General features: G+C 59.6%; 58 protein-coding genes, 2 tRNA genes and 3 rRNA genes (1 of these 63 cut by a window edge). 38 read left to right on the top strand and 25 right to left on the bottom strand.

What is annotated here, in order from left to right; genetic code table 11:
• Both KW062_RS20800 and KW062_RS20805 read left to right on the top strand, forming a co-directional pair.
• Positions 1-225, top strand: the end of a protein-coding gene (locus KW062_RS20800) for a PqiB family protein (protein WP_105754470.1). Its footprint begins 1431 nt before the window's first position; only the last 225 of its 1656 coding nucleotides appear in the window; its start codon lies off the left edge, out of view; its stop codon occupies positions 223-225.
• A 16-nt stretch (positions 226-241) separates the two neighbouring features.
• The gene (locus KW062_RS20805; RefSeq protein ID WP_105754469.1) at positions 242-790 is read left to right on the top strand and encodes a PqiC family protein; all 549 of its coding nucleotides are present in this window, start codon (positions 242-244) and stop codon (positions 788-790) included.
• Positions 791-803: 13 nt separating this feature from the next.
• On the opposite strand, the gene KW062_RS20810 is transcribed toward KW062_RS20805, so the two are convergent.
• The 6 genes from KW062_RS20810 to KW062_RS20835 all read right to left on the bottom strand — a co-directional run bounded on the left by KW062_RS20810 (position 804) and on the right by KW062_RS20835 (position 7204).
• On the bottom strand, positions 804-1850 hold the full coding sequence (locus tag KW062_RS20810; protein ID WP_105754468.1) for a hypothetical protein: 1047 nt from the start codon (positions 1848-1850) through the stop codon (positions 804-806).
• A 171-nt stretch (positions 1851-2021) separates the two neighbouring features.
• Positions 2022-2137 (bottom strand): 5S ribosomal RNA (gene rrf, locus KW062_RS20815).
• 141 nt (positions 2138-2278) lie between these two features.
• Positions 2279-5171 (bottom strand): 23S ribosomal RNA (locus tag KW062_RS20820).
• A 233-nt stretch (positions 5172-5404) separates the two neighbouring features.
• Positions 5405-5480, bottom strand: a tRNA-Ala gene (locus tag KW062_RS20825).
• 29 nt (positions 5481-5509) lie between these two features.
• Positions 5510-5586, bottom strand: a tRNA-Ile gene (locus KW062_RS20830).
• A gap of 81 nt (positions 5587-5667) precedes the next feature.
• Positions 5668-7204: ribosomal RNA gene (locus KW062_RS20835) — 16S ribosomal RNA — on the bottom strand.
• Together the 16S, 23S and 5S rRNA genes with 2 tRNA genes alongside form the textbook arrangement of a ribosomal RNA operon.
• 643 nt (positions 7205-7847) lie before the next feature.
• Here KW062_RS20835 and rhtA point away from each other — a divergent pair.
• Complete coding sequence (gene rhtA, locus KW062_RS20840) at positions 7848-8735, top strand: threonine/homoserine exporter RhtA (protein ID WP_027620245.1); 888 nt, start codon at positions 7848-7850, stop codon at positions 8733-8735.
• A gap of 165 nt (positions 8736-8900) precedes the next feature.
• Positions 8901-9182, top strand: coding sequence for a hypothetical protein (locus KW062_RS20845; RefSeq protein ID WP_105753738.1), 282 nt, complete (start codon positions 8901-8903; stop codon positions 9180-9182).
• Positions 9183-9191: 9 nt separating this feature from the next.
• Here the strand turns inward: KW062_RS20845 and KW062_RS20850 are convergent, their stop codons facing one another.
• Positions 9192-9752: a TetR/AcrR family transcriptional regulator gene (locus tag KW062_RS20850; RefSeq protein WP_027620244.1), complete on the bottom strand. Its 561-nt coding sequence runs from the start codon at positions 9750-9752 to the stop codon at positions 9192-9194.
• Between the two features lie 90 nt (positions 9753-9842).
• On the opposite strand from KW062_RS20850, the gene KW062_RS20855 reads away from it, so the two are divergent.
• Positions 9843-10583, top strand: a complete 741-nt coding sequence (locus tag KW062_RS20855; protein WP_105753739.1) for an SDR family oxidoreductase — start codon at positions 9843-9845, stop codon at positions 10581-10583.
• A 38-nt stretch (positions 10584-10621) separates the two neighbouring features.
• Complete coding sequence (locus tag KW062_RS20860) at positions 10622-11212, top strand: 2-hydroxychromene-2-carboxylate isomerase (RefSeq protein WP_105753740.1); 591 nt, start codon at positions 10622-10624, stop codon at positions 11210-11212.
• Positions 11213-11260: 48 nt separating this feature from the next.
• Here the strand turns inward: KW062_RS20860 and KW062_RS20865 are convergent, their stop codons facing one another.
• The 5 genes from KW062_RS20865 to KW062_RS20885 all read right to left on the bottom strand — a co-directional run bounded on the left by KW062_RS20865 (position 11261) and on the right by KW062_RS20885 (position 15953).
• Positions 11261-13069: an aminopeptidase P family protein gene (locus tag KW062_RS20865; protein ID WP_105753741.1), complete on the bottom strand. Its 1809-nt coding sequence runs from the start codon at positions 13067-13069 to the stop codon at positions 11261-11263.
• Positions 13070-13127: 58 nt separating this feature from the next.
• Positions 13128-14297, bottom strand: a complete 1170-nt coding sequence (locus tag KW062_RS20870) for an aminotransferase class V-fold PLP-dependent enzyme (RefSeq protein ID WP_105753742.1) — start codon at positions 14295-14297, stop codon at positions 13128-13130.
• A 203-nt stretch (positions 14298-14500) separates the two neighbouring features.
• On the bottom strand, positions 14501-15115 hold the full coding sequence (locus tag KW062_RS20875; RefSeq protein WP_105753743.1) for a LysE family translocator: 615 nt from the start codon (positions 15113-15115) through the stop codon (positions 14501-14503).
• Positions 15116-15211: 96 nt separating this feature from the next.
• Positions 15212-15481, bottom strand: coding sequence for a hypothetical protein (locus KW062_RS20880; protein WP_027620238.1), 270 nt, complete (start codon positions 15479-15481; stop codon positions 15212-15214).
• 106 nt (positions 15482-15587) lie between these two features.
• Positions 15588-15953, bottom strand: a complete 366-nt coding sequence (locus tag KW062_RS20885) for an antibiotic biosynthesis monooxygenase (RefSeq protein ID WP_105753744.1) — start codon at positions 15951-15953, stop codon at positions 15588-15590.
• Positions 15954-16045: 92 nt separating this feature from the next.
• On the opposite strand from KW062_RS20885, the gene soxR reads away from it, so the two are divergent.
• From soxR to KW062_RS20940, 11 genes are all read left to right on the top strand, one after another.
• Positions 16046-16504, top strand: a complete 459-nt coding sequence (soxR, locus tag KW062_RS20890; RefSeq protein WP_027620236.1) for a redox-sensitive transcriptional activator SoxR — start codon at positions 16046-16048, stop codon at positions 16502-16504.
• A gap of 131 nt (positions 16505-16635) precedes the next feature.
• On the top strand, positions 16636-17094 hold the full coding sequence (locus tag KW062_RS20895) for a VOC family protein (protein ID WP_027620235.1): 459 nt from the start codon (positions 16636-16638) through the stop codon (positions 17092-17094).
• 243 nt (positions 17095-17337) lie between these two features.
• Complete coding sequence (locus KW062_RS20900; RefSeq protein ID WP_105753745.1) at positions 17338-18549, top strand: PepSY-associated TM helix domain-containing protein; 1212 nt, start codon at positions 17338-17340, stop codon at positions 18547-18549.
• A 35-nt stretch (positions 18550-18584) separates the two neighbouring features.
• A complete protein-coding gene (locus tag KW062_RS20905; RefSeq protein WP_306218772.1) occupies positions 18585-19091 on the top strand; it encodes a thiamine pyrophosphate-binding protein in 507 nt (168 codons plus the stop codon).
• Positions 19088-19435 carry a hypothetical protein gene (locus tag KW062_RS20910; RefSeq protein WP_027620232.1) on the top strand — a complete coding sequence of 116 codons (348 nt, stop codon included), beginning with the start codon at positions 19088-19090 and terminating at the stop codon, positions 19433-19435. Before KW062_RS20905 ends, KW062_RS20910 begins: the two co-directional genes overlap by 4 nt.
• A complete protein-coding gene (locus tag KW062_RS20915; protein WP_027620231.1) occupies positions 19432-20007 on the top strand; it encodes a DUF6162 family protein in 576 nt (191 codons plus the stop codon). Before KW062_RS20910 ends, KW062_RS20915 begins: the two co-directional genes overlap by 4 nt.
• Positions 20008-20041: 34 nt before the next feature.
• The gene (locus KW062_RS20920; protein ID WP_027620230.1) at positions 20042-20971 is read left to right on the top strand and encodes a metal ABC transporter substrate-binding protein; all 930 of its coding nucleotides are present in this window, start codon (positions 20042-20044) and stop codon (positions 20969-20971) included.
• Positions 20968-21720 carry a metal ABC transporter ATP-binding protein gene (locus KW062_RS20925; protein WP_027620229.1) on the top strand — a complete coding sequence of 251 codons (753 nt, stop codon included), beginning with the start codon at positions 20968-20970 and terminating at the stop codon, positions 21718-21720. Before KW062_RS20920 ends, KW062_RS20925 begins: the two co-directional genes overlap by 4 nt.
• Complete coding sequence (locus KW062_RS20930; RefSeq protein WP_027620228.1) at positions 21720-22619, top strand: metal ABC transporter permease; 900 nt, start codon at positions 21720-21722, stop codon at positions 22617-22619. The genes KW062_RS20925 and KW062_RS20930 overlap by 1 nt, the downstream gene beginning before the upstream one ends.
• The gene (locus KW062_RS20935; protein ID WP_105753747.1) at positions 22620-23588 is read left to right on the top strand and encodes a metal ABC transporter substrate-binding protein; all 969 of its coding nucleotides are present in this window, start codon (positions 22620-22622) and stop codon (positions 23586-23588) included.
• Positions 23589-23679: 91 nt separating this feature from the next.
• A complete protein-coding gene (locus KW062_RS20940) occupies positions 23680-24507 on the top strand; it encodes a class I SAM-dependent methyltransferase (protein ID WP_027620226.1) in 828 nt (275 codons plus the stop codon).
• A 46-nt stretch (positions 24508-24553) separates the two neighbouring features.
• Here KW062_RS20940 and KW062_RS20945 read toward each other — a convergent pair whose 3' ends face one another.
• The gene (locus KW062_RS20945; protein ID WP_105753748.1) at positions 24554-25876 is read right to left on the bottom strand and encodes an ATP-binding protein; all 1323 of its coding nucleotides are present in this window, start codon (positions 25874-25876) and stop codon (positions 24554-24556) included.
• Positions 25873-26553 (bottom strand): response regulator, encoded by a 681-nt coding sequence (locus tag KW062_RS20950; RefSeq protein ID WP_027620224.1) that lies wholly within the window; start codon positions 26551-26553, stop codon positions 25873-25875. The genes KW062_RS20945 and KW062_RS20950 overlap by 4 nt, the downstream gene beginning before the upstream one ends.
• A 153-nt stretch (positions 26554-26706) precedes the next feature.
• On the opposite strand from KW062_RS20950, the gene dsbD reads away from it, so the two are divergent.
• The 4 genes from dsbD (at position 26707) to KW062_RS20970 (ending at position 30846) form a co-directional block, all read left to right on the top strand.
• Complete coding sequence (gene dsbD / locus KW062_RS20955) at positions 26707-28440, top strand: protein-disulfide reductase DsbD (protein WP_105753749.1); 1734 nt, start codon at positions 26707-26709, stop codon at positions 28438-28440.
• The gene (locus KW062_RS20960) at positions 28440-29306 is read left to right on the top strand and encodes a TlpA disulfide reductase family protein (RefSeq protein WP_027620222.1); all 867 of its coding nucleotides are present in this window, start codon (positions 28440-28442) and stop codon (positions 29304-29306) included. The genes dsbD and KW062_RS20960 overlap by 1 nt, the downstream gene beginning before the upstream one ends.
• Complete coding sequence (gene dsbG, locus KW062_RS20965) at positions 29282-30049, top strand: thiol:disulfide interchange protein DsbG (RefSeq protein WP_027620221.1); 768 nt, start codon at positions 29282-29284, stop codon at positions 30047-30049. Before KW062_RS20960 ends, dsbG begins: the two co-directional genes overlap by 25 nt.
• A 248-nt stretch (positions 30050-30297) precedes the next feature.
• On the top strand, positions 30298-30846 hold the full coding sequence (locus KW062_RS20970; protein ID WP_027620220.1) for an RNA polymerase factor sigma-70: 549 nt from the start codon (positions 30298-30300) through the stop codon (positions 30844-30846).
• Between the two features lie 7 nt (positions 30847-30853).
• Here the strand turns inward: KW062_RS20970 and KW062_RS20975 are convergent, their stop codons facing one another.
• Together KW062_RS20975 and KW062_RS20980 are read right to left on the bottom strand one after the other, a co-directional pair.
• Positions 30854-31648 carry a substrate-binding periplasmic protein gene (locus tag KW062_RS20975; RefSeq protein ID WP_027620219.1) on the bottom strand — a complete coding sequence of 265 codons (795 nt, stop codon included), beginning with the start codon at positions 31646-31648 and terminating at the stop codon, positions 30854-30856.
• A 102-nt stretch (positions 31649-31750) separates the two neighbouring features.
• The gene (locus tag KW062_RS20980; RefSeq protein WP_027620218.1) at positions 31751-32374 is read right to left on the bottom strand and encodes a TetR/AcrR family transcriptional regulator; all 624 of its coding nucleotides are present in this window, start codon (positions 32372-32374) and stop codon (positions 31751-31753) included.
• 179 nt (positions 32375-32553) lie between these two features.
• Between KW062_RS20980 and KW062_RS20985 the strand changes: the two genes are divergently transcribed.
• The 8 genes from KW062_RS20985 (at position 32554) to ppnP (ending at position 41786) form a co-directional block, all read left to right on the top strand.
• Complete coding sequence (locus KW062_RS20985; RefSeq protein WP_105753750.1) at positions 32554-34344, top strand: acyclic terpene utilization AtuA family protein; 1791 nt, start codon at positions 32554-32556, stop codon at positions 34342-34344.
• A gap of 12 nt (positions 34345-34356) precedes the next feature.
• Positions 34357-35226, top strand: a complete 870-nt coding sequence (locus KW062_RS20990; protein ID WP_105753751.1) for an SDR family oxidoreductase — start codon at positions 34357-34359, stop codon at positions 35224-35226.
• A 3-nt stretch (positions 35227-35229) separates the two neighbouring features.
• Positions 35230-36846, top strand: a complete 1617-nt coding sequence (gene atuC, locus KW062_RS20995) for a geranyl-CoA carboxylase subunit beta (RefSeq protein WP_027620215.1) — start codon at positions 35230-35232, stop codon at positions 36844-36846.
• 24 nt (positions 36847-36870) lie between these two features.
• Positions 36871-38028, top strand: coding sequence for a citronellyl-CoA dehydrogenase (gene atuD, locus KW062_RS21000; RefSeq protein WP_027620214.1), 1158 nt, complete (start codon positions 36871-36873; stop codon positions 38026-38028).
• A complete protein-coding gene (locus KW062_RS21005) occupies positions 38025-38822 on the top strand; it encodes an enoyl-CoA hydratase/isomerase family protein (protein ID WP_105753752.1) in 798 nt (265 codons plus the stop codon). Before atuD ends, KW062_RS21005 begins: the two co-directional genes overlap by 4 nt.
• Positions 38823-38847: 25 nt before the next feature.
• Positions 38848-40809: an acetyl/propionyl/methylcrotonyl-CoA carboxylase subunit alpha gene (locus KW062_RS21010; protein WP_105753753.1), complete on the top strand. Its 1962-nt coding sequence runs from the start codon at positions 38848-38850 to the stop codon at positions 40807-40809.
• Positions 40810-40879: 70 nt separating this feature from the next.
• Positions 40880-41428 (top strand): exonuclease domain-containing protein, encoded by a 549-nt coding sequence (locus KW062_RS21015; RefSeq protein WP_027620211.1) that lies wholly within the window; start codon positions 40880-40882, stop codon positions 41426-41428.
• 73 nt (positions 41429-41501) lie between these two features.
• On the top strand, positions 41502-41786 hold the full coding sequence (ppnP, locus tag KW062_RS21020; protein WP_027620210.1) for a pyrimidine/purine nucleoside phosphorylase: 285 nt from the start codon (positions 41502-41504) through the stop codon (positions 41784-41786).
• A 68-nt stretch (positions 41787-41854) separates the two neighbouring features.
• Here ppnP and KW062_RS21025 read toward each other — a convergent pair whose 3' ends face one another.
• Both KW062_RS21025 and KW062_RS21030 read right to left on the bottom strand, forming a co-directional pair.
• On the bottom strand, positions 41855-42661 hold the full coding sequence (locus tag KW062_RS21025; protein WP_105753754.1) for an MOSC domain-containing protein: 807 nt from the start codon (positions 42659-42661) through the stop codon (positions 41855-41857).
• Between the two features lie 101 nt (positions 42662-42762).
• Positions 42763-43698: a chemotaxis protein CheV gene (locus KW062_RS21030; RefSeq protein ID WP_027620208.1), complete on the bottom strand. Its 936-nt coding sequence runs from the start codon at positions 43696-43698 to the stop codon at positions 42763-42765.
• 509 nt (positions 43699-44207) lie between these two features.
• Here KW062_RS21030 and KW062_RS29035 point away from each other — a divergent pair.
• The 3 genes from KW062_RS29035 (at position 44208) to KW062_RS21045 (ending at position 46507) form a co-directional block, all read left to right on the top strand.
• Positions 44208-44675, top strand: coding sequence for a hypothetical protein (locus tag KW062_RS29035; RefSeq protein WP_081786397.1), 468 nt, complete (start codon positions 44208-44210; stop codon positions 44673-44675).
• A gap of 282 nt (positions 44676-44957) precedes the next feature.
• Entirely contained in the window at positions 44958-45851 is an 894-nt protein-coding gene (locus KW062_RS21040) for a sensor histidine kinase (protein WP_105753755.1), read from the top strand.
• A complete protein-coding gene (locus KW062_RS21045; RefSeq protein ID WP_105753756.1) occupies positions 45848-46507 on the top strand; it encodes a response regulator in 660 nt (219 codons plus the stop codon). The genes KW062_RS21040 and KW062_RS21045 overlap by 4 nt, the downstream gene beginning before the upstream one ends.
• 5 nt (positions 46508-46512) lie before the next feature.
• Here KW062_RS21045 and yegS read toward each other — a convergent pair whose 3' ends face one another.
• Positions 46513-47406 carry a lipid kinase YegS gene (gene yegS, locus KW062_RS21050; RefSeq protein ID WP_027620204.1) on the bottom strand — a complete coding sequence of 298 codons (894 nt, stop codon included), beginning with the start codon at positions 47404-47406 and terminating at the stop codon, positions 46513-46515.
• A 244-nt stretch (positions 47407-47650) separates the two neighbouring features.
• On the opposite strand from yegS, the gene KW062_RS29040 reads away from it, so the two are divergent.
• Positions 47651-47983, top strand: a complete 333-nt coding sequence (locus tag KW062_RS29040) for a hypothetical protein (protein ID WP_256350831.1) — start codon at positions 47651-47653, stop codon at positions 47981-47983.
• Between the two features lie 64 nt (positions 47984-48047).
• Here KW062_RS29040 and KW062_RS21060 read toward each other — a convergent pair whose 3' ends face one another.
• Positions 48048-49274 carry a molybdopterin molybdotransferase MoeA gene (locus KW062_RS21060; protein WP_105753758.1) on the bottom strand — a complete coding sequence of 409 codons (1227 nt, stop codon included), beginning with the start codon at positions 49272-49274 and terminating at the stop codon, positions 48048-48050.
• Positions 49258-49797, bottom strand: coding sequence for a molybdenum cofactor biosynthesis protein B (gene moaB, locus KW062_RS21065; protein ID WP_027620201.1), 540 nt, complete (start codon positions 49795-49797; stop codon positions 49258-49260). The genes KW062_RS21060 and moaB overlap by 17 nt, the downstream gene beginning before the upstream one ends.
• A gap of 81 nt (positions 49798-49878) precedes the next feature.
• Here moaB and mobA point away from each other — a divergent pair, with 81 nt between their 5' ends.
• Positions 49879-50481, top strand: coding sequence for a molybdenum cofactor guanylyltransferase MobA (mobA, locus tag KW062_RS21070; protein ID WP_027620200.1), 603 nt, complete (start codon positions 49879-49881; stop codon positions 50479-50481).
• A 76-nt stretch (positions 50482-50557) separates the two neighbouring features.
• On the top strand, positions 50558-50779 hold the full coding sequence (locus KW062_RS21075; RefSeq protein ID WP_027620199.1) for a YgdI/YgdR family lipoprotein: 222 nt from the start codon (positions 50558-50560) through the stop codon (positions 50777-50779).
• Positions 50780-50845: 66 nt separating this feature from the next.
• Here KW062_RS21075 and KW062_RS21080 read toward each other — a convergent pair whose 3' ends face one another.
• From KW062_RS21080 to KW062_RS21095, 4 genes are all read right to left on the bottom strand, one after another.
• Entirely contained in the window at positions 50846-51736 is an 891-nt protein-coding gene (locus tag KW062_RS21080; RefSeq protein ID WP_105753759.1) for a pseudouridine synthase, read from the bottom strand.
• Positions 51737-51820: 84 nt separating this feature from the next.
• The gene (locus KW062_RS21085) at positions 51821-52141 is read right to left on the bottom strand and encodes a transcriptional regulator (RefSeq protein ID WP_027620197.1); all 321 of its coding nucleotides are present in this window, start codon (positions 52139-52141) and stop codon (positions 51821-51823) included.
• A 166-nt stretch (positions 52142-52307) separates the two neighbouring features.
• Positions 52308-52544 (bottom strand): glutaredoxin family protein, encoded by a 237-nt coding sequence (locus KW062_RS21090; protein WP_027620196.1) that lies wholly within the window; start codon positions 52542-52544, stop codon positions 52308-52310.
• 96 nt (positions 52545-52640) lie between these two features.
• Positions 52641-53849: an ammonium transporter gene (locus tag KW062_RS21095; RefSeq protein ID WP_105753760.1), complete on the bottom strand. Its 1209-nt coding sequence runs from the start codon at positions 53847-53849 to the stop codon at positions 52641-52643.
• A 324-nt stretch (positions 53850-54173) separates the two neighbouring features.
• Here KW062_RS21095 and KW062_RS21100 point away from each other — a divergent pair, with 324 nt between their 5' ends.
• Genes KW062_RS21100 through KW062_RS21110 form a run of 3 tightly spaced genes read left to right on the top strand, consistent with a single transcriptional unit; the run spans position 54174 to position 55214 of the window.
• Positions 54174-54488, top strand: coding sequence for a DUF883 family protein (locus KW062_RS21100; protein ID WP_105753761.1), 315 nt, complete (start codon positions 54174-54176; stop codon positions 54486-54488).
• Position 54489: 1 nt separating this feature from the next.
• Positions 54490-54879, top strand: coding sequence for a phage holin family protein (locus tag KW062_RS21105; RefSeq protein WP_027620193.1), 390 nt, complete (start codon positions 54490-54492; stop codon positions 54877-54879).
• The gene (locus tag KW062_RS21110) at positions 54876-55214 is read left to right on the top strand and encodes a hypothetical protein (RefSeq protein WP_105753762.1); all 339 of its coding nucleotides are present in this window, start codon (positions 54876-54878) and stop codon (positions 55212-55214) included. Before KW062_RS21105 ends, KW062_RS21110 begins: the two co-directional genes overlap by 4 nt.
• The last annotated feature ends 69 nt before the right edge of the window (positions 55215-55283 follow it).

Here is a 55283-nt window from a genome sequence, read left to right on the forward strand (position 1 = left end):
AGCACCCTGGAAGATGTCAGCAAAACCCTGCAGTCGGCTAACTCGACGCTCGCCGAAGGTTCGCCACAACGCGAGCAATTGACGGAAACCCTCGACGAATTGGGACGTATGTCGCGTTCTCTGCGTGAGTTGTCGGATTACCTGAGCCGGAATCCGGAATCCTTGTTGCGTGGCCGTCCGGACGACGCCTCGCCAAAAAATCTGCAACCGTCTTCGCGTCGCTGACCACAGGAGCAGGTCCATGTCTTTCCCGTTGAAAGTGTCATTAGTCGGTGCCCTGTTGTTGCTCGCAGCCTGTCGCAGCGATCCGATCCACTATCACACCCTGATCCCCGCCCAACCGGCGGCCGATGCCCAGGGTGGGGCGAACATACAGTTCGAGTTGGTCAGCGTGCCGCCCCAGGTGGACCGGCCGCAGATGGTGATACGCGAAGGCAGCAGTGGCCTGGCGATCCTGGAAACCGAATGGTGGGGGGCAAGTCTGTCGGAAGAACTGCAAAGTGCGCTGGTTGATCAATTGTCGAGCGCGGGCAACGGGCACAAGTGGTTGCTACGGGTCGAGGTGCAGCGCTTTGATACGGTCCCCGGACAGTACGCACTGGTGGATGCGCAATGGCGTTTGCGCAGCGCAGGCAGCGCAGGCAGCGAGGCCAGCGTGCTGACGTGCCGAACGACGGTGCAGACCTCGGCAGGCCCCACCATCGATGATCTGGTGGTGGCACATCAGAACAACGTCAAACGCCTGGCCTCCGCCATACGACAGGCGGCGAGTAGTGCGCGCTGCCCTTGATTGAGCTGGGTATTCATTCAACGCCGCTGCCGGGCGTGTCCGGATTGAACACTTCAGTGGATTTGGGCTCAACCGGCACGCTGGCGGCCAATCCGCCGGCAATTTGTCCGCTGATGTAATTGACGCCAGCCATCACGCCGTTGGTTTCATTTTCCATCAAGCCGAGCCACGCCTTGTCGAAGGCCGCATTCAGGCTCTTGCGCATCTGCGCCTGAGCCTCGGGCCGATCACTCTCGTTGGACATCGCACCAATGCCCAGGGACACCACGGAGATCACCGCGCCTGCTACCCTGCCAACGGCCGCAGCAACCGCACTGGCCACGCTGCGCGAGGCAATTTGCGCTTCCAGACGCTCACTGGCCCGCTTGGCCACTGACGAGATCCCGGCGTCCGACAACCCGGCCCCGGCACCGCTGTTAGAGCTGCGCACCTGCTCCACCAGTGCCAGATAGGCCGGCAGGCGGTTGACCGGCTCGGCATGAACGATCTGATAGAGCGAGGCATTACGTGCGGGCGGTGGCGCCAGGGTGATGGCCGGAATCAGGTTCAGGCGCTGGTCAAACTGGTCCTGGGGGATCGAATACTGCTGCTGTATTTCCAGCAAGTGGGCACTGAGCATTTGCAGGTACAAGATCACTGCATCACCCATGATCACGTTCGGATCGGTGACTTTGGCTACGGGGTCCAGCACACGTTCGTGATATTGCTCCTGCAGGTATATCGCCAGCCGGTTGACCACCGTGTCTGTCTCGCCCTTGGCGCTCATTTTGTACCAGCCGACTTTCACCCCCAGCCACTGCTGCGTCCAGTAGCCGGTAAACCAGGGGATGAAGTCGGTCTCGGTGCGCTGGAAAACCTGCTCACGCCAGCGCTCCATGGCCTTGCGGGTGTAGGCCCTCACGGTTTCCCTTGAGGTCGATGACGCGTTTTCAATGTCCTGGTCGATCCGCTGCCACGTCGCCTCGCTGATCACAATGGGCGCTACGGGCTCACTGCGACGCGCCGTGGAGCATCCGCCGAGAACAACCAACAAGACCATGAACAGGAGACGCAGACTCAAGATCGCAGGCCCTCCAGGATCAGTGAGGCAGCCGACGCCACGCATCAACCCGAACGGGACGCTTGGCAGTTTCGAAGAAGATGCCTGGAGTATAGGCTGGGAAAGGAAGGCTTTTCGGACGCAAAAACAAAACCCCTACCTGCATTCGCAGATAGGGGTTTCGGAATTTAATCTTGACGATGACCTACTCTCACATGGGGAAACCCCACACTACCATCGGCGATGCATCGTTTCACTGCTGAGTTCGGGATGGGATCAGGTGGTTCCAATGCTCTATGGTCGTCAAGAAATTCGGGTACCGAACCGTCTTTCGACGTTTCAGCAAATCGGGTATGTGATCAATTTGTGTGCTGCAAACTTTCGGTGTCTTCGTCTTCATACACCGCAATCTGATGCTCTTTCGAGTAGTCAAATTGCTTGGGTGTTATATGGTCAAGCCTCACGGGCAATTAGTATTGGTTAGCTCAACGCCTCACAGCGCTTACACACCCAACCTATCAACGTCGTAGTCTTCGACGGCCCTTCAGGGAACTCAAGGTTCCAGTGAGATCTCATCTTGAGGCTAGTTTCCCGCTTAGATGCTTTCAGCGGTTATCTATTCCGAACATAGCTACCCGGCAATGCCACTGGCGTGACAACCGGAACACCAGAGGTTCGTCCACTCCGGTCCTCTCGTACTAGGAGCAGCCCCTCTCAAATCTCAAACGTCCACGGCAGATAGGGACCGAACTGTCTCACGACGTTCTAAACCCAGCTCGCGTACCACTTTAAATGGCGAACAGCCATACCCTTGGGACCGGCTTCAGCCCCAGGATGTGATGAGCCGACATCGAGGTGCCAAACACCGCCGTCGATATGAACTCTTGGGCGGTATCAGCCTGTTATCCCCGGAGTACCTTTTATCCGTTGAGCGATGGCCCTTCCATACAGAACCACCGGATCACTAAGACCTACTTTCGTACCTGCTCGACGTGTCTGTCTCGCAGTCAAGCGCGCTTTTGCCTTTATACTCTACGACCGATTTCCGACCGGTCTGAGCGCACCTTCGTACTCCTCCGTTACTCTTTAGGAGGAGACCGCCCCAGTCAAACTACCCACCATACACTGTCCTCGATCCGGATAACGGACCTGAGTTAGAACCTCAAAGTTGCCAGGGTGGTATTTCAAGGATGGCTCCACGCAGACTGGCGTCCACGCTTCAAAGCCTCCCACCTATCCTACACAAGCAAATTCAAAGTCCAGTGCAAAGCTATAGTAAAGGTTCACGGGGTCTTTCCGTCTAGCCGCGGATACACTGCATCTTCACAGCGATTTCAATTTCACTGAGTCTCGGGTGGAGACAGCGCCGCCATCGTTACGCCATTCGTGCAGGTCGGAACTTACCCGACAAGGAATTTCGCTACCTTAGGACCGTTATAGTTACGGCCGCCGTTTACCGGGGCTTCGATCAAGAGCTTCGCGTTAGCTAACCCCATCAATTAACCTTCCGGCACCGGGCAGGCGTCACACCCTATACGTCCACTTTCGTGTTTGCAGAGTGCTGTGTTTTTAATAAACAGTCGCAGCGGCCTGGTATCTTCGACCGGCGTGGGCTTACGTAGCAAGTACTTCACCCTCACCGGCGCACCTTCTCCCGAAGTTACGGTGCCATTTTGCCTAGTTCCTTCACCCGAGTTCTCTCAAGCGCCTTGGTATTCTCTACCCAACCACCTGTGTCGGTTTGGGGTACGGTTCCTGGTTACCTGAAGCTTAGAAGCTTTTCTTGGAAGCATGGCATCAACCACTTCGTCGTCTAAAGACAACTCGTCATCAGCTCTCGGCCTTAGAATCCCGGATTTACCTAAGATTCCAGCCTACCACCTTAAACTTGGACAACCAACGCCAAGCTGGCCTAGCCTTCTCCGTCCCTCCATCGCAATAACCAGAAGTACAGGAATATTAACCTGTTTTCCATCGACTACGCTTTTCAGCCTCGCCTTAGGGACCGACTAACCCTGCGTCGATTAACGTTGCGCAGGAAACCTTGGTCTTTCGGCGTGGGTGTTTTTCACACCCATTGTCGTTACTCATGTCAGCATTCGCACTTCTGATACCTCCAGCAAGCTTCTCAACTCACCTTCACAGGCTTACAGAACGCTCCTCTACCGCATCATCCTAAGATGATACCCGTAGCTTCGGTGTATGGTTTGAGCCCCGTTACATCTTCCGCGCAGGCCGACTCGACTAGTGAGCTATTACGCTTTCTTTAAAGGGTGGCTGCTTCTAAGCCAACCTCCTAGCTGTCTAAGCCTTCCCACATCGTTTCCCACTTAACCATAACTTTGGGACCTTAGCTGACGGTCTGGGTTGTTTCCCTTTTCACGACGGACGTTAGCACCCGCCGTGTGTCTCCCATGCTCGGCACTTGTAGGTATTCGGAGTTTGCATCGGTTTGGTAAGTCGGGATGACCCCCTAGCCGAAACAGTGCTCTACCCCCTACAGTGATACATGAGGCGCTACCTAAATAGCTTTCGAGGAGAACCAGCTATCTCCGAGCTTGATTAGCCTTTCACTCCGATCCACAGGTCATCCGCTAACTTTTCAACGGTAGTCGGTTCGGTCCTCCAGTTAGTGTTACCCAACCTTCAACCTGCCCATGGATAGATCGCCCGGTTTCGGGTCTATTCCCAGCGACTAGACGCCCTATTAAGACTCGCTTTCGCTACGCCTCCCCTATTCGGTTAAGCTCGCCACTGAAAATAAGTCGCTGACCCATTATACAAAAGGTACGCAGTCACCCAACAAAGTGGGCTCCCACTGCTTGTACGCATACGGTTTCAGGATCTATTTCACTCCCCTCTCCGGGGTTCTTTTCGCCTTTCCCTCACGGTACTAGTTCACTATCGGTCAGTCAGTAGTATTTAGCCTTGGAGGATGGTCCCCCCATATTCAGACAAAGTTTCTCGTGCTCCGTCCTACTCGATTTCATGACTAAGAGATTTTCGCGTACAGGGCTATCACCCACTATGGCCGCACTTTCCAGAGCGTTCCGCTAATCTCAAAGCCACTTAAGGGCTAGTCCCCGTTCGCTCGCCACTACTAAGGGAATCTCGGTTGATTTCTTTTCCTCAGGGTACTTAGATGTTTCAGTTCCCCTGGTTCGCCTCTTGCACCTATGTATTCAGTACAAGATAACCATCTTATGATGGCTGGGTTCCCCCATTCAGACATCTCCGGATCAAAGTCTGTTTGCCGACTCCCCGAAGCTTTTCGCAGGCTACCACGTCTTTCATCGCCTCTGACTGCCAAGGCATCCACCGTATGCGCTTCTTCACTTGACCATATAACCCCAAGCAATCTGGTTATACTATGAAGACGACATTCGCCGAAAATTTGCATTTAGAACACAAATTTTACCTTAGCCTGATCCGTTACCAGTGAAAGTAACGTTCAGTCTATCTTTCTATCACATACCCAAATTTTTAAAGAACGATCTAATCAAAGACTAGAAATCAACATTCACCATCACCTCGATGGAATGCTCATTTCTAAGCTTTAAACAGTAGAAGCAGTATGGTGGAGCCAAGCGGGATCGAACCGCTGACCTCCTGCGTGCAAGGCAGGCGCTCTCCCAGCTGAGCTATGGCCCCGTATCGCTACAGGTCTTTCCACACAAAATTGGTGGGTCTGGGCAGATTCGAACTGCCGACCTCACCCTTATCAGGGGTGCGCTCTAACCAACTGAGCTACAGACCCAATTTCGGACTGTTTCTATCGTCTTCTTCAATGAATCAAGCAATTCGTGTGGGAGCTTATGCAGCAGCTGATGTCGTCGATTAAGGAGGTGATCCAGCCGCAGGTTCCCCTACGGCTACCTTGTTACGACTTCACCCCAGTCATGAATCACACCGTGGTAACCGTCCTCCCGAAGGTTAGACTAGCTACTTCTGGTGCAACCCACTCCCATGGTGTGACGGGCGGTGTGTACAAGGCCCGGGAACGTATTCACCGCGACATTCTGATTCGCGATTACTAGCGATTCCGACTTCACGCAGTCGAGTTGCAGACTGCGATCCGGACTACGATCGGTTTTATGGGATTAGCTCCACCTCGCGGCTTGGCAACCCTTTGTACCGACCATTGTAGCACGTGTGTAGCCCAGGCCGTAAGGGCCATGATGACTTGACGTCATCCCCACCTTCCTCCGGTTTGTCACCGGCAGTCTCCTTAGAGTGCCCACCATAACGTGCTGGTAACTAAGGACAAGGGTTGCGCTCGTTACGGGACTTAACCCAACATCTCACGACACGAGCTGACGACAGCCATGCAGCACCTGTCTCAATGTTCCCGAAGGCACCAATCCATCTCTGGAAAGTTCATTGGATGTCAAGGCCTGGTAAGGTTCTTCGCGTTGCTTCGAATTAAACCACATGCTCCACCGCTTGTGCGGGCCCCCGTCAATTCATTTGAGTTTTAACCTTGCGGCCGTACTCCCCAGGCGGTCAACTTAATGCGTTAGCTGCGCCACTAAAATCTCAAGGATTCCAACGGCTAGTTGACATCGTTTACGGCGTGGACTACCAGGGTATCTAATCCTGTTTGCTCCCCACGCTTTCGCACCTCAGTGTCAGTATCAGTCCAGGTGGTCGCCTTCGCCACTGGTGTTCCTTCCTATATCTACGCATTTCACCGCTACACAGGAAATTCCACCACCCTCTACCATACTCTAGCTCGTCAGTTTTGAATGCAGTTCCCAGGTTGAGCCCGGGGCTTTCACATCCAACTTAACGAACCACCTACGCGCGCTTTACGCCCAGTAATTCCGATTAACGCTTGCACCCTCTGTATTACCGCGGCTGCTGGCACAGAGTTAGCCGGTGCTTATTCTGTCGGTAACGTCAAAATTGCAGAGTATTAATCTACAACCCTTCCTCCCAACTTAAAGTGCTTTACAATCCGAAGACCTTCTTCACACACGCGGCATGGCTGGATCAGGCTTTCGCCCATTGTCCAATATTCCCCACTGCTGCCTCCCGTAGGAGTCTGGACCGTGTCTCAGTTCCAGTGTGACTGATCATCCTCTCAGACCAGTTACGGATCGTCGCCTTGGTGAGCCATTACCTCACCAACTAGCTAATCCGACCTAGGCTCATCTGATAGCGCAAGGCCCGAAGGTCCCCTGCTTTCTCCCGTAGGACGTATGCGGTATTAGCGTCCGTTTCCGAACGTTATCCCCCACTACCAGGCAGATTCCTAGGCATTACTCACCCGTCCGCCGCTCTCAAGAGAAGCAAGCTTCTCTCTACCGCTCGACTTGCATGTGTTAGGCCTGCCGCCAGCGTTCAATCTGAGCCATGATCAAACTCTTCAGTTCAAACATCTTTGGGTTTTTAAGAAACCCTAAACTTGGCTCAGCAATCGTTGGTTACATCTTTGATTTCTCGCGGAGTAACTTGTGATGCTGATAATCTTGTTGACTATCAGTCTGACTGCACAAGCACCCACACGAATTGCTTGATTCAGTTGTTAAAGAGCGGTTGGTTAAGATCTTTCGTCTCAACCGAGGCGCGCATTCTACAGCAGCCTCATTTGCTGTCAAGTGATTATTTTCAGAAGTTTTCAGGGAATCCTTAACAACTTCAACCACTTGCGCTTTCGATCTCTCGTCAGCGGGAGGCGAATTCTACAGCGTTACACGCTGCTGTCAACACCTCTTTTTCAACTTCCTTCGCGCCTCGATGACCTGAAACACTGACTGCCGAAAACATCGTAACTCATTGTTTACCAAGGAGTTTTCCGTTTCGACTGCGCCGGAAGTGGGGCGAATTATAGACACATGAAATCTGCCGTCAACTACTAATTTGCTTTTTCTATCATAGAGCCGTCCAGCCTCCAAAAAACGCCCATAAATTAACCATGACAATAAACAATGCGCAGTATATTGCTCATTTCTCATTACTTGAGCATGATGGTGTACACATTTGCTCACATGCCTTTTTGCCGGACGACTCCACGCGATGAATGAACAACCCCGTAGCCTTTCCTCGACCCTGTTTCCGGTAGGCCTGCTATTAATAGCCATGGCATCGATCCAGTCTGGTGCTTCGCTGGCCAAAAGCATGTTTCCGGTGGTCGGCGCCGAGGGCACCACGACGCTGCGGCTGATTTTCGCCAGCGTGATCATGATCCTGCTGCTCCGCCCCTGGAAAGCCAAGCTCACGGCCAAATCCCTGAGAACGGTTGCGGTTTACGGCGTCGCACTGGGCGGCATGAACCTGCTCTTCTATATGTCCCTGCAAACCATCCCGCTGGGCATCGGCGTGGCACTGGAGTTCACCGGACCATTGGCAGTGGCGATCTACGCCTCGCGTAAGGCTATCGACTTTCTGTGGATCGCCCTGGCGATCGTTGGCTTGCTGCTGCTGATCCCCACCGGAGCAAGCAGTGCGCAGGTCGACCTGACGGGAGCAGGTTACGCCCTGGGCGCTGGCGTGTGCTGGGCACTTTATATTCTGTTCGGCCAGAAGGCTGGTGCAGATAACGGGGTTCAGACGGCTGCACTTGGGGTCATGATTGCGGCGTTATTTGTCACACCGTTCGGCGTTGCCCACGCAGGCACCGCCCTGCTGACGACCTCGCTAATTCCCGTGGCGCTGGGCGTAGCCGTGCTGTCGACTGCCCTGCCCTATACCCTGGAGATGATTGCCCTGACCCGTATGCCGGCGCGCACCTTCGGCACCTTAATGAGTGTCGAACCCGCCATTGCAGCCATGTCCGGCTTGCTGTTCCTGCAGGAATACCTGTCTTTCGCGCAGTGGATGGCAATCAGTTGCATCATCCTCGCGTCAGTCGGTGCAACCTTGACCATGGGTCGGGACGCCAAGCCCATCGTGGCAACTGACTGAGAAACATTCCTACAAAGGTCTGGCATTTATCCCGCAATTGCGCCATGTTTAGCCGCCACTCGACATTTAACACGGACAGTTCGCTCAGGGAACTTACACCCAATAAGGCAAAAGCGTAGGCTTTCAGGCTCGGTAGCCAGACCCGAGACCGCAATAGGGAAAGGAATGAAACGATTTTTGGTATTAATAGCTGTACTTGCCATCGCAGGATGCGCTGCAACGTCCAAAACCGAAGTCAAACGCGGCAAAAAAGGCCTGCACATCAATTGCTCCGGCCTTTCCTCCTCCTGGGAGCAATGCACCGCTACCGCGGTCAAGGCATGCGGCCCCAAGGGATATAAGGTAGTCGCCAAGTCAGGTGACGGCGTAGAAGACCCGGGTGACTACCCTTTCGGCCTGAATCCCGCCGGCTATACCAGTCGCAGTATGATTATCATCTGCAAGTAACCCGATGATTCACGACTCGGCGATCTGCCGCCCAATCTCCACGTAGCTCGATTGAAGGACGTGCTGCTGGATTTGTGGATTGACCAGCATTCGCGCAACCACCAAAGCCCCCACGCATTGCGACAGGATGGCCCAGGCCAGAGTGTCGCTTTCCAAAATACTCGCCCAGTTCTCGTGCAAGCGGCAGATCCACTGTTCGGCCTGTTGTCGAACCTCGATATCGGCGCGAGCAATTTCTGCGCCCAACGCGGGCAGCGCACAGCCGTCTGCGGCCTGTTCAACGTGGCTCATGCTCAAATAATGCTTGAGACATCGCTCGAGCCTGGCTCGGCTCAACTCCCCGTCACCACTCAAGCGCTCAAGGCTCTGACTCAACTCACGCTCGACGATTGCGGCAAACAGCTCATCTTTCGATGAGAAATGACTATAGAACGCCCCACCGCTGAGGCCGATAGCCTTCATCAACCCGTCGACCCCAACCGTCGCAAAGCCCGCCCTTTTGGCCGAATGGGAACTGCTCTCCAGCAATTTTTCCCGGGTTTCCATTTTATGGTTGGCTGAGTAGCGCATGACTGCCCCTGAAATCGATCGTCTTGACGTTACACCGAGCGTAGCATAACGTTCGTTTAGTTAACGACCGTTTACTAAAGAGCAATGACAATGACTATCGCTACTAACAACAAGAAAGTCGTATTGGTTGTCGGTGCAGGTGATGCCACCGGAGGTGCGATTGCCAAGCGTTTCGCCCGTGAAGGACTGGTCGCCTGCGTAACGCGGCGCAGCGCCGACAAGCTTCAGCCGCTGGTGGACACGATCAACGCCAGCGGCGGCGAAGCCCACGGCTTTGCCTGCGATGCGCGCAAGGAAGAAGAGGTCGTCGCCCTGATCGAACAGATCGAAACCCAAATCGGCCCGATCGAAGCCATGGTGTTCAACATCGGTGCCAACGTCCCCTGCAGCATCCTCGAAGAAACCGCGCGCAAATACTTCAAGATTTGGGAAATGGCTTGCTTCTCGGGCTTCCTCAATGCCCGCGAAGTGGCCAAGCGCATGGTCACCCGACAACGCGGCAGCATCCTGTTTACCGGTGCGACCGCTGGTCTGCGCGGCGCTTCGGGCTTTGCCGCGTTTGCTGGCGCCAAGCACGGTATCCGCGCATTGGCCCAGAGCATGGCGCGGGAACTGGGGCCGATGAACATTCATGTCGCCCACGTGGTGGTTGACGGTGCCATCGATACTGACTTCATTCGCCAGAGCTTCCCGGAAAAATATGCGCTCAAGGACCAGGATGGCATTCTCGATCCCGAACATATCGCCGAGAATTACTGGTACCTGCACACCCAGCCGCGGGATGCCTGGACTTTCGAACTGGATCTGCGGCCCTGGAATGAGCGCTGGTAAGCCTGACTGCCCATAACAATAAACAGAGCGCATCGACTATGACTAAAAGCGTGGAGTTCTTCTTCGACCTTGGCAGCCCGGCGACTTACCTGGCTTATACCCAATTACCGGGAATTTGCGAGCAAACCGATAGCGAATTGATTTACCGACCGATGTTACTGGGAGGGGTGTTCAAGGCCACCGGAAACGCCTCACCCGCGACCATTGCGGCCAAGGGGCACTACATGTTCGTGGACCTGAGTCGTTACGCCAATCGCTATGGCGTCGCCTTTCGCCTCAATCCGAATTTTCCGATCAATACCCTGCTGCTGATGCGTGCTGTCACCGGCATGCAGATGCACCACCCCGAGCGCTTCCTGGACTTTATCGACTGCCTGTTTCAAGCACTCTGGGTCGATGGCAGAAACCTCAATGACCCGGCAGTCGTGGCGCTGGTATTGGCCGAACGCGGCTTCGATCCACAATCGGTGCTGGCATTGACCGCCGACGAAGCGGTCAAAAAAACGCTCAAGACCTGCACCGAGCAAGCCATTCAACGAGGAGTGTTTGGCGCACCGAGCATGTTCGTCGATGACCAGTTGTATTTCGGCCAGGATCGATTGGACTTTGTCCGCGAGGCATTGCGCTAGCACGCGGCAACGCGCCATTGCCGACACCGGCAATGGCGCGTATTTCTGCTAGATCGGGGCGGTCCGGGTGTTCAGCCACTCCAACGCGGCAGCATCCAGCAACGGGCTCAAGCGTCGACGCACTTCGGCGTGATAACCGTTGAACCACTCACGCTCGTTTAACGTCAGCAGCGTGACGTCCAGACAACGGGTGTCGATCGGGCACAGGGTCAGGGTTTCGAACTCAAGGAACTCACCAAACTCGCTGCTCCCCGCCTCGCGGTTCAATACGAGGTTCTCGATGCGCACGCCCCAACGCCCGGGACGATAGGTCCCCGGCTCAATGGAAGTGATCATCCCGGGTTGCATCGCTGTTTGCGGCGCGGGGGCAGCCTGATAGGCAATCACCTGCGGGCCTTCATGCACATTCAGGAAGTAACCGACGCCATGCCCGGTGCCATGCCCGTAGTCCACGCTTTCGGCCCAGATTGGCGCGCGAGCAATCGCGTCGAGCAAGGGTGACAGGATGCCCCGCGGAAAGCGCGCACGCGACAGCGCAATCACACCCTTGAGGACTCGCGTGCAATCGCGCTTCTGCTCCACGGTCGGTGTGCCAATCGGCACCATCCGGGTGATATCGGTGGTGCCGCCCAGGTACTGGCCACCGGAGTCGATCAACAGTAGCCCGTCGCCCTCGATGACAGCGTGTTCTTCTTGCGTTGCATGGTAATGCGGCATTGCTCCATTGGCGTTGTACGCGGCAATGGTGTTGAAACTCAGCGAAACATAACCCGGACGCCGGGTACGCGCCGCCGTCAGGTGCTCATCAATGGTCAATTCAGTGATGCGCTCACGGCCCAGCGCACTGTCGAGCCAGGTGAAGAATTCGCACAGGGCCGCGCCATCCTGCTCCATGGCCTGACGGATGTGTTCGGCATCGGCCAGGCTTTTCTGCGACTTGGCCAAGGTGCTCGGGTTCAGCCCCTCGACCAACTTCACGCCACCGCCGACGTGAGCCAGTAATCCGGCAGTGACTCGCGCCGGATCGATCTGCAGGCTTGCAGCGCTTGGCACCGCCGCCAATGCCTGCGCCACTTCGGTGTAATCGCGCAGGGTAACCCCGTCCTGTTCTAGGACTTTGCGCAGGGACGCATCGACCTTGCCCAGCGCCACGAACAAGGTTGCCTGCTCCTGGCTGATCAGGGCAAAGGACACAAACACCGGGTTGAACGATACGTCGCCGCCGCGCAGGTTGAATAACCAGGCGATGTCGTCCAGGGTGGCGATGAAATGCCAATCGGCACCGCGCGCCTTCAGGGTTTCACGTAGCTTAGTGAGCTTTTCGCCGCGGCTGACCGTGGCCTCTGGCGGCAAGTGTTGATAGATCGGCTGATTTGGCAGGCTCGGACGATCACTCCAGACTGCATTGAGCAGGTCGATGTCGGTGCGCAAGCGGGCACCGCGCTCCTCCAGCTTGCCACCCAGGGTTCGCGCCGCAGCCACGGCCATCACTGCACCGTCCACCGCCACCACAGCGCCTTCGGGAGTTTGTTCGGCCAGCCAGTCCAGGGGGCCTGGCTGACCCGGTTGCAGCTTGACCAACTCGATCCCGCTGCCCTTGAGTTCCTTGCTCGCCTGCTCCCAGTATCGACTGTCAGCCCAGACACCGGCGAAGTCGGCAGTCACGATCAGGGTCCCGACCGAGCCATGAAAGCCCGACAGCCACTGACGTCCCTGCCAATAGGCCGGCAGATACTCCGATAAATGCGGATCGGCGGACGGCACCAGCAATGCGTGAATGCCTTCCCGGCGCATCAACTCGCGGACGTGGGCCAGGCGCTGCGGAACCGTTCCCTGGGTCAAAGGCTGCGTACTCATCATGTCTCCTGCTAACCACTGGAATATCGTTACAAGGCGCTGACTCGTGGTCGACGCCTCAGGGTTGGGGAGTAGCCCAAAACGCCGGTGGACTGGCGAGCGCTGTCTTGATCAACTGGGCCACCTGATCGATGTCCTGCTCGGTGGTGAAGCGTCCCAGGCTCAGGCGGATCGTCCGTCCTGCGTTGCGGGCATCAAGGCCAAGCGCCAGGAGCACATGGGAAGGCGCATTGCTCGCGGAGTTGCAGGCCGAGGTCGCCGAGAACGCAATGGACGCGCTGAGTGCCTGGCCGTTGAACTCACCTTCCCTGAAGGTCAGGCTCAGGGTATGGGGAATGCGCTGTGTTGCGCTGCCATTCAGGCAGCACCCGGCGATTGCGCCAAGTTGTTTAAGCAAACGGCTGCGCAGGCGGACAATAGTCGCCGCTTCTTCGGCAAAATGCTCGGCCGCCAAGGCAAAGGCCGCCCCCATCGCCGCAATCTGATGGGTCGCCAGGGTTCCGGAGCGCAAACCGCCCTCATGCCCACCGCCGTGGATTTGTGCCTGCAGGCGCTGCTCGGCCCGCGGTCCGACGTACAACGCGCCGATACCCTTGGGACCATAGAGCTTGTGGGCTGAAAACGACATCAGGTCCACTGGCCACTCGGTCAGGTTGATCGCCACTTTGCCCGCCCCCTGCGCCGCATCGACATGGAACAACGCCCCATGTTCACGGACTGTCTGGCCGATGGCGGGTATATCGTTGAGCGTGCCGAGTTCGTTATTGACCAACATGACCGAGACCAGGAAGGTGTCTTCGCGCAGCGCCTCGCTGACTGCCTGCGCCGTGACAAGCCCTTCGGCATCCGGCAGCAGGTAAGTGACCTCGATCCCGCTGTCCTGCAATTGCCGGGCGGTGTCGAGGATGGCCTTGTGTTCGATCTGGCTGGTAACAATGTGTCCGCCGCCACAGCCTCGGGCCTGGGCAACCCCCTTGAGGGCCAGGTTATTGGATTCGGTGGCGCCGGATGTCCAGACGATCTGCTGCGCTTGCGCGCCTACCAGGTCGGCGACTTGCTGTCGGGCCAGCTCGACCGAACGCCTGGCCTGCTGGCCAAACGCATGGGAACTGGATGCCGGGTTGCCGAAGTTACCGTTAAATCCCAGGCACTCAACCATGACCTGAATGACCCGCTCATCCACAGGCGTCGTGGCGGCGTAGTCGAAATATAAAGGACGATTATTCATAAAAGGCTCGCAGAGCGGGTTCCCGGATCATCGGCTCTGGAATGAATCTGCGTCACATCACGCCTGAAAAGGCGGCGGATCACAGAAGAATTCAGCAATGCCTGATCGGATGCAGTTAAAGAAAGACAACTTCATTTAAAAGTGCGTAGGAACGCTCCTGAAGTTCAGCTTAACAGGCATCGGACTCCGGGTTGAAGCACTCGTCAACCGAAGCTTTCATGCAGCATAGGGTACAGCGACGCAACCAACAGCAAGGCCATGCCCCAGTTAAACAGACGCAGCCAGCGGCGATCGCGCAGGACATTGCGCAACAGGCTGCCACAGACCACCCAGACACCGACACTGGGCAGGTTGATCAAAGCAAATACCCCCGCAATCACGATCACATTGGTGAAATAACCCTGCAGCGGGGTGTAGGTGCTGATGGCACCAATGGCCATGATCCAAGCCTTCGGATTGACCCATTGAAAGGCCGCCGCGCCCAGGTAACTGATAGGTTTAGCCTGGCCGTCCGCGGAATCCGAGACCGGCCCGGAATGGGCGATCTTCCATGCCAGGTACAACAAATAGCTCGCACCCACGACGCGCAGCACGTTGTACAGCACAGGATAGCTTTGAAAGACCGCGCCCAGGCCAAAGCCGACGGCCAGCACCAGGATGAAAAAACCGCAGGTAATGCCGAGCATGTGGGGAATGGTGCGGTTGAACCCGAAATTGACACCGGACGCCAGCAGCATGGTGTTGTTCGGTCCGGGAGTGATCGACGTCACCAGCGCAAACAGGGCAAAGCCCAGCAGTAAATCCAGGGAGAGGGTCATGGTGCGATTCCATCAGGGCAGTCAGATATTGACCCTATCGCAGCCCCTGTGCGAAGCCCACGCACAGTTGGGGAAAACTTCGAGCGGTACAGTCACTCAGCTGGCGCGCCCCTGCAGCACTCGGCCGCGCTCGGCGTTCATCTCGCCCTGTTGGTCGAAGCCATAGTTTTTACGCGGCTCGCCGAGCAGCTCGGCTTTTTTCGCCTGGTACTCATCAAAGGACAGGCCACGACGGTTAAGCGCTTCCAGAGATAGCTCACGTTGTTCCGCGGCCGTGTAGGGGCGCAGTTCCGGGGCGGGATGGCTGGCACAACCGGCAAGCACCGTTACGACGCTGAGCAGCGAGAGAGCAAGAAGAGTGTTCATCGAAAAGGTCCTGTGAGCGGCGCTGGGCAATGGACACAGGCTACTCGTGGACCTCACGGGAGAAAAATCATCGCGCTCGATAGTCGTTATCGGCGTTTTAACCGATTCAACTCACCAGACTGCAGTGCAGGGCATTGTCCTCACTGCGTTCAATACTGCGCAGGACCTGGAAGCTGCCGAAGGTGACGCCTTTGGCCTGGTGAGCCCGGATCAATTGCCAGAAATCCCGCTCGCCACTCTCTATCCCCTGAAAAGCCGCTTCTCCAGCTTCACGCGATTGCCATTGCAGATAGTTGAGCACCCGCCGGCCATCGTCGCTGGCCTGCACACTGGCACTGAGAAACCCTTGACTATGCTGCGCCAGATGCTCGGTCTGCGCCGACAACGCCAGCACTAAAGCGTGCTGTTGATCAGGTTCGACATCAAATTCGATCAATTGAGTGAAACTGCGATTTTTTTCCAGCGATTGCATGAGGATTCCCCCTGGCGCGTCGATCGCAACTTGCGAGTTGAAGGCGGGCAGGATAAAACCTCCAGTTAAGTAAAGGTCAAGCGACAAACGAGATGATTGAAAAAGAAAACCTGCACAAGGAACTCAGTGTCGGGCAATTGGCCGAGCGCAGTGGCGTGGCGGTTACCGCCCTGCACTTCTATGAGTCCAAGGGGCTGATCCACAGCAATCGCAACCAGGGCAATCAGCGACGCTATCCGCGCGAAGTGCTGCGCCGGGTGGCGTTGATCAAGGTGGCGCAGCGCCTGGGCATTCCCCTTGCAGAAATCGGCGAGGCGCTCAAGTCCCTTCCCAACCATCGCGCGCCGAATGCCGCGGACTGGAAGCTGCTGTCGGAAAAGTGGGGCAATGATCTGGATGAGCGCATCCGGCAATTGACCTTGCTGCGCAGCAAGCTCAATGGCTGCATCGGCTGTGGCTGCCTGTCGATGGAAGCCTGTCCACTGCGTAACTACGCCGATGTACTCGGCGAACAGGGCTCCGGGGCGCAACTGCTCAAGCCCGAGACTTGAACATGACCAAACGGCACTTTGATGGCACTTTCTGCACCCCGTCGGGCACATCTATGGGCGGGTGAGGCTGGCTTATAGTGAGTTGACCGCACACCGCCCTGCTACGTCCCGCCCAATAAAGGAGAACGGTCATGAGCGTCAAACCCATTCCCGACGGTTTCCAGTGCATCACCCCCTACCTCGGCATCGCCAAGGCCGCCGAAGCCATCGAGTTCTACAAGAAAGCCTTCGGCGCGACCGAAGTCATGCGCCTGTCAATGCCGGACGGAACCGTCGGCCATGCTGAGCTGCGGATCGGCGGCTTCCCCATCATGCTGGGCACGCCATGCGATCAAGGCCCACTGCGCAATCCGGATGCGTCGCCATCCGTCGGGCTACATCTTTATGTCGCAGATGTCGATAAAAGCTACCTCCAGGCAATCAACGCCGGTGGCACTGTCGTTTCAGAGGTCAAGGACCAATTCTACGGCGACCGCTCGGGCACCTTGAAAGACCCCTATGGGCACCTGTGGTTTCTCGCCACCCACAAGGAAGAGCTGACTCAGGCGCAGATCGAAGAGCGGGCCAAGGACATGTTCAAGCCTCAATAATAAAACTCCCCATAGAAGCTCGGCCTTACACGCACCAGTGCAGGCCGACGGGGCCTCTGCGCGCCCCCTCCAGCTTTCTGAAAGCCATTTAGAAACATTTGGTTTCATCTTAATTTTCGGGTTTTTTGATTCTCATTCGTCTTAACTAGATGCAGCCCGCCGCGTAGGCAAAAGCTACGGCCGGCTTTTCAGGAATAACGGTGCCCCCGCACCGCTCCTCTCATCGAATCAAGACCCTCATTCATGTCGAAGAAATCCCGCTCCAAACTGTGGTTTCTGGTGCACAGCTGGCTGGCATTGCCCATCTGGTTCTTTGTGCTGATCGTCTGCGTCACCGGCACCCTGGCCGTTGTCAGCCAGGAAATTGTCTGGCTGGCCAACCCCGATGTTCGCGCCAGCAAGCCGTCCGATGATGCCGAACTGCTCAGTTACCAGCAGGTGCTCACCGCCATCAACAAGGCCGAGCCGCAAACCATCGTCGAATCCATCAGCCGCTCGGATGAATCCCACTTCGCCTTGACCGCCAGTGTGAGCTATCCGGATGGGCGTTCGGTGTCGGTCTACGTCAACCCCTACACGGGGGTTATCCAGGGCATCAGCCCGGACTTCAACTTCGAAGCCTTCACTCGGGCCTTGCATGGCTGGTGGCTGGTGCCCTTCACCAATGGATTCAGCTGGGGCTGGTACCTGGTGTCGTTCCTCGGCATTCCCCTGCTGGTGTCGTTAATTACTGGCCTGGTGGTGTACAAAAAGTTCTGGAAAGGCTTTTTCAAGCCGACCCTGCGTTTCAACCATGGCGCGCGGATTTTCTGGGGCGATTTCCATCGCCTGAGCGGGATCTGGTCGATCTGGTTCATCGCGGTCATCTCGGTCACCGGCATCTGGTTCCTGATCGAAGCGCTGCTGTTCGACAACCACATCTCGATTTCCAGCGAGCCAGTGATTCCAGTGGTCGCCCGCGAAAGCGTGCCGGTCTCGGCGGACGGTTCACCGCCGAAAATCATCGACCTGGACAACGCCATCCTCATCGCCCAGGAGAAAATCCCCGGGCTCGAGGCAAGCTTCGTCAGCCTGCCGAGCAATGCCTATAGCCACTTGAACGTAGGTGGCCGTGGCTGGTATCCGCTGATGTTCCAGACCGCCACCATCAACCCCTACAACGGCGAGATCGATGCCTCGCGCCTGCTGTCGGACCGCACCGGGCTGGAGTTCGTTACCGAATCCATGCGTCCGCTGCACACCGGCGACTTTGGTGGCCTGTGGATCAAGATGATCTGGTTCTTCTTCGGCCTGGTGCTGAGCATGATGGTCCTTAGCGGCTTGCTGATCTGGACCAAGCGCACCGCCCTGGCCACCGCCAATGCCCTGAAACGTAGCAACAAGCCACCCCGTGCGGCCAAGGTTGAACAACCGGTTGCAGCCATGAACAGCAACTCGCCAGAGGGCAACCTGTGAGCAAGGTCAGCGCCGTAACACCACAACCGTCACGCTTGAGCCAGCTTTGGCACAAGTATCGTTTTCATATCAACATCCTGCTGCTGTTGATCCCGCTGGGATTCATGCCCAAGTACTTCGCCGACGTCGCGCTGTTTCGTGGCGATAGCGGCCTGGGCGAACGTGAAATCGGCGAGATCCAGGTCGGCCCCTGGAGCCTGCAACTGGCTGAGTTGCGCAACGAAGCGCCGCTCAACTCCGGGCCGGCGGGCTACATGAAGAGCTTCAACGCAGCGCTGTGCCAGGCCTGTATCAGTGAGGTCAAGGCTACGTATCTGCGTATCGGCAAACCCCGCAGCTTGCGCGCCGCCGGGGTGATTTTCTTTGGTTCGCCCTATCGCATGGGCGCGACCCTGCCGATCCCGCAGAAGACCAACGCCGACGCCGAAATCTGGATCACCATGGAAGGCTGGGACGGCAGCATGCACCAGGCCGCCGTACCGCTCGCCAACGCTTCCCCCGCGACCCTCGCCTGGCTGAACAAACAAGGAGGCAAACCATGACCGTTGCCCGCCGTAATTCCCCACTGCGCCTGCTTGGCAGTGCACTGTTTCTGGCTTTGGGCGCAGGTTTCAGCGCACAGGCACTGGCCCACAACCCAATGTGCGAATGCAAGGCCATCGATGCCGAGCAGATTCGCTGCACCGGTGGTTTTTCCGATGGCAGCGGCGCACCGGGGGTGACCCTGGATGTGATCGGCTATGACGAGACCATCCTGGTCCCGGGCAAGCTCGGCGCCGATTCGACCGTGACCTTCAAAAAACCCGGCGCTGAATTCTACGTCCTGTTCGACGCCGGCCCAGGCCACGTGGTCGAAATCGACCAAGCGGATATCGAGGCCCCATGAGCACGCCCACCACCCAACTCGTGCGCCCGGCCGGTGCCGGCCACGAAACCCTATATGTCCTGCTGCTGTGCCTGGCGATCCTCGCGGTTGCCGGCTCGGTTGTGCTTTGGCGCGGCGAATCCCAGGTCATCAGCAGCGTCGAGTCCCATCAACTGGATGCCCGCCGCGACCTCAGCGCTGCCGAGCAAGGTATTTACGCCGACCTGCGGGTGACCCTCGACGAAATCCAGCTGTTGCGCGAAGAACAACAGGCCCTGCCGACCCCGCAACTCCTTGCCGACGAAGGCTTTGCGCCTTTTGCCCAGGACGCCAGCTCGGTCAGCCGTGGCGGCCATGCCTGGCAGTTGCTCGACAGCAACGCCTACTTTGGCCAGAGCCAGGCCCCTGAAGTGGCCGGTTCGTTCCTGATGCGCCTGAACGCCGAAGGCAAAGCCGAGCCGGACATCTGGCTCAATCGCAGCAAAGACCTGAAAGCCCCTGGCGACCTGGCCGACAGCGCACTAAGCAGCGCGGGCTGGAAACAGGTCGTCGCTCAATTCGACGCCGGTGTCACCCGTCAGCATAAACACTGATTTGCGCATTCCTCCGAGAGAAGACCGCTTGCCCATGTCCAGTTCATCTTCACGTCCTCGTTTTTTGCAGCGCCTGCTGATCGGCCTCATGGCCTTGATCATCATGCCCCTGGCCAGCGCCGATCAGGCCAAACGCCTGCGCATTGGTATCACCCTGCATCCGTACTACAGCTACGTGGCCAATATCGTCGGTGACAAGGCGGAAGTGGTGCCGCTGATTCCGGCGGGCTTCAACCCCCATGCCTACGAACCCCGCGCCGAAGACATCAAGCGTATCGCCGGCCTCGATGTGATTGTGCTTAACGGTGTCGGCCACGACGACTTCGCCGACCGCATGATCGCCGCCAGTGAAACCCCCAACGTCAAGGTGATCGAAGCCAACGAGAACGTGCCGTTGCTGGCCGCCACCGGGATTGCCGCACGCGGCGCCGGCAAAGTGGTTAACCCGCACACCTTCCTGTCAATCAGCGCCTCCATTGCCCAGGTCAACAACATCGCCCGGGAGCTGGGCAAGCTCGACCCGGACAACGCCAAGACCTACACCCAGAACGCCCGCGCCTATGGCAAACGCCTGCGGCAGATGCGCGCCGACGCCCTGGCCAAACTGACCTCCGCACCCAATGCCGACCTGCGGGTGGCCACGGTTCACGCCGCCTACGACTACCTGCTGCGTGAATTCGGCCTGGAAGTGACCGCTGTGGTCGAGCCGGCCCACGGCATCGAGCCGAGCCCGAGCCAGTTGAAGAAAACCATCGACCAACTGCGCGAACTGGACGTCAAGGTGATCTTCTCGGAGATGGATTTCCCGTCTGCGTATGTCGACACCATCCAGCGTGAATCGGGAGTAAAACTCTACCCGCTGTCGCACATTTCCTACGGTGAATACAGCGCCGAGAAGTATGAAAAAGAAATGACCGGCAACCTCAACACTGTCGTCCGGGCGATTCAGGAGGCCGGCGCATGACCATCCAGCAAAACCTCAGCGTGTCGCTGGCCGGTCCCGCCGTGGAGTTTTCAGACGTCAGCCTGAGCCTCGGCCGCACCACGATTCTCCAGGGCGTCAGTTTCCAGGTTCAGCCCGGCAGCGTGCACGCGCTGGTCGGCCCCAATGGTGGCGGCAAGAGCTCGCTGATCAAGACCCTGCTCGGCCAGATGCCCCATCAGGGTCGCCTGAGCCTGCAATGGCCCGGCGAGCCAGGCACTATCGGTTACGTGCCGCAGGCGCTGGAGTTCGATCGAGGACTGCCGATGACCGTCGACGATTTCATGGCCGCCATGTGCCAGCGGCGCCCGGCGTTTCTCGGCATCAGCCGCCACTACAGCGCTGCCATCGACGCCGCGCTGGAACGCGTGGGCATGCAAGACAAGCGTAAGCGGCGCATGGGCGCGCTGTCCGGCGGCGAGCGCCAGCGGGTGCTGCTGGCCCAAGGCCTGATTCCGGCCCCGCAACTGCTGGTGCTCGACGAACCGATGTCAGCCCTCGACGAAGCCGGAATCCAGGTATTCGAGCGCCTGCTCAACGACTGGCGCCAGGCCGGAATCACCGTGTTGTGGATCGAGCACGACCTGGAAGCCGTTGGCCGCCTGGCCGATCGCGTCACCGGGCTCAATCGCCGGGTACTGTTCGACGCCACGCCGCAACAGGCGCTGACTCCGGAACGCCTGCTGAGCCTGTTTTCCACCCACCCACGGACCAGCGGGAGCGCGGCGTGATGAGTTACGAAGCCTTTCGTTTGATGATCCAGGGCTGGGCGTCCTCCGGCTACCTGCCAGAAGCGCTGGCCTACGGGTTTGTGGTCAACGCCCTGCTCGCCGGCCTGCTGATCGGCCCGGTCCTGGGCGGGCTGGGTACGCTGGTGGTGGTCAAGCGCTTTGCGTTTTTCTCCGAGGCAGTCGGTCACGCGGCTCTCACCGGCGTGGCCATCGGCATTTTGCTCGGCGAACCCTACACCGGTCCTTACGGCAGCCTGTTCGGCTACTGCTTGTTGTTCGGCATTCTGCTCAACTACCTGCGCAACCGCACAGGACTCGCCCCGGACACCCTGATCGGAGTCTTCCTCTCGGTGTCCCTGGCCATGGGCGCCAGCCTGCTGTTGATCCTCGCCGGCAAGATTAACGTGCACATTCTCGAGAACGTGCTGTTCGGCTCGGTGCTGACGGTCAACGGCAATGACTTGCTGGTATTGGCCATCGTCGGCTCGCTGGTGATGGGCCTGAGCCTGCCGCTGTACAACCGGATCATGCTCGCCAGTTTCAACCCGCAATTGGCGGCGGTTCGCGGCGTGGCAGTGAAAACCCTCGATTACCTGTTCGTGATCCTGGTAACGCTGATCACTGTAGCGGCAGTAAAAGTCATCGGCGCCATCCTGGTGGGCGCGCTGCTGGTGATCCCGGCCGCTGCCGCGCGCCTGTTGAGCCAGTCGCTGAAGGGTTTCTTCTGGTGCTCGGTGTTGATCGCAACCATCAGCACTCTGTGCGGGATTCTTGCGCCCATCGTCTTCGACCTGCCGATCCCCTCCGGCGCGGCAATCATTCTGGTGGCCGGCATGGCCTTCGCCCTGGCCGCCATCGCGCGCGGCGTGGTCCCCAGCCTCAAAGGGAATATTGGATAAATGTCTTTTACCTTGCGCCAACTGACCCTGGCCCTCGCTCTTTGCGGCCTGGCCAACAGCACCTTCGCCAGCGACCGTTTCGAACCGATGCGCGTGGTCGCCAGCAACGGCATCGGCAATACCGCACTGCATGGCGCGACCTCCAGCCATAAGGTCCTGGTACTGGCTTCGTTGCCGATCACCTACGGCCTGGCGAGCTGCCTGGTCGAGGGTACCGACATCAGCCTGGAACGGGCGGCACCGGCCAATTTGCCGGGCTCGCGCCAGGCGTCGTATTTCACCGGACGCGGCGCCCCGGCCCTGCACAAGCTCGCATTGGACGCTGATGCGGTGATCGGCCTGCGCTCGCTGTGGCCCGATGACCCGCTCTACCCCAACGCCCGGCGCAGCAATATCCGCATCGTCGAAATCGACGCCGCGCGCCCGGTGGATGGCGCGCTGCCCGGGGTCGCCCTGCAACCGGGCAAGAGCGACGGCCTGAACAGCCAACCCTGGATGAGCAGCAACAACCTGGGACGCATGGCCGACGTGATCGCCGCCGACCTGGTACGCCTGGTGCCCGACGCCAAGGCGAAGATCGACAGCAACCTGGCCACTTTCAAGCAACGCCTGCTCAAACTCAGCGCCGACAGCGAGGCGAAACTGGCCGATGCTGACAACCTCAGCGTGTTCAGCCTCAGCGATCACTTTGACTATCTGATCAGCGGCCTGAATCTGGAGTCGGCGGGTGTCGATGCGCGCACCGACAACGAATGGACGCCCGAGGCCCTGCAACAGCTGAGCGCCAGCCTGAAGGACAACGATGTGGCGTTGGTCCTGCACCATCGCCAGCCGTCAGATGCGCTGAAGGCTGCGATTACGGCGGCAGGCAGTCAGTTGCTGGTGCTGAGCACCGATGGCGACGATCCGCTGGCCGAGCTCTCGGGCAACATTGACCAACTGTTGAACGCGCTGCTGCAGAAATCCTGAGGATGCTTACAAAAACCCTCAGGAACCGATGAAGAACCCGATGCTAGTCTGCCCGCCTCCCCCTCAGGACAGACAAGGATCGGGTCTCCACATGAGTGACTACATCAAGCACAACAAAGCCAACTGGGACGACCGCGCGCCGCTGCATGCGGCGTCCGGGGAATACGCGGTGCAGTCCTTTGTCGACGATCCGCGCTTTCTCTCCGAGGTCGTGCGTTTCGATCTGCCGTTGCTCGGTGACATCGCCGGCTTGCGCGGGATCCACCTGCAATGCCACATCGGCACCGACACCCTGTCGCTGGCGCGCCTCGGCGCGCAAATGAGCGGGGTGGACTTCTCGGCGGCCAGCCTGCACCAGGCGCGAGAACTGGCCAGGCGTTGCGACACGGCCATCGATTACCTCGAATCGGAAATCGACAACGTGCCCCAGGTACTGCCGGCCGGCGGCTTTGATCTGGTCTTTACCGGCATCGGCGCCTTGTGCTGGCTACCCAGCATCGACCGCTGGGCACGTACCGTGAGCCATCTACTCAAGCCCGGCGGACGGCTGTTCATTCGTGAAGGCCATCCGATGCTGTGGACCCTGAACGAGAGCCGCCAGGACCTGCTGTCCGTCGAACAACCCTACTTCGAATGCGAGACGCCGCTGGCCTGGGATGACCCCGGCACCTATGTCGAAACCGACCAGACCTTGACCGCCACACTGTCCCATGAGTGGAATCACGGCATGGGCGAGATCATCAGCGCCCTGCTCAAGCATGGCCTGCAGATCAGTGGCCTGGTGGAGCATCAGAGCATTCCCTGGGAAGCTCTGCCGGGGCAGATGGTCTGCGACGACCGCGGCGAATATCGCCTCAAGCAAGCACCGTGGCGCCTGCCGCTGAGCTACACCCTGCAAGCGATCAAGCGGCAAGCCTGAGGCGCATCACCCAGACCTGGAATGTGGTCTGGGGCTTCATGGGTTTTCAGGCTTGCAACGGTACGGTCAACTCGACCCGCAGGCCATCCGGGCGACTGTCGAAATGCAGGACACAGCCACAGCGCTGGACGATTGCCTGGACAATCGCCAGGCCCAGTCCGCAACCGTTGCTCGTGCTGTTACGCCAGAAGCGTTGGGTCAGGTGTTGCAGGTCGTCGGCGGCGATGCCCGGGCCGTGGTCGCGGACCTGGAAACGCAGGCGATTGCCGATGGTTTCCAGGCTCAGTTCCACCGGCGCGTCGTCGGGCGTGTGACGCAGGGCGTTGTCCAGCAGGTTGCGTAATGCGGCAATCGCCAGCACCGCCGGCATTTGCAGCGGTGCCTGTGAGTAACTCGCAGGCAGTTGCAGACGAATCCGCGCACGGTCTCCGCTCGACGCATCCTGGATCGCCAGGCGCGCCACCTGTTCGGCATTGCACTGCACCCCGTCGTCAAACGACAGGCTGCCCTCGACCCGGGCCAACAGCAGCAGTTGCTCCAGGGTCCGGTGCAGACGATCGGCTCCTTCTTCGGCGCGGGCCAGGGATTGATCGCGGGCAGCGCCCTCGGTCATACGCGCCACTTGCAGGTGGGTCTTGATCGCGGTCAGCGGACTGCGCAATTCGTGGGCTGCGTCGCCGGTCAGCCGACGCTCACGCTCGATGGTCCTGCCGATCCGCTGGAATAATTGGTTCTGAGTTTCCAGCAAGGGCTGCAACTCACTCGGCAGCGGCTGCACCTGCAATGGCTCGAGTGAATCGGCGCTGCGCCGCATCAGGGCATCGCGCATGCGGTTGAGCGGTGCCAGGCCCTGGCCAATGCCTAGCCACAACAGACACAGACACCCCAGCAGCGCCACGCCCACCGGCACTGAGGCAGTGAGAAGGACCGACATGTTCAGCGCTTCGCGTTCCACTTGGCGATCGGCCGTGGTGATGCGCAGGTCGTCGCGCACCAGGGTGAAACTGCGCCAGCGCACACCGTCGATCATCTGGTCATGAAAGCCGATTTTTTCCGCTTCCAGGGTTTGCTCAGGGGTGGTGTGGCTGCGTGCGAGGATTTCGCCACGCAGGGAACTGACCTGGCAGGCCATGCCGCCCGGAACGGTCAACTGCTCGGCGCTGAAATGGGTACCCTCGCCCTTGCTCGGCAGGGTCGGCAATTGCTCCAACAGACCGGCCACCATGCGTGCCGAGGCGACCAGCCGTTGATCGAGGGAAAACATCATCTGATTGCGCAGATCACTGAGCATCCAGGCGGCCGCCAAGGCCCAGATCATCGCAAAAGCCACGCCGAGCGTCAGGCTCAGACGCAAACGCAAACTCATCATTTGCGCGGCTCGGGGCCGTCGGCAGGACCGAGGCGATAGCCTAGGCCGCGCACTGTCTCGACGATGCCATTGCCGAGTTTGCGCCGAAGATGGTGGATGTGCACATTGAGGGCATTGCTCTCCAACTCATCGTTGAAGCCGTACACGCTGTCTTTCAATTGCTCGGTGGACAGTACTCGCCCACGGTTATGCAGCAAGGCTTGCAGCAGCGATTGCTCGCGCCGGGACAAGTCCACCGGCTGCCCGGCCAGCAGGGTTTCGCGACTGCTCGGGTCGTAGCTCAGGGCACCATGCTCGATCAGATTGACGCTGCGCCCCGCCACCCGGCGCAACAGGGTGTGCAGGCGCGCAGCCAGTTCGCGCAGGTCGAAGGGTTTGAGCAGGTAGTCGTCGGCGCCCGCCTGCAGGCCATCGACGCGATCAGTCACCGAGTCGCGTGCGGTGAGAATCAGTACCGGAATCTCCAGGCCCTGGTGACGCAATTGCTGCAATAGTTTCAGGCCATCTTCATCGGGCAGACCCAGATCGAGCACCATCACATCGAACTCGGCGACCTTGAGCATGGCCCGCGCAGCCGACGCCGTGGCCACGTGCTCTACGGTCAAGCCCTGGGCAGTGAGTCCGGCTACAATGCCGCTGGCGATCAGCTCATCATCTTCACAGACAAGTACGTGCATGGTGTGACCTGTTGAAAAAGGGTGATTAAGACAACTGCCGATTAAGCGGACATTATGCCCCAGTCGCCTGCTCCACAAGGACAGCGCGGTTAATCATCGGTTAATCGCCAGCCGTCATCGTGCCTCCACTTGTACCGGTAATAAGGTTTGCCCATGCGTCGTCTGTTTCTACTGTTCCTGGTTTTTTTTGCCAGCCTGGCCCAGGCCGGGTCCAATCCGTTCGAAAGCAAACCTGACTTCCTGCCTGTGGGCAAAGCCTTCGTCCTGACCTCCGAACGCCTGGAATCCGGGGAAACCCAACTGTTCTGGCAGATTGCCGACGGCTATTACCTGTACCAGAAACGCCTGACCTTCAACGGCCTGGCCGACGCCCATAAACCCGCGCTGCCCAAGGGCGAGGACCACAGTGACGAGTTCTTCGGTGACCAGCAGGTGTATCGCCAGGGCCTGGAACTGAAGATCCCGGCCGGCGCCACCGGTCAAATCAAGGTCGGCTATCAGGGCTGTGCCGATGCCGGCCTGTGCTACCCGCCACAAACCCAGGTTGTCGACCTTGGCGGCACCCCGCCAGGCGCCGCCTCTGAAGCCCCAGACCAGGCCCTCGCCAGCGGACTGCAACAACACGCACTGGGCTGGAGCCTGCTGGTGTTCTTCGGCCTGGGCCTGTTGCTGGCCTTTGCCCCCTGTTCGCTGCCGATGCTGCCCATTCTTGCGGGTCTGATCGTCGGCAGTGGCGCCAGTGCCAAGCGTGGGTTTGCTCTGGCCGGCAGTTATGTAGTGAGCATGGCCCTGGTCTACGCGGCCCTCGGCGTGCTCGCCGCGATGCTCGGGGCCAACCTGCAGGCGTTGCTGCAGAACGCTTGGTTGCTGGGCAGTTTTGCACTGATCTTTGTGCTGTTGTCCCTGCCGATGTTTGGCTTTTTCGAATTGCAATTGCCGGTCGCTGTGCGTGATCGCCTGGAAAACGCCAGTCGCAAACAGGGCGGCGGCAGTCTACTCGGCGCCGGAATCCTCGGCGCCCTGTCCGGCTTGCTGGTCGGCCCGTGCATGACCGCCCCGCTCGCCGGCGCGCTGCTGTATATCGCCCAAAGCGGCAACGCCCTGCACGGTGGCTTGATCCTGTTCACCATGGGCCTGGGGATCGGCCTGCCACTGCTGTTACTGGTAACGGTGGGCAATCGTTTCCTGCCCAAGCCCGGCACCTGGATGAACCTGCTCAAAGGCGTATTCGGCTTCCTGTTTCTCGGCACCGCGCTGGTCATGGTGCGCCCGGTGCTCGATGAGTCGCTGTGGGTCGGCCTGTGGGGCGCGTTGCTGCTGATCATCGCCTACAGCGCCTGGCGCCAGACCGGCGGTTTCGGTCGCGTCGCCTACCTGTTTGGCAGTCTGGCCCTGCTGTCAGGGGTGTGGGGCGCGGTGTTGCTGGTGGGGGCTGCGGGCGGCACGGACGACCTGTTCAAACCTTTGCAGATCTATCGCGGGCAAACCTCTGGCACTGCAGCCAGCCCTAGCGCCCACGATGCCTTTGTCACCGTCAACAACCCCGCCGCGTTGCAGGTTGAACTGGACGCCGCTCGGGGCCAGGGTCAATGGGTGCTGCTGGACTATTACGCCGACTGGTGCGTGTCCTGCAAGATCATGGAAAAACAGGTATTCGGCAAGACCGAGGTCATGGCTGCACTCAAGGATGTCCGCCTGGTGCGCCTTGACGTGACCGCCGACAATCCCGCGAGCCGCGAGCTGCTCGCACGCTACAAAGTGCCGGGGCCACCCAGCCTGTTGTGGATCGGTGCCGATGGCGAAGAACGCCGTAGCCAGCGGATTACCGGTGAAGTCGATGCCGCTGGCTTCCTGCATCGCTGGAACATCACCCGGGACGCCCGCTGATGCTGACTTTTACCCTGGGCACGTTCGCCATCGCGCTCAATCACTTGCTGTTGATCAGTGCCCTGGCATTGGCGACTTTTGTCGGTTGGCGAGTGGCCAAACGTGGCGGTGAAAATCCCGAGTCGGTGCTGTTCGGTTTGTTCCTGCTGGGCTTGCTCGCCGCCCGCGTCGGCTTTGTGATTGCCTATTGGGCTCACTACCACGGTGATCCGTGGCAGATCATCGACCTGCGTGACGGCGGCTTCCTGGTCTGGCCCGGGGTCATTGTCCTGTTGCTGGCGACCGTCCTGTGGGGCTGGCGCCGCGTGGGCCTGCGCAAGCCTTTGGGTTATGGGGTCGGCACTGGTCTGATGTTCTGGCTGTTGGCGAGTCTGTCGCTGAACCTCTACGAACAGGGTACCCGATTGCCAGACATCACCTTGCGCAACGCCGCCGGGGAAACCGTGCAACTCACGGACTATCAGGGTGGCCCGCTGGTGATCAATCTCTGGGCGACCTGGTGTCCGCCGTGCCGCCGGGAGATGCCGGTGCTGGAAAACGCCCAGCAACAGCGCCCGGACCTGACCTTCCTGTTCGTCAATCAAGGCGAAAGCATGCAGAGCGTCAGCACCTTCCTCGCCACCCAGGGCCTGAGCCTGACCAATATCCTGTTCGATGGCGGTGGTCGCCTGGGCCAGGCCGTTGGCTCCATGGCGCTGCCTACCACCCTTTTCTATAACGCCGAAGGTCGTCTGCTGGCCAGCCATCTCGGCGAACTCTCTGATGCCAGTCTGGCCCGGGCGCTGGAAAACTTCGGCAGCCCCGACGCAGCCACTCAGCCCCATACAACAAGGAAATTGCCATGCCCCGCTTCCGCCACCTGCTGACGTTGACCCTGGGCACCGCCCTGCTGCAGAGCCCTTTGTTGCAGGCTGAAGAGCTGCCCGAGGCGCTCCGCAAGATCGAGGCCAAGGGCGCGAAAATCATCGGCAGCTTCGATGCTCCGGACGGCTTGCGCGGGTATGCCGCGCAGTACCAGAATCGCGGCATGGCCCTTTACCTGACACCGGACGGCAAACACGTGTTGCTGGGCAACCTGTACGACGCCGATGGCAAAGACTTGAGCGCCGAGCCTCTGCAGAAACTGGTCTATGCGCCGATGGCCAAGGAAGTCTGGGCGAAGATGGACGCCAGCCACTGGATCGCTGACGGCGACAAGAATGCGCCTCGCGTGGTGTACCTGTTCAGCGACCCTAACTGCCCCTACTGCACCATGTTCTGGGAACAGGCTCGGCCTTGGGTCAAGGCCGGCAAGGTGCAGCTGCGGCATATCATGGTCGGCATCATCCGCGAAGACAGCCCGGGCAAGTCCGCCGCACTGCTGGCCAGCAAGGACCCGGCGAAGGCTCTGGATGAACATGAAAAAGCCGGCAAGAAAAGCACGCTGAAAGCCTTGAAGAGCATCCCTGCCGACGTCCAGGCCAAGCTCGACGACAACATGCGCCTGATGGACGAACTGGAACTGTCCGCCACCCCGGCGATTTTCTACATGGATGACAAGGGCGAGTTGCAACAGCAACAAGGCGCCCCGTCACCGGACAAACTGACGAAGATACTCGGGCCGAAGTGAGGCCGCGAAAAACACGTTGCCAATCGATGCAGACCCAGCATCGGGCACCGACTTACAGGAGCAGCCAATCGGTCCATGAATAGCGACGGTCTGATCGATGTGCAATCGTTCGAAAACCCGTCCCAGGACAGAATCAATAACCATTCCTAATTGACAATTATTATCATTAGTCATAGCTTGTCGCTGGATCGTAGGACGGTTCCGAAACGCTGGTCGTCCTACCAACTTTTTGCGACAAGGTGACTTCCATGATGGAAAACGTTTCCCACGGCAGGTACGACTCACCGCTACTGCAGGCATTTGTTGATAACCGGCCGGTACTGGTGAAAATCGCAGCGCGCATTACCGGTTGCCGTTCCCGTGCTGAAGACGTTGTGCAGGACGCATTCTTTCGCTTGCAGTCGGCGCCACACATCACATCCTCGTTCAAGGCGCAGCTGAGCTATCTGTTCCAGATCGTACGCAACCTGGCGATCGACCATTACCGCAAGCAGGCACTGGAGCAGAAGTACTCAGGGCCTGAAGAGGAAGGCTTGAATGTGGTCATCCACGGTGCGTCGCCGGAAATCTCGCACAGCAACTTCCGCACCCTGGAAACGATCGCCGATGCCCTCGGCGAACTGCCGAGCCGCACCCGCTATGCCTTTGAGATGTACCGCCTGCACGGCGTGCCACAAAAGGACATCGCCAGGGAACTGGGTGTCTCGCCGACTCTCGTCAACTTCATGATTCGCGATGCGCTGGTGCATTGCCGAGAAGTTTCCGACACCCGAGGCGCCACCTTCGCCCGTTACTAGTTCCATTTCAGCTCGGGGGCACGGCGACCAGGGCAATTTTGTACGGGTCGAAAATCTTCAGCATCTGGCCGTTGTCGCGCAATCCCTGGAGCATCCGCGCAAAAGCCGCCGCACTGATCGGCGCCTGTGGCCGCAACAAGGCGTAGTGGTGATAGATCTGGTCAATCCGTTCCGAGACCAGCAGTTTCGGCCCGACGCCGTCATTGCGCAGCAGGTAGTCGCTGAAGAACGAGCGGGTGACCAAGGCGATGTCGGCACGGCCACGCAGCACCATCAGCAGGTTGCTGTCATGGGAGTAGGTCAAGGTAGCGTTATGCTGACTGATCAGGTCGCGGGGGTCGGCATTGAACTGGGCGAAGGCGTAGTGATAGCCGTTGAACAGCGCCAGACGCTTGTCCTTCAGGTCATCGAAATAGCTCTGCTGGCGCTCTGGCAAGCGTTGCGAGACGAATACTTCCGCGTCTTCCAGGCCCATGTCGACGGCCGTGTAAGCTATCTCCTGCCAACCCCATTGCGGATTTTCGAAGATCGCCATGTCGATCCGCCCCTGCTGGAAGTCACCAAAGCGCCGCGGGATGGAGGTGGGGACCAGGACAAATTGATAGTCGCTTTGGAACTGGTTCAAGGCAACGATCAGTTGCGGCAACAAACCGATGTCGATGCCGTTTTCGGGGCGGATGGTGTAGGGCGGAAAATGGGCCGCACCGATACGCACCACCTGCGCGCCCCAGGTCGGCGCCACCAGCAGCGCGCAGAGCGCCACCAACACCACCCGAGAAGCCATCCGAACTGGCGAATACATCGGTTTGAACCACCCTTGAAATGCACTTACTCGACTAAGTTAGGCGGTTACTCCGGCTTAGACAACGCAATGATGGCTATTTAATGCGTTTTGACTGAAATGTCATTGTTCCGCGAGCACCAGCAGCAACGCCTCATCGGCCAATTGATCGAGGCTCATGCTGCCATCGGGACGGAACCAGGTGATGGTCCAGGACAGCGCACCCGTCATGAAGCGTCGAGTAATGAACACGTCGCCGCGGATCAAGCCTGCCTCTTTCGCCTCACCCAGCACCTGCAACCAGATCTGCTCGTAGATATCGCGTAATGCCAGCACCTGAACCTGGCCCTCCTCGGACAGGGATCGCCACTCATAGACGAGTACCGCCATCGCCTCGCCGCTGCCGCCCATGATCGATTGCAGTTCGCAGCGAATCAGCGCCAACACTCGCTCACGCACGCTGCCGGCCTGGGCCAGCGAGGTGCGCATCAAGGCGGTGTTGTAGCGAATGGTTTCCTCCATCACCGCCCGCAGGATTTCATCCTTGCTTTTGAAGTGATGAAAAATGCTCCCGGACTGAATACCCACCGCGCTGGCCAGGTCGCGCACCGTGGTGCGTTCGTAGCCCTTGTTGCGAAAGAGGTGGGCGGCCATCTGCAGCAATTTGCCGCGCGCACTGTCGGGGTCGGTCAGTTGGCCGCTGTCGACCAGTTCACGCATTACCAGCAGGGCTTTTTGCTCGTCCACCCATTCTCTCCTACAGTCGCTCGATCACCTGTGCGCACGCACCACGAACGCTGTGGGCTGCGCGGGCAATTTAAGCCCGACGCGGCAACCAAGCAAGCGCTTGGGAAGAAGATCTGATCGGACTTTACAAACCAAGCGCTTGCTTGGTAGCCTCGAAGCACTTCCGTCGGAGGCTTGCCATGAATAAAACCGTGCGTATCGGTTGTGCCAGTGCCTTTTGGGGCGACACCTCCACCGCCGCAGCCCAACTGGTTGAAGGCGTCGCCCTGGACTACCTGGTGTTCGACTACTTGGCAGAAATCACCCTGTCACTGCTGGCCGGGGCACGTATGAAAGATCCCCAGGCCGGCTACGCGAGTGACTTCGTCGAAGTCCTCGCGCCGCTGCTGCCGGCCATCGCCGAGCAACGAATTCGGGTGATCAGCAACGCCGGCGGAGTCAATCCACAGGCCTGCGCCGCCGCCCTGCAAACCGCCTGCGACAAGGCCGGACTGGCGCTGAAAATTGCCGTGCTGCTGGGCGACGACCTGCAGCCGCAATTCCCGCAACTGGCGGCCAGCGGGGTACGGGAGATGTTCAACGATGCGCCCTTGCCGGCATTCTGTGTGTCGACCAATGCCTACCTCGGCGCCCCGGGCATTGTCGAAGCGCTACGACTGGGTGCGGACGTCGTCATCACCGGACGGGTGGTCGACAGCGCCGTGGTCAGCGCGGCCCTGGTGCATGAGTTCGGTTGGTCCTGGCAGGACTACGACAAACTGGCCCAGGCGGCATTGGCCGGGCACATCATCGAGTGCGGCGCACAGTGCACCGGCGGCAATTTCACCGATTGGCGCGAAGTGCCGGACTACGAGCACATCGGCTTCCCGGTGGTCGAGGTGCAGGACGACGGCCAGTTCATCGTCAGCAAGGCGCCCGACACCGGCGGCTTGATCAGCCCGTTGAGCGTGGGCGAACAACTGCTGTATGAGATCGGCAACCCACGGGCCTACCTGCTGCCGGATGTGATCTGCGATTTCAGCCAGGTGAAACTTCATCAGCAGGGCAAGGATCGGGTCCAGGTACACGGCGCCAAGGGCCTCGCACCGACCGCGCAATACAAAGTCAGTGCCACTTACCCGGACGGCTTTCGCTGCACCGCCAGTTGCCTGATCGCCGGCATCGACGCCGTCGCCAAGGCCCATCGAGTGAGCGAAGCGATCATCAATAAAACGTCGCAGATGTTCGAGCAGCGCGGCTGGGCGCCCTACACCGAGGTGAATATCGAACTGCTGGGCAGCGAAGCGACCTACGGCCCCCATGGCCAGCGCCAGGACAGCCGCGAAGTGGTGATCAAGCTCGCCGTGCGGCATCCGAGCAAACAGGCGCTGGTGCTGTTTTCCCGGGAGATCGCCCAAGCTGCCACCGGCATGGCGCCTGGCTTGACCGGCATCGTCGGTGGTCGCCCCACGGTCTATCCACTAATCCGCCTGTTCTCCTTTCTCATCGACAAATCCGCCTGCACCCTGACCGTCGACCTGCAAGGCCATCGCCACCCCTGCGTCCTGCCCGCCCTTGATCATCTCGACAGCGCCGACCTGCCCTTGCCATTCATAACGCCCAAACCCCAGGGCCAGGCGGACGCCAGTGTGGCGCTGGTAAAACTGGCGGTGGCGCGATCCGGCGACAAGGGTAATCACAGCAATATCGGGGTCATGGCCCGCTCGCCCGATTACCTGCCATGGATCGCCGAGGCGCTGACTCCCGAGGTGGTCGTTGACTGGATGCGCCATGCGCTCGACCCGATCCACGGCCGGGTCGAGCGCTGGTATCTGCCAGGTAGCCATAGCCTGAATTTCCTGTTGGAAAACGCCCTTGGTGGCGGTGGCGTGGCGAGCCTGCGGATCGACCCACAGGGCAAGGCCTTTGCCCAGCAGTTGTTGGAAATCCAGATTCCGGTACCGCAACACATCGCTGACCAAGTCAACTAGAGGGCTGTCGCCGTGGCATTTGATTCAATCTTCAAACCCGATCTGTTTGCCGGCCAGACCATTATCGTCACCGGTGGTGGCAGCGGCATCGGCCGCTGCACCGCGCACGAACTGGCGGCCCTCGGCGCCCACGTGGTGTTGGTGGGGCGCAAGCCGGAAAAGCTGCAAGCGGTGGCCATGGAAATCATCGAGGACGGTGGTCAGGCCAGTTGGCACACCTGCGATATCCGTGAGGAAGACTCAGTCAGGCAACTGGTGAAAAAACTGATCGAAGATCACGGCTCGATCCAGGGCCTGGTCAACAATGCCGGCGGCCAATACCCCGCGCCCCTGGCGTCGATCAACCAGAAAGGCTTTGAAACGGTGATGCGCACCAATCTGGTGGGCGGCTTCCTGATGGCCCGCGAAGTGTTCAACCAGTCGATGAGCAAAAGCGGCGGCGCCATCGTCAACATGCTCGCCGACATGTGGGGCGGCATGCCCGGCATGGGCCACTCGGGCGCAGCGCGCTCGGGCATGGACAATTTCACCAAGACTGCTGCGTTCGAATGGGGCTATGCCGGGGTCCGGGTCAACGCCGTCGCCCCCGGCTGGATTGCCTCAAGCGGCATGGACACCTACGAAGGCGCGTTTAAGGCGGTGATCCCGACCCTGCGCGAACACGTGCCGCTCAAACGTATTGGCACCGAATCGGAAGTCAGCGCGGCGATCGTCTTCCTGCTGAGTCCGGCCGCGTCGTTCATAAGCGGCAGCACATTGCGCATCGACGGCGCAGCGAGCCTGGGAAGCCGGGCGTGGCCGCTGCACAAAGCGCAGCACAGCGAGTCATTCAACGGTTTTCATCGCGCCTATCTGCCCGATGTGCTGAGGGATGGAGACTGATCGATGCCGATACTCGAAACTCAACTCGACCCGCAAAGCCAAGCCTACGCAGAGAATCGCCAGGCGATGCTGGCGGGCATCGAGCAAATCCGCCAGTTGGAGCGCAAGCTGCTGGACAAGGCAGCCGAAGCCAAGCCCAAGTTCGACAAGCGCGGCCAATTGCTGCCACGCGAACGCCTGAACCTGTTGCTCGACCCGGGGGCACCGTTCCTCGAACTGGCGAGCCTGGCCGGTTATAAATTGCATGACGACAAGGACGGCAGCCAGGCGGGCGGTGGCCTGATCGCCGGGATCGGTTACGTGTCCGGCGTGCGTGCGCTGGTGGTGGCCAACAACAGTGCGATCAAGGGCGGCACGATTTCCCCCAGCGGCCTGAAAAAATCCCTGCGCCTGCAACAGATCGCCATGGAGAACAAACTGCCGGTGATCACCTTGGCGGAAAGTGGCGGCGCCAACCTCAACTACGCCGCTGAGATTTTCGTCGAGGGTGCTCGCAGCTTTGCCAACCAGGCGCGGATGTCGGCCATGGGCTTGCCTCAGATTACCGTGGTCCACGGCTCAGCCACCGCCGGTGGTGCTTACCAGCCGGGGCTCTCGGATTACGTGGTGGTGGTGCGTGGCAAGGCCAAGCTGTTTCTCGCCGGCCCGCCGCTGCTCAAGGCGGCCACCGGCGAAATCGCCACCGACGAGGAATTGGGTGGCGCGCAGATGCACGCGCAAATCGCCGGCACCGCCGAGTACCTGGCCGAAAATGACGCCGATGGCATTCGCCTGGTGCGTGAGATTGTCGGTCTGCTGCCGTGGAACGCGCGCCTGCCAGTGGCCACGTCGTGCACCTGGGACGAGCCGCTGTACCCCATTGAAGAACTGCTGGGGCTGATTCCACAGGATCCGAAAAAGCCCTACGACGTGCGCGAAATCATCGCGCGGATTGCCGACGGCTCGCAGTTCCTGGAATTCAAGGGCGAGTTCGACCAACAGACCCTTTGCGGCCATCTGAAAATCCAGGGTCGGTCCTGCGGCTTCATCGGCAACAACGGCCCGATCACCCCGCAGGGCGCGAGCAAGGCCGCGCAGTTCATCCAGCTCTGCGACCAGAGCCAGACCCCCTTATTGTTCTTCCACAACACCACCGGGTTCATGGTCGGCACCGAGTCGGAACAACAAGGGGTGATCAAGCACGGCTCCAAGCTGATTCAGGCGGTGGCCAACGCGCGGGTGGCAAAACTGACGATCGTGGTCGGCGGTTCTTACGGCGCTGGCAACTATGCAATGTGCGGCCGCGGCCTCGATCCGCGCTTCATCTTTGCCTGGCCCAACAGCCGCACCGCTGTGATGGGTGGTGCCCAGGCCGGCAAGGTGCTACGCATCGTCACCGAGGCGCGGCAACTCAAGGAAGGCCTGGTGCCCGACCCCAAGGTGCTGGACATGCTCGAACAGGTCACTGCGCAGAAACTCGACAGCCAGTCCACCGCGCTCTACGGCAGCGCCAGCCTGTGGGACGACGGGCTGATCGACCCACGGGACACCCGCACGCTGCTCGGTTACCTGCTGGATATTTGCCACGAAGCCGAGGTTCGGCCACTGCAACCCAACAGTTTCGGTGTCGCCCGGTTCTAGGCCGGCCCAAGGAGAACAATAAAAATGCTTTTTACCCAGGAACACGAAGCACTGCGCCGCACCGTTCGACAGTTTGTCGACAGCGAGATCAATCCCCACGTCGACGAGTGGGAAAAGGCCGGGCGTTTTCCCATCCACGAGATTTTCCGCAAGGCCGGCGACCTCGGTCTGCTGGGCATTTCCAAGCCGGAAAAATTCGGCGGCATGGGGCTGGACTACAGCTATTCGATTGTTGCCGCCGAAGAGTTCGGGACCATTCGCTGCGGCGGCATTCCGATGTCGATCGGCGTACAGACCGACATGTGTACCCCGGCGCTGGCGCGCTTCGGTTCCGATGAGTTGCGTGACGAGTTCCTGCGCCCGGCCATCACCGGCGAGCAGGTCGGCTGTATCGGCGTCTCGGAAGTCGGCGCCGGGTCCGACGTCGCCGGACTGAAAACCACCGCCCGCAAGGACGGCGACGACTACGTGATCAACGGCAGCAAGATGTGGATCACTAACTCGCCAAGCGCCGACTTCATCTGCCTGCTGGCAAACACTTCGGACGACAAGGCGCACATCAACAAATCGTTGATCATGGTGCCGATGAACACGCCCGGAATTTCCCTCAGCTCGCACCTGGACAAATTGGGCATGCGCAGCTCGGAAACCGCCCAAGTGTTTTTCGACAACGTGCGAGTACCGCAGCGCAATCGCATCGGCCATGAAGGCGCCGGGTTCATGATGCAGATGCTGCAGTTTCAGGAAGAACGCCTGTTTGGCGCGGCCAACATGATCAAGGGCCTGGAGTACTGCGTCGACAGCACCATCGAGTACTGCAAGGAGCGCAAGACCTTCGGCAATGCCCTGATCGATAACCAGGTGATCCACTTCCGCCTTGCCGAACTCTCCACCGAAATCGAATGCCTGCGGGCGCTGGTCTATCAGGCCACCGAGCAATACATCCGCGGCCAGGACGTCACCCGCCTGGCGTCAATGGCCAAGCTCAAGGCCGGGCGTCTGGGCCGCGAAGTCACCGACAGTTGCCTGCAGTACTGGGGCGGCATGGGCTTCATGTGGGACAACCCGGTGGCCCGCGCCTACCGTGACGTGCGCCTGGTGTCGATTGGCGGTGGCGCCGACGAAATCATGCTGGGGATCATCTGCAAGTTGATGGGCATCCTGCCGGGGAAGAAAAAATGACCGCCCTCCCCGCTTGCCAGACCCTGCTGCTGGAACTGCATAACGCGGTGCTGCACATCACCCTGAACCGCGCCGATTGCCGCAATGCCATGAGCCTGCAAATGGTCAGCGAATTACGCGCAGTGTTGGCCGCGGTGCGTGATGACCGACAGGTTCGCGCGCTGGTGCTCGGCGGTGCCGGCGGCCACTTCTGCGCCGGTGGCGACCTCAAGGACATGGCTAACGCCCGCGCCCAGGGCGCTGACGCCTACCGCGAATTGAATCGCGCCTTCGGTGCATTGCTGGAGGAAGCCCAGCACGCCCCGCAAGTGCTGATCTGCGTGTTGCAAGGCGCAGTGCTCGGCGGTGGTTTTGGCCTGGCCTGCGTCAGTGACATCGCCCTGGCCGATCACCAGGCGCAATTCGGTCTGCCAGAAACCAGCCTGGGCCTGCTCCCCGCGCAGATCGCCCCCTTCGTGGTGCAACGCATCGGCCTGACCCAGACCCGGCGCCTGGCCCTCACCGCCGCCCGCTTCAATGGCCTCGAAGCCCATCGACTGGGACTGGTGCACTTTGTCGAGCACGACCCGCAAGCGCTGGCCGAACGCCTCGATGCGGTGCTCGTCGATGTCCTGCGCTGCGCGCCGGGGGCCAATGCCGTCACCAAGGCGCTGTTGCTGGCCAGCACCGAACAGCCGCTGGGCCCTTTGCTCGACCAGGCCGCCGAATGGTTCAGCACCGCCGTGACCGGTGCGGAAGGCATCGAAGGCACTCTGGCTTTTGTGCAAAAACGCAAACCGAACTGGGTCTCCTGACCACTCACCCTTGGGGAACTCAAGCATGCCGACCTTGCGCAAAATCCTCATCGCCAACCGCGGTGAAATTGCCTGCCGCATCCAGCGCACCGCCCAAGCCCTGGGCTATCGTACGGTGGCAGTATTCAGCGATGCCGATGCCGACGCCCTGCACGTTCGCCTGGCCGATGAAGCCGTGCACATCGGCCCGTCTGCCGTGGCCCAGTCCTACCTCAATTCGGCAGCGATCATCGACGCCGCCCGGCGCAGCGGTGCCGATGCGGTCCATCCCGGCTACGGTTTTCTTTCGGAAAACGCCGGATTCGCCGCTGCCTGCCTTGAAGCCGGCCTGATTTTTATTGGTCCAAGCCCTGAAGCCATCGAACTAATGGGAAGCAAGCGCCTGTCGAAGCTCGCCATGCTTGACGCCGGCGTACCGTGCATTGGCGGTTACCAGGGTGCCGAGCAGGACGATGCGACCTTGGCGCGCGAGGCCGGGCGCATCGGTTTTCCGTTGATGATCAAGGCCAGCGCCGGGGGTGGCGGACGGGGCATGCGCCTGGTGGAGAGTGCCGAACAGTTGCCGGAACAACTGCGCACGGCTCGCTCCGAAGCCCTGCATGCATTCGGCAGTGACGAGTTGATCCTGGAACAGGCGTTGATCGATCCGCGTCATGTGGAAATCCAGTTGTTCGGAGACCAGCACGGCCAGCTGGTGTACCTGGCGGAACGCGATTGTTCGATCCAGCGCCGGCATCAGAAAGTCATCGAAGAAGCACCGTGCCCGGTGATGACGCCCGAGTTGCGTCGGGCCATGGGCGAGGCGGCCATCAAGGCAGCCCGAGCGGTGAACTACGTCGGCGCCGGCACCGTCGAGTTTCTGCTCGATAGCCGTGGGCAGTTTTATTTCCTGGAGATGAATACCCGCCTGCAGGTCGAGCATCCGGTGACCGAGCTGATTACCGGGCTGGACCTGGTGGCCTGGCAACTGAATATCGCCGCAGGCTTGCCGCTGCCGTTGTCCCAGGAGCAGGTCGAAATCAACGGCCATGCCATCGAAGTGCGGTTGTACGCCGAAGATCCGGCCCAGGGTTTCCTGCCGCAGACCGGACAGATCAGCCACTGGGCGCCGGCTCTGGAAGACGGGGTGCGCATCGACCACGGCCTGCTCGAAGGCCAGCAGGTCAGCCCCTTCTACGACCCTATGCTGGGCAAGGTGATTGCCTGGGGAGCCACCCGCGAGGAGGCCCGGCGTAAATTGCTGCGGGCGATCGAAGACTCGGTCCTGCTGGGGGTGCAGACCAACCAGCGCCTGCTCGCGGCGCTGCTTGATCATCCGGGTTTCGTCGCCGGGGAATTCAGCACCGGTTTTATCCCTAAGCACTTCCACGACCATCCGAGCCTGAAGCCCCACGCGCCCAGTGCCGCGGAGTTGGCAGTCGCGGCGGCGTTGTTCTATCACCAATCGGCTCGCGTCCATGCGCCCGGACTGAATGGTTGGCGCAACAACAGCGGCGCGCCGCTGCAACAGCAGATCGGCCTGCAGGAGGCACGCTGGGGCACTGAAATAGCAGCGCTGGGCGAAGCACAGTTGAGTGTTCAAGTGGCGGGCGAATCCGTGGTCTTGCACCTGCTGGAGATCACCCCGCGAGTCGCCCATCTACAGATCAATGGCCTGCGCCGACGCTATCCCTATGCCTTTAACGGCGGGCAACTGTGGCTGTGGACTCGCCCGGGCGCCCTGGTGCTGCAGGATCTGACCCTGGCGCCTGTCGCCGGCCAGACCAGCCTTGCCAGCGGCACACTGAAAGCGCCGATGGATGGGGCGATTGTCGATGTGCTGGTCAGCGAAGGCAGCCAGGTCAACAAGGGCCAACTGCTGCTGGTGCTGGAGGCGATGAAGATGGAGCACCCGCTTAAGGCCGGCATTGACGGGGTGATCAAACGCCTGCAGGTCAACCCGGGCGACCAGGTGAAAAACCGCCAGATCCTGCTGGAGGTTGAATAAGCCGCTAGGCGGATCCGCCGGGTTTGGCTACGCTCAGCCACATCAGTGCGCGGATATCAGGAAAGCGGCGATGCCTCATTGGCTGGTAATTGATCTTGAAGCAACAACCGATGACGGTGGCTGGCCGATTGAAGAGATGGAAATCATCGAAATCGGCGCCACCCTGGTCAATCGCCAGGGCCGCGAGCTGGACCATTTCCAGCGGTTTGTGCGGCCCCAGCGACGCCCCCTGCTGACGCCATTCTGTCGGGAACTGACCCATATCACCCAGGCCAACATCGACTCGGCCCAGCCGCTGGCCGAGGTCTGGGCGCTGTTCGAGCGCTGGCTCGGCCAGCACCACAGCCGCCTGGAAGGCTGGGCCAGTTGGGGCGACTACGATCGTCGGCAATTGCTTCAGGAATGGCAGCGCCTGCAACTCGACAGCGCCCTGAGCCGCGTGCCGCACATGAACCTCAAGCAGCGCTTCGCCAAGGCCCGGCGCCTGGAGCGGCCGTTGGGGCTCAATGCCGCCCTGCAACTGGCCGGCCTGCAATTCAGCGGGCAACAACACCGGGCGCTGGAGGATGCGCGCAACACCGCGCGCCTGCTGCCGCTGACACTGCCGGCCAATCCTTGAGGGCAACAGGTGACGGGCGAAATGGCCTTGTGCATACTGGCCGGCCTTTTTAGCCCTTTTCGAGGAACCGCCCATGTTTAAAGTCAACGAGTACTTCGACGGCACCGTCAAGTCGATCGCCTTCGGCACCGCCGAAGGTCCGGCTACCATCGGCGTCATGGCACCGGGCGAATATGAATTTGGCACCAGCCAGCGCGAAGTCATGCACGTGGTTTCCGGTGCGCTGACCGTCAAGTTGCCTGAGAGCACCGACTGGCAGACCTTTGCCGCCGGCAGCCAGTTCAACGTCCCGGCCAACAGCAAGTTCCAGCTGAAAGTCGCGGTCGACACGGCCTACCTGTGCGAATACCTCGCTTAAGGCAATCCGCTAAAACAAAAATGCCCGTGTCGCAGGACACGGGCATTTTGCGTTCAGGGCTTAAGGTTTCATTCGAGAATGGTCACCGGCATGCCGACTTCGAGCAAGCCGTTGGCGTCATTCACCAAGTTCTGCCCGAACATCGCGCCATCCGTCTGGGCGCGGTATTTCTGCAGCGTTGCCAGTGGCTCGCGGTCCTCACTGCGCACGCCAGTCTGCGGATCAATGGTGGTGAGGATGCAGCGCGAGCACGGCTTGACCACCCGAAACTCGACGTCGCCGATCAGGATGCGTTTCCAACCATCCTCGGCGAACGCCTCTGCGCCCTCGATCACCAGGTTCGGCCGGAACCTGAGCATTTCCAGCGGGCGACCGACCTTCTGTACCAAATCATCCAGCGACGCCTGACCAATCAACAACAATGGATAGCCGTCGGCGAAAGCGACTTTGTCATCGTCGCGGCCATAACCCGCCTCGGTGAGGCGCGCACGATCTTCCGGCACCTGCACCAGTCGAGTCGGCTTGCCAATGAACTCGCTGACCCAGGCCGCAGCAGCAGCGCCGGCGTCCGGAACGCGCAAGGTATCGCGCCAGATGGTCACGCCACGCAATTGGGCATCGTCGGCGGGCAAGTCCACTTCAATCGATGAATGCCCGGGCGCGGCCAGGGTCAAGCCGCCGGCAGGATTCCACAGCGCCGACAACTGACTCATGCTCGGCACCGCACGCTGCGTCAGGAAGCGCCCGCAGGCCTCATCCACCAACATCCAGCGACGGTCACCGGCCAGCCCCAGCTTGTCGAGGCTCGCCTGGTGCAGGGCCTGGCCCTTGCCGGATTTCAGTGGAAAACGGTAAAGCGCACTCAGACGCAACATGGCCAGCTCCCTGTTAGGCAAAGCGCCACCCTATACGAGCTTTGGCGCTGAATCAAAGGCTGATGCCAGGCGCCTGGCCACCCGCCGTCATTGCGCGATGATCAGGCCGGGACTTGATCAAGCAACAGACGCTGGCGCACCACGTCGACCAACTTGTCCGGCTGGAATTTCGAGAGGAAGTTGTCGCAACCAACCTTCTTCACCATCGACTCGTTGAAGCTGCCGGACAACGAGGTATGCAGCACCACGTACAGGCTGCGCAGGCGCGGATCGTTGCGGATTTCGGTGGTCAGGCGATAGCCATCCATTTCCGGCATCTCCGCGTCGGTGAAGACCATCAGCAGCTTTTCGCTCATGTCCACGCCGCTGTCCGCCCAGCTTTTGAGCATCCTCAACGCCTTGAGGCCATCACTGGCAATGTGCATCTTCACCCCCAATTGGCCAAGAGTCTCGCGCAGTTGCGCCAGGGCCACGTTGGAATCGTCCACCAGCAGCACTTCACGTCCGCGAGCCTGCTCCAGCAGCGGGTCTTCGAGCTTCTCGCGCGAGACCTTGGCGCTGTAGGGAACGATTTCCGCCAGGACTTTTTCCACGTCGATGATCTCGACCAACTGCTCGTCGACCTTGCTGATGGCCGTCAGGTAGTGCTGGCGGCCCGCGCTGGAAGGCGGCGGCAGAATGGCTTCCCAGTTCATGTTGACGATGCGATCCACGCCCCCCACCAGGAACGCCTGCACCGAGCGGTTGTACTCAGTGACGATGATGGTGCTGTTGACCCCGGGCACCAGCGGGCGCATGCCAATGGCCTGGGACAGGTCGATGACCGGCAGGGTCTGACCGCGCAGATTGACCACCCCGCAGACAAAGGGATGACGGTGTGGCATCAGGGTCAGCTTGGGGAGTTGCAGGACCTCCTGAACCTTGAACACGTTGATCGCGAACAATTGCCGACCGGCGAGGCGGAACATGAGAATTTCCAGGCGGTTCTCACCCACCAGTTGGGTGCGTTGATCTACCGTGTCGAGAATGCCGGCCATTAAAGACTCCTGGGGGGGTTCGATGAATTCAGTCATGCAGCGTATCGGCGTACGCGAGCACATCTTGACTGCTGAAATAACGGCTTCGGCAAAAAAATTGATGTCGAACTGACATCATGCTCTACTGGGTGAGCCATTGTTCCCGTCTCTTTAGCGCAACACCTGCCGGCAATCCACCTGCGCTGACCCCTTATCAGGGATTCCCCTATGGGCAATCGGGACCACCCTGATATTCGCGATATCTAATTGCCATTAATGTGACGCCATTCTCATTGCATGAATGGAGTCAGGCTTTTGTTTTTGATCATGGAGCCGAAACCCGGCCCTTTCGATACCCCATCAAAACACTCAATCAGAGAATGGCGGCCCAGCGCCGCTTCGACAATTCGCAGCGCCACAGACGAAAAACCGGAACCGTCCTACAGACTTGGTTCGACGGCTAGCAGTAACTTACTCCCGTTCACCCGACGCCCCATTGCATCACCTGACTTCAGGTCGTGGAGAAAAGCATGTTGAACGAACGGAAAAACTGGAATCCCCGCCTACCTGAATTTCTGGTCGAAGCCGAGACACTGCTCGCCCGATCCGAGGAATGCCTGGTCCATTTGCAACTCATCAGAAACGATGCGGATGCCGTCCGCTGCCTGCTCGATACGTTGCAGGTCCTGGCTAACCGCGCGGATGTACTGGCGCTTGGCACTGTTTCGCGGTTCGCCAACGGTATCCATGCCGTACTCAGCCAGGCCCACCGACAAGTCGACCTGCACGCCCAAGCGCTGGATTCCTTGCAGGCGTGCCTGACGTTGATGGCCTGGCAACTTGAACTGGTCGATCTCCATACGGGCGAACTCGGCCTTGACACCGAGGAGCAAGCAGCCCTCCTGGAACGCCTGACCCTGGACCTCAACGGCGCCCCCTTGCAGTTCTCAGTTCCTGCCACTGGCTTTGCTCCCCCGTTACAGGCAAAGCGCGCGTGAGATCCACCGACGGCCCGCCGCCCCCCTCTGCCCCCAAAGCCGGCCGACGATGAAGTTGCAAGCTGGCCGGTTCCATGGCGCGACCCGGCATCTATTAGGTGGTAACATGCGCACCAAATAATTGACGCTACATTAATGGCACTCTGGATCCAGAGCGGCACCCGATCCTTACAGTGCAAAACTCGTTGTTGACTTGCAGACTGCTCCGATTTGAAGCCGACCACTCCAGTCAATCCACCTGACCGGCCAGCCCACAACGAACATCCATGGGTCCTCCGCGCCATGCACGCCAGCCTCAGATCAGTCACCGCCTGGCGCCCCTCTCGACAAAACGTTCAGCGACTGACCCTGTTGCTCTGCATCGGCACGGCATTGGGTTGTCTGGCGACCTATTACCTGTCCCTGCCATTGCCACTGCCCCTGGTTGTGCTGAGCCTGAGCGCAGCGGGCGGCGTGTTTCACCAGTACCTGCGGTTGCGCAGGTCGATCAAGTTCCAACCCCAGGAGCTGGCCGACCGCCTGTTGCAGGTTCAGGAGAACGAACGTCATCGATTGAGTCGCGAATTGCACGACGATATCGGCCAGTTACTGACCGCAGCCAAACTGCAAAACGAATGGCTGCGGCGCCGCCTGCCGGCGGAACTGCAAAGCCACTGCGGTGTAGTGGGCGAGACCCTGGAAGAAACCCTGGCAAAAGTGCGCGATGTGTCCGCAGCGCTCAACCCCAGGCAACTTTCCAGCCTGGGTCTGGAAGCCAGTTTACGCGCCCATCTGCTCAAGACGCTGGCCAAAACCAGCGTGCACTGGAGCCTGGAGTGCCAGCAACAGCTCAATGGAATTGCCGAGGAGATGGCCGTGGCAGCGTTCCGCATCACCCAGGAAGCCACGACCAATGTTCTGCGCCACGCCCAGGCCAACAATTTGTGGGTCCGCCTGCAACGTACACCAGAAGGGCTCGCGCTGCGCATCAGTGATGATGGGCAAGGCTTTGCCCCGGCCACTTGTCCAGCCCAGGAGGGTCAGCGCGGCATGTCGGGCATGGCGGAACGGGTTGAACAACTCGGCGGCACACTGACGATTACCAGCGCGCCAGGCGAGGGCACGCAAATCGATGCACTGTTTCCCTGGACACCCCGCACCCTCCAACGAGCCAACACGAATAAGGTTGCCCATTGACTTGTAACTTGCTGCTGGTGGACGACCACTCACTGATCCGCGCCGGGGTGCGCGCGCTGGTCATGGACATTCCCGGCTACCGCGTGATTGGCGAGGCCGAGGATGGTGCCCAGGCCGTGGAAATGGTCCAGATCCTGAATCCCGACATCGTTGTGCTGGATCTGTCCATGAAGCAGGTGGGAGGGCTTGAGGCATTGACCACACTCAAAGCACAGCGGCCACTGTGTAAGGTCCTGATCCTGTCGATGCACACTGACCCGGCGATGATCATGCGTGCGTTGGAATCCGGCGCCCATGGCTATTTGCTCAAGGACACCACGGCAACCGAACTGGAGCATGCGCTTGCAGCCTTGCGCGATAATGAACGTTACCTGAGCCCGGCCATCGCTCACACCGTGATCAATCAGGCGCTCGGTCAAGGGCACCCCCCTTCCATGGCATCCACACGTGCGCATGAACTGACCGCAAGACAACTGGAAATCCTGCGCCTGATCGTGCGCGGCAAGTCCACCCGCGAGATTGCCGGCGGTTTGGGGCTGAGCATCAAAACCGTGGAAACCCACCGTTCGCAGATCATGAAGCGACTGCAGATCTTCGACGTGGCAGGTCTCGTATTGTTTGCCGTGCGAGAACAAATCATCAGCCTCGACGACTGAACGGGTCAGCTCTGGAGTAACGGCGAGTCCTGCGGCAAGTGCACTCGCAAGGCACCTGGACGTATGGCAAAGCGCATGTTGTCACCGTCCAGTGGTTCGCCATCGAGGTTGATGGAGAGCCCTTCCGCTGCCTTGATCTCGACCCATGGCAGCCGTGCACGGACAAACAGGTTATCCAGCCCCCAGCCATCGGCCACCAGGTCCTTGAGCGTGCCCACCACATCCTGGGGGGCAGGAAGGATGCTGATATCCAGCAAGCCATCGTCGATCGACGCCTGCGGGCACAGTTCGTGCCCGCCCCCGGCCTGGCGACCGTTACCAATTCCCAGCGCAAGTAACTCGCCGTGCCAGTGAAAGTCTGGTCCCTGCAACTCGGCATAGGCGGCATGCAGCTCACTGAAACGAGTCAGTCCGGTGAACAGATAGGCTGCGCCGCCGAGCATCTTCTTCAAATCTTCAGAGGTATTGGCCGTGACCTGACTCCCGAATCCACCGGTTGCCATGTTCAAGAACACCTGTCCGCCAACCTCCCCCAGATCGATGGCGCGGGCCGGCACATCGAGCAGCGACAACGCTTCGCGTGGCTCCAGGGAAACACCGGCGGCACGAGCAAAATCATTGGCCGTGCCCAGGGGCAGAAGCACCAGGCTGGCTTGCCCTGAGTCGGCCGCCATCGCCTCGGCAATATCGCGCAAGGTGCCGTCGCCGCCACCGGCAATCAGTTGGCTATAACCCGCGGCTATGGCCTCCTGCACCAGGCGTTGCGCATCGCCAGCTTCCCAGGTCAGGCGAACCGCCAACTCCCAGCCTTGCTGGCGCTTCTCCTCCACCGCGGCCCGAACCTCCTCGTTCAGCGCCTGCTTGCCATGCAAAATCAACAGTGCCTTTCGCTCACTCATCATCTGTCCCCATTGATTACCTGACATCTGACAGATGTTGACCATGCGCGAGTGAGAAAGGATCCGTCAAAAATGAAATACCGGGGCGCAATCGTCCCACCAGCCCTTATGAACTGCGCTAAACATCGAGTTTTTTCTTACAGCCAGTGACGAATTAGCCGGATTGACGGTGCACTGATATTGGAACACCGTGTGTCGGCAGTCATCTGGAACCAATTGGAAACATACAAGGACGAACAGGCATATGAATGGAACCGTGTTACAGGCAGCAACCCGCTCCATCGCAAAAACTCCTGCAACCCCGGCCATCAATGCCAATCTGGCAGATTCGGTGCTCAGGGGCGATCAACAAGCGCACTCCCACGATCCTCAAAAAGGAGCCGATATGGGCCCTCGCATCGCGGAACTGGAGACTCAGTTGAACGAGCTGCGCAAGCACCAGCAACAGCTCCATGAGGAGCTGAAATCCATCAGGAACAGGCTGGGGTTTTCAACGGGCATCATCACCGTGCTGATCGGGCTGGCCTGCTGGATTGCCAACAGCCGCTTCGATCAACTGGTAGCGTTGCTCAACTGACGGAGCGCACAACCCGCACGCCAGGCCCAGGCAATACCAGGCATTGCCGGCCTGACGAGGCGCTTCAGCCGAGAACTTCGCTTAGCGGAATGAAATTGACCCAGTCACCTTCGCCCAGGGTTCGCTCTTCCAGCACTTCGACAAGGCCTTCTGCCCAAGCCGCACTGCGCAGCACACCCGAGCTCTGATTGCGGTAGATAATTGCCCGCCCCTGCTCCAGGCGACCACGGAGGTACTCTCGACGATTACCCGCTTTCGGCCAGTCGAATCCCGCAGGCACCCGGAATTGCAACGGCGTAAGCTCCTGTACACCTAGGCGACGCAGCAGGTAGGGGCGCGCCAGCAGGGCAAACGTCACCAGTGTCGAAGCCGGGTTGCCTGGCAGTCCGATCACCGGCACGCCCTGAAAATGGCCAACCGTCAGTGGTTTTCCGGGTTTGATCGCCAATTTCCACAAGGTCAACTCACCGGCCTCACGCAAGGCGACGCCGAGGAAGTCGGCTTCACCGACCGACACGCCACCGGTGGAGAGAATCAGGTCGACCCCATCCAGCGCAGTCAAACGTTCACGGGTGGCTTGCAGGTTATCGGGGAGAATTCCCGCATCCACGACATCGCAGCCCAAGCGCTTCAGCCAGCTACACAGCAACACCCGGTTGCTATTGTAAATCTGTCCCGGACCGAGCGTCTGACCAGGCTCAACCAACTCATCGCCCGTCGAAAGGACTGCGACGCGCACTTTGCGCACCACGTCCAATTCCGCACACCCCAGTGACGCTGCGAGTCCCTGCTCGATCGGTCCCAGGCGGGTACCGGCGCTCAGTACCAACTCGCCAACCGTGGTTTCCTGACCTTGCGGGCGGATGTTCTGCCCGGGATGAAGCGCCTCGCTGAACTGCACGCGCTGGTCGGCCAGCACTTCGGCGTTCTCCTGCATTTCCACGCAGTCAGCGCCGGCCGGTACCGGAGCACCGGTGAAGATTCTCGCGCAAGTGCCTGGCTGCAGCGGCTCAGGGGCCATGCCCGCAAAGATTTTCTGCGTGACCGCCAAGGGCTCGCCCATCCAGTCGGCAACGCGCAATGCGTAGCCGTCCATGGCGCTGTTGGGCCAGGGCGGCAAGTCCAGGGTAGACTGCAGATCCTCGGCGAGCACACGCCCCTCGGTCGCCGCCAGCGGCAATCGCTCACGCTCGAGTATCGGCGTCGCGTCGGCCATTTCCAGCAGACGGGCGAGTGCCACTTCAACCGGCAGCAAACTGCCGCTTTTGCCAGGCTTACCCACGGGATTCACAAGGTGCCGCCTGTTTCAGGTGCGGTACGAAATTGCACGGGCGGTGGCGCGAGTCCAGTTGCTCAGCGAGAATTCCATCCCAGCCAGTGCGCACTGCGTTGGTGGAACCCGGCAGGCAGCACACCAGCGTGCCATTGGCCAGACCTGCCAACGCGCGGGACTGGACCGTCGAGGTGCCGATGTCCGCCACCGATATCTGGCGAAACAGCTCACCAAAGCCGTCCACCTGCTTGTCCAGCAGGCAACTGACGGCTTCCGGTGTGCTGTCACGACCGGTGAACCCGGTGCCGCCGGTAATCAACACGACTTGAACCACATCGTCAGCAATCCAGGTGGCCACTTGTGCACGAATTTTGTACAGGTCATCTTTGAGCAACACCCGTGCAGCCAGATTGTGTCCGGCCGCGCCCAGGCGGTCGACGAAGACCTGTCCGGACGTATCGGTTTCAAGCGTGCGGGTGTCGCTGACGGTCAGCACTGCAATGTTCAGCGGGGCGAAAGGCACTTCAGCCTTGGCTTTCATAGGCTCGTCCAGTTGTAGGAGAAACAGCCCGGTGTTATATCACAGCGCCAGTTTACTTTGCCGCACCGATGGAGATGCCCCATGGTCTCGAACTTCCAGTCATTCACCTGCTCGATTCTGATCCTGGCTGGAGGCCGCGGCCAGCGCATGAATGGCCAGGACAAAGGGCTGCTGGAATGGCATGGCCAGCCGCTTATCGCTCACCTGCACGAGCGCACGCGCGACATGACGGATGATCTGCTCATTTCCTGCAATCGCAATGTTGAACGCTACGCCCAATATGCCGACCGACTCGTGCATGACGAAATCAACGACTTCCCCGGCCCACTGGCAGGCATACGTGCAGGCCTTGCAGCCGCCCGGCATAGCCATCTGATGGTGCTGCCATGCGATGTACCACGGATCGACACGCAGCTGTTGCAGGACATGCTTGATACGGCCCTCCAGCACCCTGAAAAACCGCTGATGCTTCGTCAGGGTGAACACTGGGAACCACTGCTTTGCGTCATTCCGGTTGCACTGGCGGATGAGTTCGAACGTGCCTGGAACAATGGTGAGCGCAGTCCCGGCAAGATCATGCGCACGCTTGGCGCCCGGTCTTTACAGTGTCCGGAGAACGATCGACGCCTGGCCAATCTCAATACACCCGAACTGTTAGCACTGCATGACCCCCTGTCAGAATGACGACGTCAAGGAACTTGCCGGCGTGCTTCACGTCTTAAGTTCAGACTCTTTTAGAATTCACTTGCGGAGACCTCTCATGACTCAACGGACACTCGCCACTTTCATGCTCGCCCTGGGCCTGGCCACGCTCGCCGGTTGCTCATCGCCTGCAGTCATCACCTTGAATGACGGTCGCGAAATCCAGTCGGTCGATACCCCTAAATTTGATTCCGACACCGGCTTCTACGAGTTCGAGCAACTGGACGGCAAGCAAACCCGTATCAACAAGGATCAGGTTCGCACCGTTAAAGACCTGTAAGCGTCGACCCTGCGCTCAATGCCCGCCCCGCGTGGGCATTGTTGCATCTGGGCCAGTAAAAACCTCTCACCAGGCCAGCTTGATCCGGCTTTCGAACGTCCGCTCCAGACCACTGAGCGGATCGGTAAAGCGCAACCCCTTGGCCAATAACTTCAATGGATGGGCATAATCGTCCACGGCGTCTTTCACCACATGGGGATAGAACGGATCGTTGCAGATGCTGGCACCCAGCGCCGTCATGTGAACGCGTAACTGGTGCTTTTTGCCCGTGACCGGATACAGCCCATAGCGCCATAGCTCGCCGTTCTTTTCCAGGACCTCTACCGCCGTCTCCGTATTGACTACGCCAGGCCCCTCCTGCATGCGGAAAAACGGTTCGCCATCGACCAGTCGACTCTTGTGCACCAACGGAAAGGACAATTGCGGCAGTGCCCTGGCGATCGCTTCATAGTGCTTGTCGATCTGCCGCGTGGGGAACAACGCTTGATACGCGGAGCGGCTCCGTGGATCGGCGGAAAACAGCACTAGCCCGGCGGTGTGCCGGTCGATACGGTGCAGCGGTACCAAATGGGGGTTATCCAGACGCCGGATCAAGCGCCGAAGCAACGTCTGCTCGACATACTCACCCGCCGGGGTCACCGGCAGGAAGTGTGGCTTGTCGGCGACCACCAGATGCTCATCGGCAAACAGGATCGCTTCCTCCACCGGTATGTGTTTTTCATCGGGCACTTCACGAAAATAATGGACTCGCAGGCCTTCTTTATATGCCAGGTCAAAAGCAATCGGCTGGCCATGCGCGTCCAGTACGCGCCCTCGGGCAATCCGGTCCAGCCACTGTTCACGGCTAATGGCACTGAAGTGTTCACACAGGCAGTCGAGCACGGTTACCCAGGAGCCCGGAGGCAGGTACAGCGTGCTGGCCTGATTGTGTGCGGCGGAAAACATTGGGGTGGACATAGAAAGGCTCGACCGTTTTTGCAGACGGGCATTATCCAGCAACGAGCCCCTCTACACCTAATACGCGATCGCCGGTGGCAGGCCTCAGGCAGTCATTGAGTCACGCACCACCGCAGCCTCGGTGAACTCCTTCAACCAGCGCAACACGTCCACCGCCTCCCAGCGCCCCGGATCATAAAGTGCGTAAAGCAAACCCTGATACCCGACAACATCCAGTTGCCGGTGATAGCCAGCCCGCTGAAACAAGGCTTCAATCTCGGCAAAGCAAGTATTGAAATGGACTTTATTGAAGGGTGTCTTTCCTTCCGTCACCAGGCCATCAAGCTGCAGCTCGCGCACCGCCTCACGCACCACATCGGCGGACATCCGATTCACGCTGGCTTTCAACTGTTCGACCTTGATCATGTCGCGCCCCTCTCTTTTCCGTCGCACCTGTTCAGGCAAGCCAACTGCCGCCCGAAAACCAAATAACTGTACAGGCATACAGTACAGGAATAAATCGGCGGGCGCCAACGGGATACTGGATAGGCACGACCAACGGGGACGTTACGCGCAAGGAAACGAGGGAGATTTAGAGCAGAAACGCGACAACCTGATCAGCGTCGAACGGCCAGTCCAGCTCGGCACTTGTATCGACCCTGCGCAACACTGGAATCCGCAAGCCATAGGCCTCAACCATGGACTCGCGCTCGGCAATGTCCACCAACTCCACCATTAGTCCGTGCTCGACCAGTGGCATCAGCACGTCTTCGGCGAGTTCACACAGATGGCAACCAAGGGTGCCGAACAACTGGCATTCAGGAGGCATGACATACAAACCGGGAAGGATCGGGTGATTATTCTAGGCCGCACACCCAACCTCGTCGAGCCTAGCCGGGTGTGCCCCCTCAACCTGCACAGATCCTCAATCCTGACTGACCGCGCCAATCTTGTGAATCGACAGGTCGGCGCCGTAATACTCCTCCTCCTGACTCAGGCGCAGACCATGCAAGGCCTTGATCACCCCATAGACCGCAAAGCCTCCCAGCAGGGCGACCAATATCCCCAGCGCAGTGCCGATCAATTGGCTGATCAGGCTGACACCCCCGAGGCCACCCAGGACACTCTGGCCAAAGATCCCGCAGGCAATCCCGCCCCAGGCTCCGCACAAACCGTGCAACGGCCAGACACCCAGTACGTCGTCGATTTTCCAGCGGTTCTGCGCAGCAATAAAACACCAGACAAACAGCGCCCCCGCGACGGCGCCCGTGATCAGCGCACCCACCGGGTGCATCAGATCGGAGCCGGCACAGATTGCCACCAGTCCGGCCAACGGACCGTTGTGCAGGAAACCAGGGTCATTGCGCCCCACAATCAAGGCCGCCATCGTGCCCCCGACCATTGCCATCAACGAATTGACCGCCACCAGACCACTGACGCCTTGCAACGTCTGGGCACTCATGACGTTAAAGCCGAACCAACCGACGATCAGAATCCATGAACCCAACGCGAGGAACGGAATACTCGACGGGGCAAACGCGACCAATCGCCCTTCGCGGTAGCGACCATTACGCGGCCCCAGCAACAGCACGGCCGCCAGCGCCAGCCAACCGCCCATGGCGTGTACGACAACCGAGCCTGCAAAGTCATGAAAACTGGCGCCGAACTGTGCCTGCAACCAGGCTTGCAAGCCAAAGTTGTCATTCCAGATCATGCCTTCGAAAAACGGATAGATGAACGCTACGATCAACGCCGTTGCGCACAACTGCGGGACAAAGCGTGCCCGCTCGGCGATCCCGCCGGAAATGATCGCCGGAATGGCTGCAGCAAACGTCAGCAAAAAGAAAAACTTCACCAGGCCGTAACCATGATCGGCACTGAGCGCGCTGGCCGGCTGCATGAAATTGACGCCGTAGGATATCCAGTAGCCTATAAAGAAGTAGGCCAGCGTCGACACTGCGAAGTCACTGATGATCTTCGACAGCGCATTCACCTGGTTTTTTTGACGAACCGTGCCCACCTCCAGAAACGCAAACCCGGCGTGCATGGCCAGGACCATCACCGCACCGATCAATATGAAGAGCGTATTGGAACTGTGGATCAGGGTATCCACTGCACTTTGCAAATTTTCCATGGGTTGGGCAGACCTTCAAAACGCAAAAAGCACCAAAGCAGTTCGTCGAGCCGAAATGCGCACCAAGATAAGACCAGCCCTGGTCTTTACTGTGTTCAGAAATGAACCGTTTTGGCGCATGGACTTAAACATGATCCATCGTTGCCTGGATGTTCCGCGGGTTTCTATGATTTAGGTTATGGTTTTTGCGTAGAGCGCCCGATTTCAGGACAACAGGGCTGGCCGACGCACCATGACATAGCAAAAGCTGTACCAGCCATTTGCACTGAACCTTCGTGCAAGGCCCATACTCGAACCTTTGACACGCCACCTATGGAGATCAACATGGCCAGCAAAACGGCAAAGACTGCTCAAGAAATCCTGATGGACGATTTTCAGACACTGGTCAGCGATACCGAGCGCCTGCTGGAACACACGGCGACCCTGGCAGGTGATCAAGCCGATGAATTGCGCGAACAGATCCATGAAAGTCTGCTGCGTGCCCGTGAAACCCTGCAACTGACCCAGGAATCCCTGACCGAGCGTGGCAAGGCGGCAGTCACTACCACTGAAGACTACGTGCAGGCCAATCCCTGGCAGTCGGTAGGCATCGCCGCCGGCGTCGGATTCCTCATTGGCCTGCTGGCGACACGGCGCTGATATGGCTATCGGTGAATCCGGTTCGACCGAGACCACTCCTGGCGCTTCGCCGCGACGCCTGGGTGCCGCATTTCTGGGGCTGCTGCACAGCCATGTCGAACTGTTCGGCATCGAGTTGCAAGAGCAAAAAGCCCGCACGGTAAGCCTGTTGCTGTTCGCCGGCCTGGCGCTGGTGTTTGCCTTGCTGTTATTGGTGGGACTTTCGGCGCTGGTGATGATTTTGCTGTGGGACACCTATCGCCTCACGGCAATCATTGGCCTGTGCGTGTTCTACGCGCTAGCGGCGATGTTCTGTGGACTGCGCCTGAAAGCGGCGATTTTTGACGAGTCCTCGCCCTTCCATGCCACCCTCGAAGAGCTGGCCAACGACAGGGAGCGCTTGTTGCCATGAACCTTCCCGAAATCCCCAGAAACAGTTCACGTCAGGAAATGCGCAAGGCCCTGATTCGCCTGCGCATGGAAATGCATCGCCAGGAACTGCGCCACGAATCCCGACAATTGCTCCAGCCCTTGCAGCGTGTTCGCGGCATGGGCCAAAGTTTTCAAGACGGCCTGGGCATCAAGCATGCGCCACTTTGGGGCGTGGCAGCCGTTACCTTGCTCGGATTTCTTACCGGTAAGGGTGCCAAGGGTGGCGGAATTCGCAGTGCCAGCCGAATGGTCAGACTCGGCACCACTCTGCTGCCGCTGATCAAGCTGATCATCGGTAGCGCTCGAAAAAACTGATAGATAGCGCACCGGGTTTCATTAGCCAGAGGCTCGGTTGCGCTTGCAGCTTGTGAAATGACGCGGGAA

It is taken from the genome of Pseudomonas fluorescens, assembly GCF_019212185.1.
GTDB lineage: Bacteria > Pseudomonadota > Gammaproteobacteria > Pseudomonadales > Pseudomonadaceae > Aquipseudomonas.

Excerpts from the sequence above, each read along its gene's own strand:
- KW062_RS20805 (WP_105754469.1), top strand. The coding sequence starts at position 242 with ATGTCTTTCCCGTTGAAAGTGTCATTAGTCGGTGCCCTGTTGTTGCTC.
- rhtA (WP_027620245.1), top strand. The coding sequence starts at position 7,848 with ATGAATGAACAACCCCGTAGCCTTTCCTCGACCCTGTTTCCGGTAGGC.
- KW062_RS20845 (WP_105753738.1), top strand. The coding sequence starts at position 8,901 with ATGAAACGATTTTTGGTATTAATAGCTGTACTTGCCATCGCAGGATGC.
- KW062_RS20850 (WP_027620244.1), bottom strand. The coding sequence starts at position 9,752 with ATGCGCTACTCAGCCAACCATAAAATGGAAACCCGGGAAAAATTGCTG.
- KW062_RS20855 (WP_105753739.1), top strand. The coding sequence starts at position 9,843 with ATGACTATCGCTACTAACAACAAGAAAGTCGTATTGGTTGTCGGTGCA.
- KW062_RS20860 (WP_105753740.1), top strand. The coding sequence starts at position 10,622 with ATGACTAAAAGCGTGGAGTTCTTCTTCGACCTTGGCAGCCCGGCGACT.
- KW062_RS20865 (WP_105753741.1), bottom strand. The coding sequence starts at position 13,069 with ATGAGTACGCAGCCTTTGACCCAGGGAACGGTTCCGCAGCGCCTGGCC.
- KW062_RS20870 (WP_105753742.1), bottom strand. The coding sequence starts at position 14,297 with ATGAATAATCGTCCTTTATATTTCGACTACGCCGCCACGACGCCTGTG.
- KW062_RS20875 (WP_105753743.1), bottom strand. The coding sequence starts at position 15,115 with ATGACCCTCTCCCTGGATTTACTGCTGGGCTTTGCCCTGTTTGCGCTG.
- KW062_RS20880 (WP_027620238.1), bottom strand. The coding sequence starts at position 15,481 with ATGAACACTCTTCTTGCTCTCTCGCTGCTCAGCGTCGTAACGGTGCTT.
- KW062_RS20885 (WP_105753744.1), bottom strand. The coding sequence starts at position 15,953 with ATGCAATCGCTGGAAAAAAATCGCAGTTTCACTCAATTGATCGAATTT.
- soxR (WP_027620236.1), top strand. The coding sequence starts at position 16,046 with ATGATTGAAAAAGAAAACCTGCACAAGGAACTCAGTGTCGGGCAATTG.
- KW062_RS20895 (WP_027620235.1), top strand. The coding sequence starts at position 16,636 with ATGAGCGTCAAACCCATTCCCGACGGTTTCCAGTGCATCACCCCCTAC.
- KW062_RS20900 (WP_105753745.1), top strand. The coding sequence starts at position 17,338 with ATGTCGAAGAAATCCCGCTCCAAACTGTGGTTTCTGGTGCACAGCTGG.
- KW062_RS20910 (WP_027620232.1), top strand. The coding sequence starts at position 19,088 with ATGACCGTTGCCCGCCGTAATTCCCCACTGCGCCTGCTTGGCAGTGCA.
- KW062_RS20915 (WP_027620231.1), top strand. The coding sequence starts at position 19,432 with ATGAGCACGCCCACCACCCAACTCGTGCGCCCGGCCGGTGCCGGCCAC.
- KW062_RS20920 (WP_027620230.1), top strand. The coding sequence starts at position 20,042 with ATGTCCAGTTCATCTTCACGTCCTCGTTTTTTGCAGCGCCTGCTGATC.
- KW062_RS20925 (WP_027620229.1), top strand. The coding sequence starts at position 20,968 with ATGACCATCCAGCAAAACCTCAGCGTGTCGCTGGCCGGTCCCGCCGTG.
- KW062_RS20930 (WP_027620228.1), top strand. The coding sequence starts at position 21,720 with ATGAGTTACGAAGCCTTTCGTTTGATGATCCAGGGCTGGGCGTCCTCC.
- KW062_RS20935 (WP_105753747.1), top strand. The coding sequence starts at position 22,620 with ATGTCTTTTACCTTGCGCCAACTGACCCTGGCCCTCGCTCTTTGCGGC.
- KW062_RS20940 (WP_027620226.1), top strand. The coding sequence starts at position 23,680 with ATGAGTGACTACATCAAGCACAACAAAGCCAACTGGGACGACCGCGCG.
- KW062_RS20945 (WP_105753748.1), bottom strand. The coding sequence starts at position 25,876 with ATGATGAGTTTGCGTTTGCGTCTGAGCCTGACGCTCGGCGTGGCTTTT.
- KW062_RS20950 (WP_027620224.1), bottom strand. The coding sequence starts at position 26,553 with ATGCACGTACTTGTCTGTGAAGATGATGAGCTGATCGCCAGCGGCATT.
- dsbD (WP_105753749.1), top strand. The coding sequence starts at position 26,707 with ATGCGTCGTCTGTTTCTACTGTTCCTGGTTTTTTTTGCCAGCCTGGCC.
- KW062_RS20960 (WP_027620222.1), top strand. The coding sequence starts at position 28,440 with ATGCTGACTTTTACCCTGGGCACGTTCGCCATCGCGCTCAATCACTTG.
- dsbG (WP_027620221.1), top strand. The coding sequence starts at position 29,282 with ATGCCCCGCTTCCGCCACCTGCTGACGTTGACCCTGGGCACCGCCCTG.
- KW062_RS20970 (WP_027620220.1), top strand. The coding sequence starts at position 30,298 with ATGATGGAAAACGTTTCCCACGGCAGGTACGACTCACCGCTACTGCAG.
- KW062_RS20975 (WP_027620219.1), bottom strand. The coding sequence starts at position 31,648 with ATGTATTCGCCAGTTCGGATGGCTTCTCGGGTGGTGTTGGTGGCGCTC.
- KW062_RS20985 (WP_105753750.1), top strand. The coding sequence starts at position 32,554 with ATGAATAAAACCGTGCGTATCGGTTGTGCCAGTGCCTTTTGGGGCGAC.
- atuC (WP_027620215.1), top strand. The coding sequence starts at position 35,230 with ATGCCGATACTCGAAACTCAACTCGACCCGCAAAGCCAAGCCTACGCA.
- atuD (WP_027620214.1), top strand. The coding sequence starts at position 36,871 with ATGCTTTTTACCCAGGAACACGAAGCACTGCGCCGCACCGTTCGACAG.
- KW062_RS21005 (WP_105753752.1), top strand. The coding sequence starts at position 38,025 with ATGACCGCCCTCCCCGCTTGCCAGACCCTGCTGCTGGAACTGCATAAC.
- KW062_RS21010 (WP_105753753.1), top strand. The coding sequence starts at position 38,848 with ATGCCGACCTTGCGCAAAATCCTCATCGCCAACCGCGGTGAAATTGCC.
- KW062_RS21015 (WP_027620211.1), top strand. The coding sequence starts at position 40,880 with ATGCCTCATTGGCTGGTAATTGATCTTGAAGCAACAACCGATGACGGT.
- ppnP (WP_027620210.1), top strand. The coding sequence starts at position 41,502 with ATGTTTAAAGTCAACGAGTACTTCGACGGCACCGTCAAGTCGATCGCC.
- KW062_RS21025 (WP_105753754.1), bottom strand. The coding sequence starts at position 42,661 with ATGTTGCGTCTGAGTGCGCTTTACCGTTTTCCACTGAAATCCGGCAAG.
- KW062_RS21030 (WP_027620208.1), bottom strand. The coding sequence starts at position 43,698 with ATGGCCGGCATTCTCGACACGGTAGATCAACGCACCCAACTGGTGGGT.
- KW062_RS29035 (WP_081786397.1), top strand. The coding sequence starts at position 44,208 with ATGTTGAACGAACGGAAAAACTGGAATCCCCGCCTACCTGAATTTCTG.
- KW062_RS21040 (WP_105753755.1), top strand. The coding sequence starts at position 44,958 with ATGCACGCCAGCCTCAGATCAGTCACCGCCTGGCGCCCCTCTCGACAA.
- yegS (WP_027620204.1), bottom strand. The coding sequence starts at position 47,406 with ATGAGTGAGCGAAAGGCACTGTTGATTTTGCATGGCAAGCAGGCGCTG.
- KW062_RS29040 (WP_256350831.1), top strand. The coding sequence starts at position 47,651 with ATGAATGGAACCGTGTTACAGGCAGCAACCCGCTCCATCGCAAAAACT.
- moaB (WP_027620201.1), bottom strand. The coding sequence starts at position 49,797 with ATGAAAGCCAAGGCTGAAGTGCCTTTCGCCCCGCTGAACATTGCAGTG.
- mobA (WP_027620200.1), top strand. The coding sequence starts at position 49,879 with ATGGTCTCGAACTTCCAGTCATTCACCTGCTCGATTCTGATCCTGGCT.
- KW062_RS21075 (WP_027620199.1), top strand. The coding sequence starts at position 50,558 with ATGACTCAACGGACACTCGCCACTTTCATGCTCGCCCTGGGCCTGGCC.
- KW062_RS21080 (WP_105753759.1), bottom strand. The coding sequence starts at position 51,736 with ATGTCCACCCCAATGTTTTCCGCCGCACACAATCAGGCCAGCACGCTG.
- KW062_RS21085 (WP_027620197.1), bottom strand. The coding sequence starts at position 52,141 with ATGATCAAGGTCGAACAGTTGAAAGCCAGCGTGAATCGGATGTCCGCC.
- KW062_RS21090 (WP_027620196.1), bottom strand. The coding sequence starts at position 52,544 with ATGCCTCCTGAATGCCAGTTGTTCGGCACCCTTGGTTGCCATCTGTGT.
- KW062_RS21095 (WP_105753760.1), bottom strand. The coding sequence starts at position 53,849 with ATGGAAAATTTGCAAAGTGCAGTGGATACCCTGATCCACAGTTCCAAT.
- KW062_RS21100 (WP_105753761.1), top strand. The coding sequence starts at position 54,174 with ATGGCCAGCAAAACGGCAAAGACTGCTCAAGAAATCCTGATGGACGAT.
- KW062_RS21105 (WP_027620193.1), top strand. The coding sequence starts at position 54,490 with ATGGCTATCGGTGAATCCGGTTCGACCGAGACCACTCCTGGCGCTTCG.
- KW062_RS21110 (WP_105753762.1), top strand. The coding sequence starts at position 54,876 with ATGAACCTTCCCGAAATCCCCAGAAACAGTTCACGTCAGGAAATGCGC.